Genomic DNA, 57671 nt, shown 5'->3' with positions numbered 1-57671 from the left:
CCCTGTTTCAGCTCGGCCGCCAAGCTGTCATCCCCTTCATATGAGGAGAGCAAGGATGCATGCAGTGATGGACGAGACCCTGTGCGCCCTGACCGAGCAGGTCGAGGCCTTCTGCCAGAAAGTGATCGCGCCGCGCGCCAGCGACATCGATCAGAGCAACGTCTTCCCCCGCGATCTCTGGCCCCGCATGGGTGAGCTGGGTCTGCACGGCATCACGGTGGCAGAGGAGTATGACGGGGTGAACCTCGGCTATCTGGCCCATGTGCTGGTGATGGAGCAGGTGAGCCGCGCCAGCGCCTCGGTCGGCCTCTCCTACGGCGCCCACTCCAACCTCTGCATCAACCAGATCCACCGCCACGGCACGCCGCAGCAGAAAGCGCGCTACCTGCCCCCGCTGGTGAGCGGCGAGCATGTGGGGGCGCTGGCCATGAGCGAGCCGGGCGCTGGCTCCGACGTGGTGAGCATGCGCCTCACCGCAGTGCGCGAGGGGGATCACTTCGTGCTCAATGGCAACAAGATGTGGATCACCAACGGCCCGGATGCCGACACCTTCGTCATCTATGCCAAGACCGATCCCGCCGCCGGTCCCAAAGGGATTTCAGCCTTTATCGTCGAGGCGGGGACTCCCGGTTTTTCCACCGCCCAGAAGCTCGACAAGCTCGGCATGCGCGGTTCCAGCACCTGCGAGCTGGTGTTCGACAACTGCCGGGTGCCGCAAGCGAACCTGCTGGGCCCCTTGCACGGCGGCGTCAAGGTGTTGATGAGCGGGCTGGATTACGAACGGGTGGTGCTGGCGGCCGGCCCCCTTGGCATCATGCAGGCCTGCATGGACGTGGTGCTGCCCTATGCGCGCGAGCGCAAGCAGTTTGGCCAGCCCATCGGTGAGTTCCAGCTGGTGCAGGGCAAGCTCGCCGACATGTATACCCGCCTCGCCAGCAGCCGGGCGCTGGTCTACTCGGTGGCCAGCGCCTGCGATCAGGGCCGCACCAGCCGCAAGGATTGCGCCGCCGCCATCCTGTTTGCCGCCGAAAATGCCACCCAGATGGCGCTCGATGCCATCCAGCTGCTCGGCGGCAACGGCTACATCAACGAATACCCCACCGGCCGCCTGCTGCGGGACGCCAAGCTCTACGAGATCGGCGCCGGCACCTCGGAGATCCGCCGCTGGCTCATCGGCCGCGAGCTGATGGGAGATAACGCATGAGCAGGATCCACTCCCGCCTCGACACCGCCAGTCCCGACTATGAGGCCAATCGGGCCGCCATGCAGTCACTGGTCGACGATCTCAATGCCCGTCTGGAGGAGATAGCCTTGGGCGGGGGCGCTGCCAACAACGCCCGCCATCAGGCCCGTGGCAAGCTGCTGCCCCGCGAGCGCATCAACCAGCTGCTGGACCCGGGCTCCCCCTTTCTCGAACTCTCGGCGCTGGCCGGCTGGCAGGTCTATGACGAGCCGGTGCCCGCCGCCGGCATCATCACCGGCATCGGCCGGGTCTCGGGGCGCCTGTGCATGCTGGTGGTGAACGATGCCACCGTGAAGGGCGGCACCTACTACCCGCTCACGGTGAAAAAGCACCTGCGTGCCCAGGCCATCGCCGAGCGGCTGCGCCTCCCCTGCCTCTATCTGGTGGATTCCGGCGGCGCCTTCCTGCCGATGCAGGACGAGGTGTTCCCCGACCGGGATCATTTTGGCCGCATCTTCTACAACCAGGCCCGCATGTCGGCCCAGAACATCCCCCAGCTGGCGGTGGTGATGGGGCTCTGTACCGCCGGTGGCGCCTACGTGCCCGCCATGGCGGACGAGTCGATCATGGTCAGGGAGCAGGCCACCATCTTTCTGGCGGGCCCGCCGCTGGTCAAGGCCGCCACCGGCGAGGAGATCAGCGCCGAGGCCCTTGGCGGCGCCGAGGTGCACTGCGCCCATTCCGGGGTGGCGGATCACATGGCCCGCGACGATGGCCACGCCCTGACCATCGCCCGCACCCTGGTGACCCACCTGGGCAACGAGCCGGTAGAGACCAGCCCCGGCTATGAGCCCCCCTGCTACCCCATCGAGGATCTCTACGGCCTGGTAGGCACCAGCCTCAAGCGCCCCTATGACGCCCGGGAGCTGATCGCCCGGCTGGTGGATGGCTCGGACTTTGACGAATTCAAGGCGCTGTTCGGCACCACATTGGTGACCGGCTTTGCCCGGATCTGCGGCATGCCGGTGGGGATCCTCGCCAACAATGGCGTACTGCACAGCGACAGCGCCCAGAAGGGGGCCCACTTCATCCAGCTTTGCAACCGGCGCGCCATCCCGCTGATCTTTTTACAGAACATCACCGGCTTTATGGTGGGAAGCCAAGCTGAGCGCGAAGGGATCGCCAAGCACGGCGCCAAACTGGTCACCGCCGTGGCCTGCAGCCGGGTGCCCAAGATCACCCTGATCGTCGGCGGCAGCTTTGGTGCCGGCAACTACGGCATGTGCGGGCGCGCCTACGACCCCGATTTTCTGTTCAGCTGGCCCAACAGCCGCATCTCCGTCATGGGCGGCGAGCAGGCGGCCGGGGTGCTGGTGCAGGTGCGCCGGGACAAGCTGGCGGCTGAGGGCAAGCCATTGAGCGAGCAGGAGGCGGCCGCCATCCGCGCCCCGGTGATCGAGCAGTATGAGCGTCAGGGTCACCCCTACTACGCCAGCGCTCGCCTGTGGGATGACGGCGTCATCGACCCGGCCCAGAGTCGCACCGTGCTGGCGTTGGCGCTGGCGGCCTGTCAGGGGGCCGAGACCGGCCCGGAACAGTACGGCATCTTCCGGATGTAAGGAGTTCACATGTCCGATCCACTCAGTCACGCTCTCCAGCCCGGTTTTCGGCTGGAGCGACATGGCCCGCTGGCCGAGCTGGTGCTCGACCGCCCGGCCCGCCACAACGCCTTCGACGCCGACCTCATGCTGGGGTTGCTCGACTGCCTCGACGAGCTGGCCCACACCCACGGCCAGACCCTCGCCGATCGCCCCCACGCCTTGCTGCTGCGGGCCGAAGGCAAGCATTTTTGTGCCGGCGCCGACCTCAACTGGATGCGCAACCTGGCTCATGCCGATTTCGAGCACAATCGGGAAGACGCCCGGGTGCTGGCCCGGCTGATGCAAACCCTGGACGAGCTCCCCTTCCCCACGGTGGCGCTGGTACAGGGCGCCGCCTACGGCGGAGCGCTGGGCCTCATCTGTGCCTGCGATCTGGTGCTGGCCGCCGATGACGCCCGCTTCTGCCTCTCCGAGGTGAGCCTCGGGCTGGTGCCCGCGGTGATCAGCCCCTACGTGGTGCGCGCCATGGGAATGCGCCAGGCCCGCGCCCTAATGCTCTGCGCCGAACCGTTCGATGCGGTGACCGCCTGCCGCCTCAACGTGGCGCACCGGCGCTGCCCGCCGGATCAGCTGCTGGCCGAAGGGCGCGCGCAGGCCCTGCGCCTGTGCCGCAACGGGCCAGAGGCGATGAAAGAGACCAAGCGGCTGCTGGCCGCCCTCGAGAGCCACGGCGCCAGCCTGCACGAAGAGAAAACCGTCGAGACCATCGCCCGGGTACGGGTCGGTCTTGAAGCCCAAGAGGGGATGCAAGCCTTCTTCGACAAACGCCCCCCCGCCTGGCGCCCCCGTTTCAAGGACGAAGCATGACTCAATACCACCCCATCAAGCGCCTGCTGATCGCCAACTGTGCTCAATATAACTGGCGTGTGGATCAACACGCTTCGCACTTGTGCGCCTTGAACAACAGGGAGTCAGCATGACCCATCACACTCCAATTAAGCGCCTGCTGATCGCCAATCGCGGCGAAATCGCCGTGCGCATCATCAAGACCGCGAGGCGCCTCGGCATTCACACCATCGCCCTCTACTCGGACGCCGATGCCCGCGCCATGCATGTACGGGAAGCCGACGAAGCCTGGCATCTGGGGCCAGCCCCCGCCCGGGAGAGCTACCTCGACACTGGCAAGGTGCTGCGCATCGCCCAGCAGGCCAACGCCGACGCCATCCACCCGGGCTACGGTTTCCTGTCCGAGAACAGCGATTTTGCCACCGCCTGCGAGCAGCGAGGCGTGCGCTTTGTCGGCCCAAGCGGCGCCGCCATCCTCGCCATGGGCGACAAGTCGGGGGCCAAGGCGCTGATGCAGGCAGCCGGCGTGCCGGTGCTGCCCGGTTATCACGGCGCGGATCAGCACCCCGACTTTTTGCGCGAGCAGGCGCGCCAGGTGGGCTTCCCGCTCCTTATCAAGGCGGCCAGTGGCGGCGGTGGCAAGGGGATGCGCCGGGTCGATCAGCTGACCGACTTTGACGACGCCCTGGCGGCGGTCAAGCGGGAGGCCAGCGCCGCCTTCGGTGACGACCACGTGCTGCTGGATCGCTATCTCGCCCGCGCCCGCCACGTGGAGGTGCAGGTGTTTGCCGATACCCTTGGCAACGCCATCTATCTGGGGGACCGGGACTGCTCGTTGCAACGCCGCCACCAGAAGGTGATCGAGGAGGCCCCCGCCCCCGACATCGCACCGGCGCTGCGCCGCGCCATGGGCGAAGCCGCCGTCGCCGCTGCCCGGGCCATCACATATCGGGGAGCCGGCACCATCGAGTTTCTGCTGTGCGGGGAGGAGTTCTTCTTCATGGAGATGAACACCCGGCTGCAGGTGGAGCACCCGGTCACCGAGGCCGTCACCGGCCAAGATCTGGTGGCCTGGCAGCTGGCGGTGGCCGAAGGCAAGCCGCTGCCGCTCACCCAGGAGGAAGTGGTGCTGCGCGGCCACGCGGTGGAGGCGCGCCTCTACGCCGAGGACGTGGCCACCGGTTTTCTGCCCGCCAGCGGTCCCATCAATTGGCTCCACTGGCCAGCTGGCGTGCGCATCGACACCGGCGTCGGCGCTGGCGATGCGGTGAGCCCCTATTACGACCCCATGATCGCCAAGCTGATCGCCCACGCACCGAGCCGCATCGAGGCCTTTGCCAACCTGGCCGACGCGCTGGCGACGCTGGAACTCGGCCCCTTGGTGCACAACGGCCCGCTTTTGCTGCGCCTGTGCGAAGAGCCAGAGGTATTGGCCATGGGCCACCACACCCAGTGGCCCATTCCCACCGACACCCTGCCCGTTCCGGCGCTGGCCTGGCCGCTCGCCGCCCTCTGGATCGCCAGTCGCGAGCACGGCGCCTCCCCCTGGCAGCAGGCCGCAGGCTTTCGGCTGGGCCCCACCCGCAGCTTTAGCGCAGCGGTGCGCATCGGCGAGGAGGCCCGCGTGCTGACCCTCGCCGAGCGGGCCGGCAACCTGTTCTGGCAGGGCGAGCAGATCCCGTTCGAGCTCGGGGCGGATCATATTCGTCTGCAGCAGGCCGGCAGCTGGCAGCGCTACCCGCTGCATACCCTCGGCGCGGGCGACTATCTGCTGCACCTGGCGGGCAGGCGCATCCGCTTCTCGGCCGATGATCAGCATCATCAGCTGCACCATGATCACGAGGCCGGCGACGCCCCCGGCATCCTGGCCCCCATGCACGGCATCGTCGTGGCATTGCAGGTCGAGGCCGGCCAGCCGGTCAGCAAGGGGCAGCCCCTGCTGGTGCTGGAGGCGATGAAGATGGAGCACGTCCTCAAGGCCGATCGGGATGGGGTGATCGAGGCGCTGCAGTGCCGCCAGGGCGAACAGGTGAGTCAGGGCGCCCTGCTGGTGCGCTTTGCCGATGCCGCCCCAAAGGAGAACGCCATCAACCAACAAGCGAGTAGATCATGAACAGAGGAGCAGCCATGCCGGATGACAAGGTCAGTCTGGTGGAGATGGGGCCGCGGGACGGCCTGCAAAATGAAGCTGCGCCCCTCTCCCTGGTACAGCGGCTGGAGCTGATCCAGCGACTGGCCGACAGCGGTCTGCAGCGCATCGAGGTCGGCGCCTTTGTCTCTGCGAAAAAGGTGCCGCAGATGGCGGACTCCGCCGCACTTTTTCAGGCGCTGCCACGCAAGGGGCCGACCCGTTACGGCGCTCTGGTACCCAATCTGCAAGGCTTGCAGGCTGCCATTGCCGCCCACGCCGACGAGATTGGCCTCTTTACCGCCTGCTCCGACGGTTTTACCCGCGCCAATATCGGCATCAGCGTGGAGGAGTCGCTGGTGCGCTTCGCCCCGCTGGTGCAGGAGGCACGCCGCCTCGGCATCAAGGTGCGCGGCTACCTCTCCACCGTCATCGCCTGCCCGTTTGATGGCCCGACCCGCCCGAAACGGGTCGCCGCCATAGCCGAGCAGTTGCTGGATCTCGGTTGCCACGAAATTTCGCTGGGGGACACCATCGGCGTCGGCACTCCGGGCACCGTGGCGCCCATGCTGGATGCTGTGCTGCACGAGATCCCGGCGGGGCGGCTCGCGGTCCACTTTCACGACACCTACGGTCAGGGCTTGGCCAACCTGCTGCCCGCGCTGGAGCGAGGTATTCGCACCATCGACTGCTCGGTGGCAGGCCTTGGCGGCTGCCCCTATGCCCCGGGCGCCTCCGGCAATGTGGCGTCAGAAGAGGTGGTCTACCTGCTGCACGGCCTTGGCATGACGACGGGGGTGGATCTCGACAAACTGGCGGCCACCGGCCAGTGGGTGAGCGAACAGCTCGGCCGCCCCAATGGCTCGCGGGTCGGCCGGGCCCTGCACGCCAATGCCGAGCGGCTGCGCACCCGGCTGTGCCAGCCATCCCCGCAATAAGGAGCCCCACCATGCCCAATACCCTCGCCCACGGGCTCGCCGGCAAGGAGGTGACCTACAGCATCTCCGAACTGGCCCACGAGTTCGATATCACGCCGCGCACCATCCGCTACTACGAGGACGAGGGGCTCATCACCCCGACCCGGGAGGGGCAGACCCGCATCTACAGCCACAAGGACAAGATCAGGCTCAAGCTGACCCTGCGCGGCAAGCGCCTCGGCTTCAGCCTGGCGGAGATCCGCGAGCTGTTCGACATGTATGACACCGACCGCTCCAGCAAGACCCAGCTCAACTCCATGATCCAGCTCATCGAGGCCAAGCGTCACTCCCTGCGCCAGCAGCTGGAGGACATCCAGATGGTGATGGCTGAGCTGGAGGCAGCCGAGCAGCGCTGTGTTAATTCCCTTAACAGCTTGAAAACCAGCGCAGATTAACCGAATCTGGGATCATCTCTGCCTCCTGGGAGACCCCATGAAACGCTGGTGCTGGTTGCTGCTGCTGCTCTGCTGTACGGCATGGGGCCACCCGCTGATCCGGGTCGGTGGCTACCCCTATGCTCCCTTCGTCGTCAAGGACGACAGCGGCCGCTATCGCGGGCTGACTCTGGATCTCATTGCCCTGCTCAACGACATCCAGCAGGATGTGCACTTCGTGTTCGTGCCCACCTCTGCCCCTCACCGCTACAAGGCGCTGGCCCTCGGTCGCTTCTCGCTGATGCTGTTCGAAGATATCCGCTGGGACTGGAATGCCGATCAGGTGCGCATCAGCCGTCCGCTGCTGCTGGGCGGCGAGCGCTACGTCGCCCTCAAGGCACAGGGGCGGGATCAATCCTTCTTTGACAACCTGGCCCAGCGCCAGCTGATCGGGGTCAGTGGCTATCACTACGGCATCGCCGATTTCGACGCCACCGCGAGCACCCTGAAGCAGCGCTTCAATATCACCCTGGTCAAGGACAACATCAGCGCCCTGCAGGGGCTGTTCAAGGGGCGCGGCGAGGTGGCCATCCTCAACCTCTCCTACCTCAACCAGTTCGACAAGGATTACCCAGAACAAGCAAGCCATCTGCTGCGCTCCAACCGGTGGGATCAGCAGTATGAACTGCGCGCCCTGCTCGGCCCGGACGCCGGGATCTCGGTACAGCAGCTGGAGCAATGGCTGGCCCAGTTGAAAGAGAGCGGGAAATTGGCAAGCCTTTGGACAAAGTACGGCGTACAGCATCAAGTGGCACCATGATCATGACCTGAAAGTTTGTTACCCTATGCGCATCAATTGGAGACCCTCATGCCCAAGCCTCTGCGTGCCCGTCTGCTGCGCTACGCCCTCTACCTCTGCGCCGCCCTGCTGCTCTCCCTGCTTATTCTGTTATGGCAAGCCCCCATGCTGACCCAGCGTCACCTGCCAACCTGGCTGGCCAAACACTACGGCCTGCACCTGAGCCTGGGGAAGATCGACGTCGGCCTGCGCCACCCCTCCCTCGCCATCGGCCCCACCACCTTGTTCAATGACCAGCAGCAGCCCCTCGTCGCCTTTGAGCGCCTGCAGCTCACCCCCTTGCTAGGGGAAAGCTGGCGCCAGCGCGCCCTGATCCTCGACGAGGCACGCCTCGTCAAGCCAACCGTCAACCTGGTGCGGCTGGCGGATCAAGGCAAAACCGTTCGCTTCAATCTGACCGAAGCGCTGGCCAGCCTGCTCGTGCAAGATGATGTACCGACCACCAGCAACGAGGCCCCCCTGCTGGTGCAAATCAACCAACTGGCGGCAGAGCAGGGTCACATCTCCTATCAGGACAGCCGCAAGCAGAGCAGCCCCGGCTGGGTGCCCACCCTGACCCTGCGCGGGCTCGACCTGCAACTGCCGACCTTCTCCACCGCCCCTGGCCACGCCAACCCCTTCGTGCTTGCAGCCACCCTCAATCAACAGAGCCCGCTCAAGGCGAGCGGTGAGCTCGACATCATGAGCGGCGCCGGCAAGGGTAAGATCAGCCTCGGCAAGCTGGCGCTCGCCCCCTTCGCCCCGCTCTGGGCGCCTTATCTTGATATCAAGCTGGCCAAGGGCGAGGCCAACGCCGAGCTTGCCTACCAGATAGCCGAGGGGAAGCAGGGGCTGAGCTGGCAACTATCCAAGGGCAAGCTGACCCTCAATGACTGGCAGTTCCAGCGCCGCAAGGGCGGCGAATTTGCCCGCTTCAAGCAGCTGGCGCTGACCGGCATCGCGCTCGACGGCAACAAGCAGGCGCTGCAGATCGACCGGCTGGCGCTCAAGGCCCCGGCCGTCAGCGCGGTGCTCGATGCCAACCAGCAGCTGGATCTGGCGACTCTGCTGCACCCCCAGCCGCCGGTCAACACCAGTAAAGCCGCCAAACCGGCGGCGCCGGGCAAACCCTGGCGCTGGAACCTCAAGCAGACTCGCATCGAACAGGGCCAGCTCAAACTGACCGAATCGAGCAGCGGCAAACCGCTGCTGCGCGAGCTTTCCGCCCTGACGCTGGCGCTGGGTCCGCTGGGCAGCCAGAACGGACAGAGCAGCCCGCTGACCTTGAGCGGGGCGCTCAACAACCAGGCGAAACTGGACTTTGACGGCGACCTCGCCCTCGCCCCCTTCAGCCTCAACGGCGAGATCAGGCAACAGGGCCTGCCGCTCAGCTGGGCCCAGCCCTATCTGCAGGATCTGCTGCGCATCAGCGTGCGCGACGGCCAGCTTGCCAGTCGCACCAAGCTGGCGCTGGCCACCGATGCCAAGGGGGCATTGAGCAAGCTGGAGTTGAGCGGCGGGCTCGATATCGAGCGGCTCAACGTGCTGGATCGGGCCGACAACCAGCGCCTGCTGCAAATTGAGCAGTTGCAGCTGAGCGGCCTGCACTACGACGGCATCAGCCAGCAGGTGAAGATCGACGACATCCTGTTGCGCAAACCCTTCGCCCGCATCGAGATCAACGAAGACAGGGTCACCAACGTGCAGCAACTGCTGCTGCCGCAACCCGCCACGGCCAAGCCCGCCAGCAGCGGCCCGGCTCCCCGCGTCAGCATTGCCCAGGTCCGCACCGAGCAGGGCAACCTGCGCTTTGCCGATCGCAGCCTGAGCCCGGAATTCGTGGTGGACATCGCCGCCCTCAGCGGCCAGAGCCGCCACATCAGCAACATCCCCGGCCAGCGCTCCGAGCTGGCCTTCAACGGCAAGGTGGACCGCTACGCCCCGGTGACCATCCGCGGCGGCACCAACCTACTGATCGAGCAGCCGGTGCTGGACGTGGCCGTCACCTTCAACAATCTGGAGCTCACCACCTTCACCCCCTACTCCAGCACCTACGCCGGCTATGCCATCGACAAGGGCCAGCTCTCCATGAAGCTCAACTACCAGTTGCAGGGCAACCGGCTGGAGGGGGACAACGACATCACCATCAAGAAGCTGCAGCTGGGGGAAAAGGTCAAAAGCGAGCAGGCCAAGGATCTGCCGCTGGGACTGGCGGTCGCCCTGCTGAGCGATGCCAACGGCGTCATCCAGATGAACCTGAAGGTGAAGGGCAACCTGGATCAGCCGGACTTCAGCCTCGGCAACATCTTCTGGGACGTGCTCGGCAACACCCTGCGCAAGGCGGTCACCTCCCCCTTCTCGCTGCTCGCCTCCCTGGCGGGCGGCAGCGAGGATCTCGATGAGCTGCCCTTCCTGCCCGGTGAGCCGGATCTCACCCCCACCCAGCAGGAGAAGCTGGCCAAACTGGCGCAGGCCCTCAAGGACAGGCCCAAGCTCAGCATGAACATTCGCGGCAAGGTCAACTTCAACGAGGAGCGCCCCATCTTGCAGCGCCAGAAGCTCGAGCGAGCGCTTGCCAAGATCACCGGCGGCCCGGTGGACCTCGAGCTGCTGGAGCAGGACCCCGCCATGCAATCGGCCCTTGCGCAAGCTTATGAGGCCCGTTTCAACGAAGATCTCGGGGAGCTAGCCGATCGACTGAAGCTCGATGAAGAGAGCCCGGCCCTGCGCGCCCAGGCGGTTCTCCTGCTGCGGGATCAGCAGCTCATCACCGCCAAGTCCCTGCGCAATCTGGCCATGCGCCGCGCCCAGAACACCAAGGAGTTTCTGGTGGATCGCCAGGGGATCGCACCGGAGCGGCTGTTCGTGCTGGACAGCCAGGTCAAGGAGGCCGACAAGGAGGCCAAGGTGGTACTGACCCTGGACGATTGAGCCGCTGACATCAGCAGGATGAGGGGGACACAACCCTCTTCATCCTGCACGTGGCACGCTCGCCTTCTTCTCGCGCCTGCCGCTACATGCATAGTCTCGCCGCAACCTTGCTTTTCCCCCTTCTTCGACCGGCCACTGACTCTTCGGCTATTCAGCCACCGCACGGACACGCCTGCGCACGATGACAGAGCCACTCATCGGGCCAGAATTTTCTCACCCAGCCCCCTAGCCTTCGGTCGCTTCACACTTCAACTCCCTAAGCGAACCAGTCAGGCGCAACCCCCCCCCCCCCCTGCTCGACCTTGTCGATGCTGCGAGCAGACAGCTTGGCCGTTTGCCTTAATCAAGCAATGAACATCTCTTGTCTGATGGCATATGAGAGTATTTTTTAGCCTCCAATGTACTCGGGCTTGGCAATGGGCATCACGTTGACGGCACTGCTCAGCCCATCGGCCAGATTTGTATGAAACTTTCAGAATCGTGCTACTCAATACAATTTATCAACCTTGTCGGCACCATTCATTCACCTGTCATCTACCTGGATCGCACGAATGGTCAGTCAGGTAAAAAATCCCGTTATTTTTTTACCGTTTCAGCCATTCCCCCCCTTGCCCAGCGCCAAGAGCCTGCCTAAAATCGCGCGTCTTTTATCAACCCCCACCTCTATTTTTGGAGAACGCCACGTGAGCGAAAAATTGGCCAACCCTGCCCCTCTGGGTCTGATGGGTTTCGGTATGACCACCATTCTGCTGAACATCCATAACGCAGGTTTCTTCCCCATCAGCGCCATGATCCTGGCCATGGGCCTGTGCTATGGCGGTCTGGCCCAGATCATCGCCGGTATCATGGAGTACAAGCGCGGCAACACCTTCGGTGTGACTGCCTTCATCTCCTACGGCACCTTCTGGTGGAGCCTGGTGTTCCTGCTGGTGATGCCGACCATGGGCCTGGCCGAAGCCACCCCGCACGCCTACATGGGCTGGTACCTGCTGATGTGGGGCATGTTCACCCTGTTCATGCTGATCGGGACCGTCAACTACCCGCGCGTGAAGCAGTTCGTGTTCGCCTCCCTGACCGTGCTGTTCTTCCTGCTTGCCGCCCGTGACTTCACCGGCAGCACCCTGATCGGCACCATCGCCGGTTTCGAAGGCATCATCTGCGGCGCCAGCGCCATCTACCTGGCCATGGCCACCGTGATCAACGAGCAGTTCGGCCGCACCGTGATGCCGATTGGCGATCACAAGAAAGCCGCCGCCGTTCAGCTCAAAGCCGCTGCCTAAACACCCGGCCGACACAGCTGTCACGAAAAGGCACCCTGCGGGGTGCCTTTTTGTTGGGCGCGATTTGCCTGGTTCACCCGACTAGCCGTGATACTCGGGCTCCCCCGCCAGCAGCCGAGTGGCAGGAAAACGCGCTGCCGGTTGCTGGCCGAAGAAGCGGGTGAACTGCTGGTACACCGCCGGATAGGTGTCGCGCAGGCGCTGCGGATCGGTGAAAAAGCACTCGCTGCACACCGCAAAGAACTCGGCCGGGTGCGAGGCGGCATAAGGATCGATGGCTGTGGGTTCATTACGATCCAGCTGACCCTGCATCGCATCAAATGCCGCCTGTAGCGCATCGGTCCACTGGCGCGGATCCATGCCCGCCGGCAGCGGCGGCGCCCCGTCGGCCTCCCCTCCCAGCATGTCGAGCTTGTGGGTCAGCTCGTGGATCACCAGATTGAAGCCGTCCCAGTCCCCATCCTGCTGCAGCTCGCTCCAGGCCAGCACCAGCGGCCCCTGCGGCCAGGATTCGCCGGCGTTCTCCTCTTCAACTTCACTCACCAGCCCGAACTCGTCCTGCACCTGCTGCCGGCGCACCACCGGCTCAGGGATCAGGATGATCTCGTGAAAACCCCGATACCAGTCGAGCCCCAGATGCAAAATGGGCAGCGCCGCCTGCAACGCCAGCACCGCCTGCTGACGGGGAGTAAGCGACACCCCGAGCTGGGTGAGAGTCTTGCGGGCCAGCAGTTGCTGCGCCAGCCCGATCAGGGTCTGCTCCTCCTCCCGGGAAAAACCCTGCAAAATGGGCACCGCAGCCAGGGCCTGCTGCCACTCCAGCGCGCCAGGCCCATTGTCATCTTGCCGGGACGCACCACCAAACACACTTCGTAAGCGGGACCAGAACACGCAGACTCCTCTTGCTGATCAGACTGTTTTCACAAACCGTTTCGGACGCTCGACATACCCCTGCGCCAGATAGAAGCGATGGGCCCCCTCCCGCTTGAGGCTGCTGGAGAGCTCCAGCTGGCTGCAACCCTGCACTCGCGCCCGCTCCTCTGCCGCCACCAGCAGGGCGGCGCCGACGCCGCGTCCCCTTGCACCCTCATCGACAACCAGCGCCGAGATCAGGCCCCACGCTGGTGCAACGTGCAGCGGGCTCAGCCAGTGCCACACCAGCACGCCCGCTATCGCGTCCCCCAGGCAGGCCACCAGCACCTCGCGGGCCGGATCCGGCGCCAGCCAGCGATCCCTAAGCACATGCGGGCTGACCGGGTAACCCAGCTGGCCGAACAGATCGGCCATGGCGGCCGTATCCTCGGTACACGCCGGGCGGATCATCGCTATTTCTTGCTCCATCTTCATCCTTGGCCTTGATTTTGCTCTCCTTCTCCCACCGCAGAGCGCCGATGAAAGAGGAGATGATACCGGGCCGGCACCGCATTCTGTCCAGTTGCACCGGCCATTTGTTAATGTCAATTCACAAATTAACAAGATAACAACATATTTCACTGGGAAGCCCCAGCACAAATCGATATGTTAAAACCCGCGGACTGGCCAGTGGAAACATCCACCGACCCGTCCCACACCATAACGAGTGACCCCAGGGTCACCACCAATTTGAGGGAGCGGGGCACAGACCCCGCCAACAAGACAGCACAACAAAGGAGTTGTTGTACATGAATGAGATCGTCAATGCCATCAATGGTGTGATTTGGAGCCCGGCGCTCATCTATCTGTGTCTGGGGGTAGGCCTCTACTTCTCCCTGCGCAGCCGCTTCCTGCAACTGCGTCACATCAAGGAGATGATCCGGCTGATGTTTGATGGCAAGAGCACGGATGCGGGGGTCTCCTCCTTCCAGGCGCTGGCCATGACCCTGGCCGGCCGGGTGGGTACCGGCAACATCGCCGGGGTCGCCACCGCCATCACCTTTGGCGGCCCGGGTGCCATGTTCTGGATGTGGATGGTGGCCTTCCTCGGCTCCAGCTCCGCCTTCGTGGAGTCCACTCTGGGTCAGGTCTACAAGGAGAAGATCAACGGCGAATACCGCGGCGGCCCGGCCTTCTACATCGAGAAAGGGCTCGGCATGAAGTGGTACGCCTGGACGTTCGCCATCGCCACCATCTTTGCCTGCGGCGTGCTGCTGCCGGGGGTGCAGGCCAACTCCATCGGTGCCAGCCTGCAAACCGCGTTTGATATCGATCCGAACGTCACCGCCGCCGGTCTGGCGCTGCTGCTCGGCTTCATCATCTTCGGCGGCGTCAAGCGCATCGCCAACTTCGCCAGTACCGTGGTGCCTTTCATGGCGCTCGGTTACATCATCGTCGCCTGCGTCATCATCGCCCTCAACATCCACGCCCTGCCCGGCGTGATCCTGCTGATCTGGAAGAGTGCCTTCGGCTTTGATGCCGGCTTTGGCGCCATTTTGGGTCTGGCCATCATGTGGGGCGTCAAGCGTGGGGTCTACTCCAACGAAGCGGGTCAGGGTACCGGGCCGCACGCCTCCTCTGCCGCCGCAGTAAGCCACCCGGCCAAACAGGGCCTGGTGCAGGCGTTCTCGGTCTATATCGACACCCTGTTCGTCTGCTCCGCCACCGGCTTTATGCTGCTCATCACCGGCCTCTACAACGTGCAGGGACCGGACGGTGCCGCTCTCTACACCGGCATCGCTGGCGTAGCCGCAGGCCCGGGCTACGTGCAGACCGCCATGGAGAGCATGATGCCTGGCTTTGGCAGCATGTTCGTGGCCATCGCGCTGTTCTTCTTCGCGTTCACCACCATCGTCGCCTACTACTACATCGCCGAGACCAACATCGCCTACATCAACCGCAAGGTGAACCGTCCCTGGCTGACCTTCGTGCTGAAATTGACCCTGATGGCCTCCACCGTCTATGGCACCGTCAAGACCGCCGAGCTCGCCTGGGGCATGGGTGACATCGGCGTCGGGCTGATGGCCTGGCTCAACATCATCGCCATCCTGCTGCTGCAAAAGACCGCCTTTGCCTGCCTGCGCGACTATGAAGCGCAGCAAGCCAAGGGGCTGGATCCGGTGTTCCACCCGGAGAAGCTCGGCATCAAGAACGCCGACTACTGGGCCGGTCACCGCTCCGAAGACAACCTGGAGCAGGAGAAATCCGGTCACCCCTTCGAACCGGACCAGGATCGCAAGATCTCCTGATCGCGCACCACTCCCCAACAAAAATGGCAGCCTCGGCTGCCATTTTTATTTCTTCAATCTCAATCAAATTAATTTAAATCAATAAGTTAAGCTCAAATAATGCTGTAATCTGAACCAGTTGGTGGGGTATTCGCACCTTCCAACAGATAGGCGGCGCCCCGGTCCGAGTATGGCGCGAGCTGCGCCGCATCAGCAACGCCAAGAAGCATGCCGAACTGGTTGGCCCGCCCAACCCGTGCTGCAAGACCCGCGCTTTGAGGTTACCCGCTTTGCCGCGGATAGCGGCATCTTTCGCTGCTACCTGAACGCCATGGGCGGTGCACTGGCCACCCGTGCCGAACGCCCCATCAAGCTGGCCCACCTCATCGAGGAGCAGGCCAACAGCCATGGCGAAGACATCAAGCGCCTGATGGGCATCACCTCCGCTCGTCTGGGCATCAAGACCCGCCTGCAAGGGTGGAAAATTGTGCCTGCCGGCACCCATGAAGCCAGGAAAGCCGCCGAGGCTACAGCGAGGGAAGTTGGTGTTAAGACGGGCGACAGCCCGGCACCTTGGGGCTCTGACAATAACCGTACACAGCCAGATCCAGAGGCATTCGCAGATCATGAGGGAACAATGAGGGTTATCGCCCTTCTCCATCGACCGTTTGCGGGCTGGTGCCAGTGTAAGGGTGGAGGGTTTCACCCTCTGGCTGGAGAACGGGCAGGGGCAGTCGAGCCGCTTGACCCCATCAGGCGATGACGACCCCTTTATCGAGCAGGAATGGCTGCGTGCCATGATGGGTATACCAGAGCAAGACGCGCAGCCCGACACCGTTCCCCCCGATGATGAGCATTGGCCGACGCTGGTGATGGATTGCTACGAAACTGTTCAATGCTTGCGGATTTATGGCTTGCCAGCAGTGGATCACAGAGCTGCCCAATCCATATCGGTGTGAGCTCTGGCGCGTGCGGGATAAGTTCGACCGAGCAGAGCGACACGACGCACCAAGCCCATTGTTTGATCACCTGATGAGCGAGGTTGTGTGTGAGTGATCTTTTTCCAAACTGGAAGCCCTGCTGAGCGAACGGCCTGCTGGCATGATTGCATGCGACTCTTTTTCCTCGTGCAGTAGTTATGTGTTATGCAAAATAGAGCGCCGTTCCCCCTCTGAGCTGCGCAAGCAAGGATTAATGTAGCTTTCTCTTAGAGCTCCTTAGATACCTTTCTGTATAATAATGATGCCCTACTCAAGAGCTAACGATATTAAAGTTAACCTAGACACTGGATACTGGCTAGTAATATCATGACTGTCAGTCATGAGCATTGTGTTGAACTTACACTCGGGAATTCTTATTCCTCTTGAACTCAATCTTTGCAAAAATGCCACAAAATATAAATCTCTCAACATTAAAATGGGAAAGCATATGAAACTAAATGAGATAATTAAATTTATTAAGAGTGACCTATATAGATACACAGGAGACATTTCTAAGAAAAATTTCTTAAGGCATTATTTATCAAACAGATCATTTTGTTATTCCTTTTGGTTTAGATTATCTAAACACGACAACATCATAATTAGAAATTTCGCCAAGGTTAAACATTATCGGTTAACTAAAAAATATGGAATTCAAATTCCATTAAGTGTAGACATTGGATATGGTCTATATATCGGACATGGTATGGCACTTGTTCTAAATCCAACAACAAAGATTGGGAATAATTGTAATTTGAGCCAATTCACAACAATTGGCTCAAATCATGGCCAAGCAGCCACCATTGGAGACAATGTATATATAGGTCCAAATGTTTGTATCGTAGAGGATGTAAAAATTGGAAATAATGTTACAATTGGAGCTGGCTCAATTGTAACAAAAGATATTCCAGACAATTCAACAGCAGTTGGTGTGCCCGCAAAGGTGATATCCAACAATAATCCTGGAAGATATGTAAATAGAAGGTGGCTTAAAGTGTCGTCATAAAACAATACTTTTCCTATTATGTTGATGGGGCACTATTGACCCCCAGACCTTTCAGAACCAACTGCTGCCCCTCAGGCGTCAACGATCCAATCAAGCTTAGTACCAGCTGGTTGGTAGTCTTGGCCTAGGGGCTTAGGGTGTGGGCGAATGACAAGGTGGCCACCCAACTGTGGCCACATTTTGCGTCGGTCCACTGACAGTAGAGATCCGAGACATCATCGCTCAGTCGGTTGGTCTTGGTAATGCGGCCCCGCTGGCCACACACTTTGCAATAAATCCACATTGCCCCCTTTCCTATCCAAATCAACAGCCTATCTTGCCACAGCAAACTCTGAGGCCTGCGATACGACCTATTACACCGCCGTCATCTGGCCCAATCACAATCGCTGGTCCTGCGACGGCACCCCGTACAACCGCTCAAAACCGAGGAGGTCGATGACAAGCTCAAGCTGTTCGCCATCCTCAGCCCGAATCGGGATCTCATCTACTACAACCAGAACGGCCAGTATCGGTTCTGTTCCATAGAACCCTTCGAGAACTTCGCCGATACCGGGCGCACCTACCTGCTGGGCCTCGGTGTCACCAATGGGCCCAACCCGCGGATAAGGAAATAAATCAAAACAGTTCGATCAGATGCTGGGGACCCTCAATAGCCTTGGCACCAGATCGATACCATTTCTTGTTTATCCCTGCCTGTCAGAGCGCGTTGCGGCGCGGCCCGAACGGCAGACGCCAGCGGAACAGGCTGTTGAGGGTGGCGCGCCACTGGTTGGGGCGTCCCAGGATCTGCTTTTGCAGCCGGGTCTCTTCCTTCAGCATCACCTCGTCGCTGCGGGCCCAGGCCTGGTTGTAGAGCTGCTTGATCCCCGCCAGCGCGTCCGGCGACTTGGTGATGAGGGTCTTCGCGAACTCCCGCGCCTGGGCCAGCGGATCGTCGCAGACCCGGCTCACCAGCCCGAGAGACTTGGCCTCCGGCGCTGGCAGCTCGCGCCCGCTCATGGCGAGCTCCATGGCGGTATCCACTCCCATCAGGTTGCGCATGGTGACGCTGCCGCTCATGTCGGGGATGATGCCCCACTTGATCTCCATCACCGAGAAGCGGCAATCGGGGGTACTGAAGCGAAAGTCGGCGCCGAGCGCGATCTGCAACCCGCCGCCAAAGCAGACCCCCTGGGTCACGGCGATCACTGGCACCGGCAACTCATGCCAGCCATAGGCCACCCGCTGGGCCAGGTTGGTGGCTTCATCCGCCTCGCGTTTTAAGATCTCGAGCGCCGCCACCGGCTGCTTGAGCATGGATTTCACATCCAGCCCGGCACAAAAGGCCCGCCCCTCCCCGTGCAGGATCACCGCCCGCAGCCCCTTGTGCTGACACAGCTGCTCGAGTACCCCGTCGATGGCGCTGAACATGGCCCTGTCCAGCGCATTGAGCTTGTCGCCCCGCGCCAGCATCACCTCGGCGATGCCGTCCCGGATCTCGCATTTGACCCTTGGTTTTTCCATTTTCCCCTGTCCTCTCCTGAGCTCACACTGGTCATACCACCACGTTATCAGAGTGTTATCGCCAGGTACAGCGAGGAGCCCGGTTTCCCACTGTCACGGCGCGTGCGACTAAAGTCGGCTGGCTGGCCAGGCGCCGCTTTGTCAGACTGGCTTGACGCCACCGGCCAAGGATTGCCATGACCAGCCTGTTCAACTTTGCCCGCCCGCCGTTTGACTGCCTGACCGCAGAGGAGCGTCAACGGCTCGAGCAGCACCTCTCCATCTGCTATTTTCGCGCCGGCCAGCCAGTGCTCAAGGCAGGTGATGCGCCCCCCGGCCTCTATCTTGTCCTCAAGGGGGCGGTGGAGGAGTCGAGCCCCCATCACCAGTTTGGCGACTATGGCGAGGGGGACTTGTTCGACGTGCGCGCCCAGTTCGACGGCCACTGCCGCCACCAGTTCAGTGCGCTGGAAGATCTGCTCTGCCAGCTGCTCCCCAGAGGCACCTTCATCGAGCTGTGCGAGGGCAATCCCGCCTTCGCCCGCTACTTCACCGCCAGCCTGGCACAGCGGCAACAACAGCAGGAGCAGCGCGCCCAGCTGGGACAGAAGAATCTGGCGGAGTTCATCCTGACCCGCATCGAGCCCGGCCATCTGCAGCCGCCGCTCATCGTCGACAGCCGCCTGTCGCTCTTGGCCGCCACCGAGGCCATGGTGGCCAAGGGCACCGACTGCCTGCTCTACCCGGCCACGGATGGCAGCCTGAGTCTGGCGACCCGCAAGACCCTGCTGCACGCCCTGACCCTCAAGGGACTGCCACTGACGACGCCGCTGGCGGTGCTGGATCCGACCCCGCTCATCGGCCTGCCACTGGACAGCTATCTGTTCGACGCCCTGCTGCTGATGACCCGTCATCGCATCAAGCGGCTGGTGGTCTGGCAGGGACAGGAGGTGGCGGGGATCTTGCACCTGACCCAGGTGCTCGGCCTCTTCTCCACCCATTCCCATGTGCTGACCCTGCGCATCGCCCGCGCCGACACCCTGCCGGCGCTGGAAGCGGTGGCCCGCGAGCAGCAACAGCTGACACGTTCCCTGTTCGGCCAGGGGATCCACACCGCCTTTTTGATGAAACTCATCGCCACCATCAACGAGCAGCTGATTGCCAAGGCCTTTGCACTGGTGATCCCGCCCGCGGTGCAGGAGCGGGTCTGCCTGCTGATGCTGGGCTCGGAGGGGCGCGGCGAGCAGATCCTCAAAACCGATCAGGACAATGCCCTGATCCTGCCCGCCGACCTGCACTGGCCGACCCAGCAGGCCGACCTGGCCGCCTTCAGCGAACTGCTGGCCCGGCTCGGTTACCCGCCCTGCCCCGGCCGGGTGATGGTCAACAATCCGGCCTGGGTGAAGCCCCTGGCGCTCTGGCAGCAGGAGATCGAGCGGGCCTGCGTCGAGGCCAGTGAAGCGGATCTGCTCTGGCTCGCCACCCTGGCCGACGCCCACCCCATCGCCGGCGATCGCGCCCTGCTTCCTCCTCTTGCCCGCAAGTTGCGCGAGCAGCTGGCCGAGCGGCGAGATCTACTGGCGGAGATGGTGCGACCGGCGGTGGCGTTTCATGCGCCGCTCACCCTGTTTGGCCGTCTGGAGCGGGCACCGGAGGGGCTGGATCTGAAACGTGGCGGCCTCTTCCCACTGGTACATGGCATTCGCATGCTGGCGCTGGAAGCCGCTATTCTGGAGACCTCTACCCTGGCACGGATCGAAGCGCTGGTGGCGGCTGGGCGGCTCAGTACCGGCTTTGGCGACAATCTGGCGGAGGCGTTCAGGCTGTTCGTCCGCTTGCGGCTGCGCAGCCAGCTCAAGGAGGGGGAGAGCCGGGTACAAGTCAATGACCTCAGCCACGGCGAGCGGGATCTGCTGCGCCAGGCGCTGCATCAGGTGAAGAAGTTCCAGCAGTGGCTCACCTTGCACTTTCGTCTGAGGCAGTAGCCATGTTGAGCCGCCTGCGCCGCCATTGGCATGGTCGCCGCGTTCAAGATCCGGCGTTTACCCCGCTCTATGCCGATCCGCCCGCCGACGAGTGGGTGGCCCTCGACTTCGAGACCACCAGCCTGGACCCGGCCCAAGCCGAAATCGTCGCCATCGGCGCGGTGCGCATCCAGGGCAACCGGGTGCTGACCGGCGAGGCGCTGTCCATCCGGGTGCAAGCGCCAGCCAGCCTGAGCGAACATTCGGTGGTGATCCACGGCCTGCGCCATCAGGATCTGCAACAGGGCATGACGCTGGAGGCCGCGCTGCGCCTGCTTCTGGCCTTTATCGGCCCGCGCGAACTGGTGGGGTACCACATCGCCTACGACCTGCGGATCCTCAATCTTGCCTGCCAGCGATGCTGGGGGCTGACCCTGGCGCAGCGCGGGATAGAGGTGAGCCGGCTCTACCACGATCACCTCTATCGCCGCTATCCCGATGCCGCCATCGATCTGCATCTGGCCGCCATCAGCAGCCACCTGGGCCTGCCGGCCCTGCCCGCCCACGACCCCCTGAGTGACGCCATCACTGCCGCCCTCATCTTCTTGCGCCTCACCCGGGGCGGGTCACTGGCTTATCCCAAAGTCTAATTGTCCACAAATAACATTTGATTCACATTTTGCTTACATGAGCAGCCCTACTGCTCGGTAGGGACCTCCCTTCATTCACCGCCGACACTCAATGTCATGGAGCACTGCAATGGAACAGCAACCGTATCTTCGGATCCAGCAAGATCCCAACTTCCAGGAGTTGGTCGCCAAGCGCCAGCGCTTTGCCTGGTCCCTCTCCATCCTGATGCTGGGGCTCTATCTGGCCTTCATCATGCTCATCGCCTTCGCCCCCGGCTGGCTGGGCACCCCGTTGAGCGAAGGGTCCACCATTACCCGCGGCATTCCGGTCGGCGTCGGCCTCATCGTCTCCTCCTTCGTGTTGACCGGCATCTATGTGTTTCGGGCCAACGGCGAGTTTGACGAACTGAACCAGAAGATCCTCAAGGGAGCCAAATCATGAAAGGCAAGTCTCTGCTGTTGCTGGCCACGCTGGCCTCCTCCCCCCTGCTGGCAGCCGATGCGCTGACCGGCGAGGTCCATCGCCAACCGCTCAATATCTCCGCCATCGTGATGTTCGTGATCTTCGTGGCGGCCACCTTGTTCATCACCTACTGGGCCTCCAAGCGCAACCGCTCGGCCTCCGACTACTACGCCGCCGGCGGGCGCATCACCGGCTTCCAGAATGGCCTGGCCATCGCCGGTGACTACATGTCCGCCGCCTCTTTCCTCGGCATCTCCGCGCTGGTCTACACCTCCGGCTACGATGGCCTGATTTACTCCATCGGCTTTCTGGTGGGCTGGCCCATCATCCTGTTCCTGATCGCGGAGCGGCTGCGCAACCTCGGCAAGTACACCTTTGCCGACGTGGCCTCTTACCGCCTCAAGCAGACCGAGGTGCGCACCCTCTCCGCCAGCGGCTCGCTGGTGGTGGTCGCCCTCTACCTCATCGCCCAGATGGTGGGCGCCGGCAAGCTGATCGAGCTGCTGTTCGGCCTGCAATACCATGTGGCCGTGGTGCTGGTCGGCATTCTGATGGTGCTCTACGTGCTGTTCGGCGGCATGCTGGCCACCACCTGGGTGCAGATCATCAAGGCGGTGATGCTGCTCTCCGGTGCCAGCTTCATGGCCATCATGGTGATGAAGTCGGTCAACTTCGACATCGGCACCCTGTTCAGTGAAGCGGTCAAGGTGCACGAGAAGGGCATCGCCATCATGAGCCCGGGCGGCCTGGTCGCCGATCCCATCTCCGCCATCTCGCTGGGTCTGGCCCTGATGTTCGGTACCGCCGGCCTGCCCCACATCCTGATGCGTTTCTTCACCGTGAGTGACGCCAAGGAAGCGCGCAAGAGCGTGTTCTATGCCACCGGTTTTATCGGCTACTTCTACATCCTGACCTTCATCATCGGCTTTGGCGCCATCCTGCTGGTCAGCACCAATCCGGACTTCAAGGATGCCACCGGCGCCCTGCTGGGCGGCACCAACATGGCCGCCATCCACCTGGCCGATGCGGTGGGTGGCAGTCTGTTCCTCGGCTTTATCTCCGCCGTGGCGTTTGCCACCATCCTGGCGGTGGTAGCCGGGCTGACCCTGGCCGGTGCCTCGGCGGTCTCCCACGATCTCTATGCCAGCGTCATCAAGAAGGGCAAGGCCAACGAAGCCGACGAGCTGCGCGTCTCCAAGTACACCACTGTGGTGCTGGGTGTGGTGGCCATCGGCCTTGGCATCCTGTTCGAGAAGCAGAACATCGCCTTCATGGTGGGGCTCGCCTTCTCCATCGCCGCCAGCTGCAACTTCCCGGTGCTGTTTCTCTCCATGTTCTGGTCTCGCCTGACCACTCGTGGCGCCGTCTACGGCGGCTGGCTGGGGCTGGTGAGCGCGGTCAGCCTGATGATCCTGGGCCCGACCGTGTGGGTGAAGGTGCTGGGCCATGCTCAGGCCATCTTCCCCTACGAGTACCCCGCCCTCTTCTCCATGGCGGTAGCCTTCGTCGGGATCTGGCTGTTCTCGGTCACCGACAAGTCGCAAAATGCGCTCGACGAGCACGCCAAGTTCTTCCCGCAGTTCGTTCGCTCCCAGACCGGACTGGGGGCAGCCAGCGCCAGCTCCCACTGAACCTTCGATTGACGGTTGCAAGCCGGCCTCAGGGCCGGCTTTTTTCATGCAAAGAGGCAGTAGTTAGCGCCCGTTGCAATCGGAACGATGCGGCCATCGCCGCCAGGGTGCGCGAGCGCTCGTCATCATCATCTCTATCCCCCCCTGCAATAGGCCCGGATCACAGTTCTTGCTAAAACTTTCGGGGGATCTGTGCCATAATGCGCGCCATTTGACAGATCAACCGGGACATTCCAGTGCTTTCGAGTAACAACATCACCATGCAGTTCGGCGCCAAGCCGCTGTTTGAGAACATCAGCGTCAAGTTTGGCGGCGGCAACCGCTACGGCCTTATCGGTGCCAACGGCTGTGGCAAGTCCACCTTTATGAAGATCCTCGGCGGCGATCTGGAGCCCACTGGCGGTAATGTGAGCCTGGACGTCAACGAACGTATCGGTAAGCTGCGTCAGGATCAGTTCGCCTACGAAGAGATGCGCGTACTGGACGTGGTCATGATGGGTCACACCGAGCTGTGGGCCGCCATCGCCGAGCGCGATGCCATCTACGCCAACCTGGAAGCGACCGACGACGATTACATGAAGGCCGCCGAGCTGGAAGGCCTGGTCGCCGAGTATGACGGCTATACCGCCGAATCCCGCGCAGGCGAGCTGCTGCTGGGTGCCGGCATCCCCATCGAGCAGCACAACGGGCCGATGAGCGAAGTGGCGCCAGGCTGGAAACTACGGGTGCTGCTGGCACAGGCGCTGTTCTCCAACCCCGATATCCTGCTCTTGGACGAACCGACCAACAACCTGGACATTAACACCATTCGCTGGCTGGAACAGGTGCTCAACGATCGCGAGAGCACCATGATCATCATCTCTCACGACCGTCACTTCCTGAACTCCGTCTGTACCCACATGGCGGATCTGGACTACGGCGAGCTGCGCGTCTACCCGGGCAACTACGACGAGTACATGACGGCCGCCACCCAGGCCCGTGAGCGCCTGCTGGCCGACAACGCCAAGAAGAAGGCCCAGATCGCCGATCTGCAATCCTTCGTGTCGCGTTTCAGCGCCAACGCCTCCAAGTCCAGCCAGGCCACCTCCCGCCTCAAGCAGATCGACAAGATCAAGATTGAGGAAGTGAAGGTCTCCAGCCGGCAGAACCCCTTCATCCGCTTCGAGCAGGAGAAGAAGCTCTACCGCAACATCCTGGAGATCGAAGGCGTCTCCAAAGGCTATGGCGAGGCTCCGCTGTTCAAGGGCCTCAACATGATGCTGGAAGTGGGCGAGAAGGTCGCCATTCTGGGTACCAACGGGATCGGTAAATCCACCCTGATCAAAACCCTGGTGGGCGCGCTGGCACCGGACACCGGCACCATCAAGTGGTCCGAAAACGCCCAGATCGGTTACTACGCCCAGGATCACGCCGAGGACTTCGACACCGATCTCAACGTGTTCGACTGGATGGCCCAGTGGAAACAGGAGAACGAAGACGAGCAGGCGGTACGTTCCGTTCTGGGCCGTCTGCTGTTCTCCCAGGACGACATCAAGAAGCCGGTCAAGGTGCTGTCAGGTGGTGAGCAGGGCCGCATGCTGTTTGGCAAGCTGATGATGCAGCGCCCCAACATCCTGATCATGGATGAGCCGACCAACCACCTGGACATGGAATCCATCGAATCCTTGAACCTGGCGCTGGAGATGTACAAGGGCACCCTGATCTTCGTCTCCCACGACCGTGAGTTCGTCTCCTCCCTGGCGACCCGCATCCTGGAGCTGACTGAAGATGGCATCCGCGACTTCGGTGGCACCTATGAGGATTACCTGCGTACTCAGGGTGTGGTGTAACCCCCCCTGCCCGCACATCCCGTCAATGAAAACCGGCACCTGAGTGCCGGTTTTTTTATGCCTGCGATATCTGCCGGACGATGCGGATCATCCCGAGTGTCATATCCCCTTCCCCCTGCCAGGACCGGATTGTCATCCCGCCAGGAGGGAGACCGAACGGCGCCTTGCAGATAAAGAAACGGCCCCATCAAGGGGCCGTTTTCACATGGATTGGGGTCGGTTCGACTTATTCGACCGTGGCTTCCACATCGGTGAAGTACTCGATCTTGGCAGACTTGCGCAGCTCGTCGATGAGAGACTTGTAGCTCACCTGAGCCTTGCCCTGACCCAGCTGGCCTTGCAGCAGCTTGGCCATGCCGGACGGCTCCTTGGCGACAGTCACCTTGTCCAGGGCCACCACCACGCGGTCGCCGTTGGCTTCGGTCACCAGCTCGACGCTCGGCTTGCCGTCAACCGGATGAGGCATGCGGAAGGCCTGCGCCACCAGGTTCTGATCCAGATCCTGAGCGAAGCGGGCTACCCCGTCATGATTCTCCACCTTCAGCCCCAGCGCGGTCAGCTCGGCCTGGATATTCTCGCCAGCCTTGAGCTTGTCCAGCAGACCCTGCGCCTTGCCACGAGCCACTTCACTGGCCTTGTCGTGTTTGATGGCTGCAATCACCTGGTCTTTCACCTCCGCCAGCGGTTTGGCCGCTTTCGGCTGGTGACCGGTGATGTGCATGACCAGCGCCTTGCCATCCGCCAGTTCGATCACATCGGAGTTGGTGTTGTCATCGCGCAGCTGCTCGGAGAAGGCGGCGGAGAGTACCTTGGGATCGTTCAGCGGTGCCGGTGCATCAGCCTGGCTGAAGTAACCGGTGGACTGCACCTTGAGACCCATGGTGTCGGCGGTCAAGTCCAGCGAATCCGGGTTCTCGAAGCTGCTGTCGGCCATCTTCTGCTGCTCGGCAAAGAACAGCTCCTTGGCCTTGTCCGCCTGCAGACGGCTGATGGTCTCTGCTTTCACATCGGCAAACGGCTTGGTCTGGGCCGGTTCAACCCCCAGCAGCTTGATGACGTGGAAACCGAACGGGCTCTTCACCACGGTGGAGAGATCGCCGGCCTTGGTCAGTGCAAACGCGGCCTTCTCGAACGCCGGATCCATCACCCCTTTCTCGAACCAATCCAGCTCGCCGCCTTTTTTGGCGGAGAAGGTATCGGAGGAGTCAGCCTTGGCCAGCGCGGCGAAATCGTCACCGGTCTTGGCTTTGGCCAGCACGGCCTCGGCCTTCTGCTCGGCGGCTTTCTCATCCTTGCCGAACGGGATCAGGATATGAGCCACATGACGACGTTCGGCACGCTGGAACAGATCCTGGTGCTGATCGTAGTAATCCTGGGCATCCTGCTCGCTCACCTTGACGTCTTTGCCAAGGGTGGCGGCGTCCAGCAGCAGGTAGTCAACCTTGACCTGCTCGTCATTCATGAAGTGGCTGCTGTTGGCCTTGTAGTACTGCTCCACCTCTTCATCGGAGACTTTCACGTCCCCCAGGTAGGCAGATGCGGCCAGGCGCACCAGACGCAGATCGCGAGTCTGGTTGTAGAGCTTGTCCAGTTGCTCGGCTTCACCCTTGAGTGCAAACTCGGTGCCCAGCAGGGCGCCCATCAGTTGCTGGCGAACCATGTCCTGGCGCAGGGAGTCACGGAACATCTCCGGGGTCATGCCGGCACGGCGGATCAGCTGCAGATAGCGATCGTTGTTGAACTTGCCATCTTCGGCAAACTCGGGCATGGCGACGATGGCCTGCTTGATCTGCTCATCGCTGACGCGCAGACCCAGTTCACGGGCCTTGCTGTCGAACAGGGCCTGATCGATCAGACGGTCCAGCACGCCACGGCGGAACTGCTTCATGTAGTCAGGATTGGCGGCCAACTGGCTGAAAGACTCCCCCATTTGGGATTCCATGCGGGCCCGCTCGTTGCGATAGGCATTTTCCAGCGCAGCGGAGCTGATGTCATTGCCGTTGACGGTGGCGGGGGCGGTACGAGCCGGGCCGTTGAGGTAGCTACCTACACCGGCCAAGGCAAAGGAGAGGATGATCAGGCCCAAGATAACCTTGGCTACCTTGCCCTGCGCCCCTTCGCGTAGTTTATCCAACATCATGTTTGTACTTATGCTCCCGAACTCGATGGGCGTAAATAATGAAAAGGCGCACCGATTGCGATGCGCCTTGGTCAATCAGTATGAGGGAGAGCCCTCTCACTTGTCTGGTCTGTGACCAAGGACGGTGGCCGATGTGATATCAGCGCCCGGCTTAGTTGACAGCGTCTTTCAGGGCCTTACCGGCTTTGAAGGCAGGAACTTTACCAGCGGCGATTTCGATGGTCGCGCCAGTTTGCGGGTTACGGCCAGAACGGGCAGCACGCTCGCGCACGGCGAAAGTACCGAAACCTACCAGAGCAACCTGGTCACCCTCTTTCAGGGCTTCACCCACGGCGTCAATGAAAGCATCCAGCGCACGGCCAGCAGCGGCTTTGGAGATATCAGCACCGTCTGCAATCTTGTCAATCAGTTGAGATTTATTCACTCTTATATTCCCCTTTTATCGAACATCGCTGCGGCGCCGATTTCCCTGGCCACAACAAGTGGAGGTTTTATAGCAAGCCTCCTGATCAGTTGCAAGTGACAATCTAGCGCAAACCCGCGCCACATCACGCATTGCGACTCATCATGAGTACCCGATCGGTGGTCAAGGCTACTTCCGTTATCCGGCGCATGCAAGCCTTAACCGCCCCCCGAATGCGCCAAATTTGCGGCGCATCAACATTTACACGACAGAAACGCGCTCAAACCCTTGCGGATTGTCCTGCAACGCCAGTTCCAGCACCTCGTCAATCCAGCGAACCGGATAGATTTCAAGGTCTTGTTTGACGTTGTCCGGGATCTCCTCGAGGTCACGCTCGTTCTCTTTCGGGATCAGTACCCGCTTGATACCACCGCGATGGGCAGCCAGCAGCTTCTCTTTGAGACCGCCAATCGGCAGCACTTCGCCGCGCAGGGTGATCTCCCCCGTCATGGCCACATCAGCACGAACCGGATTACCGGTCAAGCTGGAGACCAGGGCGGTACACATGGCGATACCGGCGCTCGGACCGTCTTTCGGGGTCGCCCCCTCCGGTACGTGCACGTGGATATCGCGCTTCTCGTAGAAGTCGGCATTGATGCGCAGCTTCTCGGCACGGGCCCGAACCACCGTCATGGCGGCCTGGATGGACTCCTGCATCACGTCACCCAGGGAACCTGTGTAGGTGAGCTTGCCCTTGCCCGGCATGTTGGTGGTCTCGATGGTGAGCAGATCGCCCCCCACTTCGGTCCACGCCAGACCACACACCTGACCCACCTGGTTCTGGTCGGTGGCCTTGCCGTAGTCAAAGCGCTGCACCCCGAGGAACTCCTTGAGGTTGGCCTGATTGACTTGAACATGCTTGATGCTCTTGTCCAGCAGGATGCGCTTGACCGCTTTGCGACAAATCTTGGAGATCTCGCGCTCCAGGCTACGCACCCCCGCTTCGCGGGTGTAGTAGCGGATCACCCCGACCAGAGCGGAATCCTCGATGGTGATCTCGGACTCTTTCAGGCCGTTGCGCTGGATCTGCTTGGAGACCAGATGCTGCTTGGCGATGTTGAGCTTCTCATCTTCGGTGTAACCGGAGAGGCGGATCACTTCCATCCGGTCCAGCAGCGGACCCGGGATGTTCATGGAGTTGGAGGTGGCCACGAACATCACGTCCGACAGGTCATAATCCACTTCCAGATAGTGATCGTTGAAGCTGTTGTTCTGCTCGGGATCCAGCACTTCCAGCAGGGCTGAAGCGGGATCGCCACGCATGTCCGAGCTCATCTTGTCGATTTCATCGAGCAGGAACAGCGGGTTCTTCACGCCGACTTTCGCCATCTTCTGGATGAGCTTGCCAGGCATGGAACCGATGTAGGTACGGCGGTGACCGCGGATCTCCGCCTCGTCACGCACCCCGCCCAGCGCCATGCGCACGTATTTGCGACCGGTGGCCTTGGCGATGGACTGACCGAGCGAGGTCTTGCCCACGCCGGGAGGCCCTACCAGACAGAGGATCGGTCCCTTGAGCTTGTTGACGCGCGCCTGCACCGCCAGATACTCGAGAATGCGATCCTTGACCTTCTCCAGGCCATAGTGATCGGCATCCAGCACCTCTTGCGCCTTGCCCAGGTCTTTCTTGACCTTGGAGCGCGCCTTCCACGGCACCTGTACCATCCAGTCGACGTAGCTGCGCACCACGGTGGCCTCGGCCGACATGGGCGACATCATCTTCAGCTTGGCAAGCTCGGCCTGCGCCTTCTCACGGGCATCTTCCGGCATGCCGGCCTCTTCAATCTTGCGATTGAGGGCTTCGAACTCATCCGGACTGTCTTCCAGCTCACCCAGCTCTTTCTGGATGGCCTTCATCTGCTCGTTGAGATAGTACTCGCGTTGGCTCTTCTCCATCTGCTTCTTGACCCGGGAGCGGATGCGTTTCTCGACCTGCAGCAGGTCAATCTCCGACTCCATCATGGCCATCAGAAACTCGATGCGCTCGGACACGGAGGCGATTTCCAGCACCTTCTGCTTGTCTTCGAGCTTGAGCGGCATGTGGGCGGCCATGGTATCGGCCAGGCGCGCCGCATCGTCGATCGCCGAAATCGAGGTGAGCACCTCGGGCGGGATCTTCTTGTTGAGCTTGATATAGCCTTCGAACTGACCGATGGCGGAGCGCACCAGCACATCCTGGTCCTTCTCCTCAATCGCCTTGGAGGCGATGTACTGCGCCTCGCCAACGAAGAAGTCCCGGTCGTCGATCATCCGCTCAAGACGGGCACGCTGGCCCCCTTCCACCAGCACCTTGACGGTGCCATCGGGCAGCTTGAGCATCTGTAGAATATTGGCCACTGTCCCGACGGAGAAGATCTCCTCCACCGTCGGCTCATCGGTTGACGCATCCTTCTGGGCCACCAGCAGAACTTTCTTGTCCTGCTCCATGGCCGCTTCCAGACAGCGAATGGATTTTTCCCGCCCCACAAAGAGTGGAATGACCATGTGGGGGTAAACCACCACGTCACGAAGAGGCAGGACGGGAATCTCGATGCGTTCTGAACGCTCTAGGTTCATATATGTCCTCTCGGCTTGTTATACCGTTGGCAAAGCGCTTGGCTGAGTATATGGGGGCGCTTAGATGAGATTCAATCGCCGAAACCGCAAAAAGCATGAAAGGGGCAAAAAGCCCCTTTCATTTGATTAAAAATCAGACATTTACTCTGATGCAGCGGCCTGGGTCTCGGGATTTTCGTAGATCATCAAGGGCGCGGAGTCCCCCTTGATCACGGTTTCGTCGATCACCACCTTGCTGACACCGTCCAGCGACGGCAGGTCATACATGGTATCGAGCAGCACGGCTTCCACGATGGAACGCAGACCGCGGGCGCCGGTTTTACGCTCCATCGCCTTGCGGGCAATGGCGTTCAACGCGTCGTCACGGAACTCCAGCTCCACCCCTTCCAGATCGAACAGCGCGGCATATTGCTTGGTCAGCGCGTTCTTCGGCTCTTTCAGGATCTGGATGAGGGCAGCCTCGTCCAGCTCGGTCAGGGTCGCTACCACCGGCAGACGGCCGATGAACTCGGGGATCAGACCGTACTTGATCAGATCTTCCGGCTCCACCTTGGCAAAGCTCTCGCTCAAGGTCGCCTTGGCGCTCTTGGACTTGACCTCGGCACCAAAGCCGATGCCGGTGCCCTTGACGGAGCGTTGCTCGATCACCTTGTCCAGACCGGCAAAGGCGCCACCGCAGATGAACAGGATCTTGGAGGTATCAACCTGCAAGAACTCCTGCTGCGGGTGCTTGCGACCACCTTGCGGCGGCACGGAAGCGATGGTCCCTTCGATCAGCTTGAGCAGGGCCTGCTGCACCCCTTCCCCGGACACGTCGCGGGTGATGGAGGGGTTGTCCGACTTGCGGGAGATCTTGTCGATCTCGTCGATGTAGACGATGCCACGCTGGGCCTTCTCTACGTCGTAGTCGCACTTCTGCAGCAGCTTCTGGATGATGTTCTCCACGTCCTCGCCCACATAACCGGCTTCGGTCAGGGTGGTGGCATCGGCCATGGTGAAGGGAACGTCCAGCAGACGGGCCAGGGTTTCAGCCAGCAGAGTCTTGCCGCTGCCGGTCGGACCGATCAGCAGGATGTTGGATTTGCCCAGCTCTACACCACCAGACTCGCTACCGCTGCGCAGCCGCTTGTAGTGGTTGTAGACGGCTACCGCCAGCACCTTCTTGGCGTACTCCTGCCCGATCACATAGTCATCCAGATGAGCGCGGATTTCATGAGGGGTCGGCAGCTCGCTACCATCGCGCTTGGGCGAGATCTCGCGGATCTCTTCGCGGATGATGTCGTTGCACAGCTCGACACACTCATCACATATGTAGACGGAAGGGCCAGCGATCAGCTTGCGCACTTCATGCTGGCTTTTGCCGCAAAAAGAGCAGTAGAGCAGCTTATCACCCTCACCCTTGCGTTTTTCTGTCATTCAGCAACCTCGTTTTATCAATAGAGGATGGATTGTCCTGTTGAGTTTACAACAGTCCGGAACACCCTGCCCATGCCTGATCTGCCGATTGAGGGCATCATCAAACCAGATGATGTCCTCGACGATGGTACGGGCTAGCTCGTGGCTCAGCCGCGGCGGCTCAGGACACCGTCAACCAGACCATAGGCCACAGCCTGCTCGGCCGACATGAAGTTGTCACGGTCGGTGTCACGCTCGATGGTGGCCATGTCCTGACCGGTATGGAAGGCCAGACGCTCGTTCAGGGTATTCTTGATCTTCAGGATCTCCTGGGCATGGATCTGGATATCAGATGCCTGGCCCTGGAAACCGCCCAGCGGCTGGTGGATCATCACGCGGGCATTGGGCAGGCAGAAACGCTTGCCCTTGGCACCACCGGCCAGCAGGAAGGCACCCATGGAGCAGGCCTGCCCCATGCACACCGTGCTGACGTCCGGCTTGATGAACTGCATGGTGTCATAAATGGACATACCGGCCGTGACGGCCCCACCCGGAGAGTTGATGTAGATGCTGATGTCCTGATCCGGATTTTCAGACTCCAGGAACAGCAGCTGAGCCACCACCAGATTCGCCATGTGATCTTCAACCTGACCGGTCAGGAAGATCACCCGCTCCTTCAGCAGACGAGAATAGATGTCGTAGGAACGCTCCCCTTTCGCGGTTTGCTCTACCACCATCGGGATGAGCGCATTGCGTGGGGATTCAGTCACATCGTTATAGTTCTTGTACATAAGGCATTGTCCCTAAAATAAAATGGCCCGAGTGGAGATCACACGAGCCATTATACTTAACAGTCTTGACCTTAAGTCAAATGTTCTTAGGCAGCGGCACCGGACTTGTTGATCACTTCGTCAAATGCAACTTCCTTCTCGGTCACCTGGGCCTTGGACAGGATCAGGTCGATGGCTTGATCTTCAACTGCCAGGTTGCGAACGCCGTTCAGCATCTGTTCGTTCTTCTGGTAGTACTCGATCACTTCCTTCGGATCTTCGTAGGCAGTGGCCATGGATTCGATGATGCTGTTGACGCGCGCTTCATCAGCCTTGATCTCGTTGGTACGGATCACGTCGCCCAGCAGCAGACCTACGCGTACACGACGCTCGGCCTGGCCCTGGAACAGCTCGGCCGGCAGTTCAGGAGCGTTGCCGCCCTGGAAGCCGCCGAAACGCTGCAGCGCCTGCTGACGCAGGGCATCGATTTCCTGAGCAACGGCAGCCTTCGGCAGATCGATCTGGTTGGCTTCAACCAGACCGTTCAGAACCTGCTCTTTCACGCTGTTTTTCAGGGCTTGAGCCAGTTCGCGCTCCATGTTCTTGCGCACTTCTGCTTTCAGCTCTTCAACGTTGCCGCTCTCGATACCAAAACGCTTGACGAACTCTTCGGTCAGCTCAGGCAGGATCTGCTCTTCAACCTTGTTCAGCTTGGAAGCGAACTTGGCGGCTTTGCCTTTCAGGTTCTCAGCGTGGTAGTCAGCCGGGAAGGTCACGTCGATGGTGAACTCGTCGCCTGCTTTCTTGCCCATGATGGCGTCTTCGAAGCCCGGGATCATGCGACCGGCACCCAGAACCAGGTTGAAGCCTTCGGCCTTGCCGCCGTCGAACTCTTCACCGTCGATGGAACCGACGAAGTCCATGGTCACACGCATGCCATCGGCAGCGGCGGCATCCACTTCACTCCAGGTAGCGTGCTGCTTGCGCAGGGTGTCGATCATGTTGGCCAGATCTTCATCCTTCACGGTAGCAACCGGCTTCTCGACCTTGATGGTCTCAAGGCCAGCCACTTCAAACTCGGGGTACACTTCGAAGGTCGCGGTGAATTCGAAGTCCTGACCTTCCTGGATCTCTTTCGGATCCATGGTCGGGGCACCGGCCGGGCTCAGTTTGTTTTCGATGATGGCCTTGATGAAGTTGCTCTGCATCATTTCGTCAGCAACGCGAGCATGAGCCATGGCGCCGAACATCTTCTTGATGATGGCAACCGGAGCCTTGCCAGGACGGAAACCGTCGATGCGACGGGTTTTGGCCAGGCCGTTCAATTCTTTGCGCACGGCGGCGTCAACGGTAGCGGCCGGTACGGTGATGGTAAGACGGCGTTCCAGACCCTGGGTTGTCTCTACAGAAACTTGCATTCTTCTACCTCGTTCAACTCAGCACTGCGTGCTGACCCTTTATTGCCCCTGGGCAAAGCCCGGAGTCTTCCTGTTTATAAAGACAACGACTGTCTTTGTGATGAGAAAATATGACGCGACATTATAGCGGCGCACTTTGATCGAGTCGAGCCACACGTCCCCCAACCGGGCAGGGGATGGCACAATTCCCGCCAAACTGCCCCTTATATGGGGAATAGCGGGGCCGACTTCAAGCACACAAGCCGCAAGAATTTGCACTTGCTCACCTTTTTTCGTGCAAGAGCCTACTTTTTCACCTCACATCCCTCCATAACGGTCTCTTTTCACCCCCTGCGACCCAAATTGTCCACCCCGCCCCTTCAACCATTGCGTCCATGACCATCGCTCGTTATGGTTGCAGCCATCTTGATAAGTCTGGAGTTACCGACATGGCCTTTTTCCGCTTCTTGTTCAATCTGCTCTGGTTCGTACTGGGAGGCGTCTTCATGGGGCTGGCCTGGTGGCTGGCCGGGCTGATCTGTTTTATCTCCCTCATCGGGATCCCCTGGGGACGTGCCTGCTTCGTCATCGGCACCTTCACCTTCTTCCCGTTCGGCAAGCAGGCGGTCAACCGCAAGACCATGACCGGTCTGAGCGACATGGGCACCGGCACTATGGGGCTGATTGGCAACATCATCTGGTTCGTGCTGATCGGGATCTGGCTGGCCATCGGCCACATCGCCTCGGCGCTGGCCTGCTTCGTCACCATCGTCGGCATCCCGTTCGGCATCCAGCACCTCAAGCTGGCGCTCATCAGCCTGGCCCCCATCGGCCAGATGATCGTCACCAATCAGGAGGCCGAATCCGGTCGTTATATTCGCTGAAGGCGATGCCGCCAGTCGTAAAAAAGGGCAGACTAGGGTCTGCCCTTTTTCATTGCCATCTTCGAGGTCATCCATGCTGCCCAGCCACTTCTTCGCCAATCTCGCCCGCATGAAGCTCATCTATCGCTGGCCGCTGATGCGCAACATCCAGCCCGAAAACATCGCCGAGCACAGTCTGCAGGTGGCCATGGTGGCCCACGCCCTCGGCCTCATCAAAAACCGGCTCTTTGGTGGCAGCGTGGATGCCGATCGCGCCGCCGTCATGGCGCTCTATCACGACAGCAGCGAAGTGCTGACCGGCGATCTGCCCACGCCGGTCAAGTACTTCAATCCCGAGATTGCCCGCGAATACAAGAAGATTGAGCTGGCCGCCGAGCAGCGCCTGCTCGGCATGTTGCCGCCGGAGCTGGTCGAGGATTTTCGCCCGCTGCTCGATTCGGCAGCCCAGGATGGCGAGCTGGCCAAACTGGTGAAGGATGCCGACACCCTCTGTGCCTATACCAAGTGTCTCGAAGAGATCAATGCCGGCAACCGGGAGTTCGAGCCGGCGCGCAAGCGCCTCGAGCAGATGCTGGCGGCCCGGATGAGCGACGAGATGCGCTACTTCATCGACATCTTCGTGGCGAGCTTCTCGCTGCCGCTGGATGAACTCAACGCCCACTGAACCAGCCAGATACCCCAAACGGAAGGGCCCGCCGGTTTGCACCGGCGGGCCCTTCATTTTTATCAGCAGACAAGATGCTGCTTATCAGTGCCCCAACTCGCGGGACGGCACCAGCCCGCTCGCCCGCCAGGCGGGGTAGAGGGTGGCCAGCAGGCTCATCAGGATGGCGGCGCCAGTCACGATGAGCAAGTCCTGCATGTGCAGCTCGGTCGGCAGGAAGTCGATGAAGTAGATGTCCGGGTTGAGGAAACGGTGGCCAATGAGCTTCTCGATGCCTCCCAGGATCTGGGTCAGTTTGCTGGAGAGCAGGCCGCCCAGCAGGGCGCCGAGCAAGGCACCCGCCACCCCGTTCACCATCCCCTGAATGACGAAGGTGAGCCGGATCTGTCCCGGGCTCGCCCCCATGGTCTTCAAGATGGCGATCTCGCTGCGCTTCTCGTTCACCGCCATCACCAGGGTGGAGACGATGTTGAAACAGGCCACCGCCACCACCATCAGCATCACCACGTACATCACGGTGCGCACCATCTGGATGTCCTGATAGAGATAGCCCTGGCGGCTCATCCAGCTGCTGATATAGACGTAGTGCGGGAACTTCTGGGCAGCCGCCACCGTGATGGACTGCGCCTTGAGCACGTCGTTCACCTTGAGGCTGAAACCCTCCACCGCACTGCCCATGCCGGTGATGGCCTGGGCATCCGCCAGATGCATGAAGCCGAGCACACCATCGAGCTGGCCACCGATCTCGAGCAGCCCCACCACGGTGAGAGACTCGCGCTTCGGATTCTTGATGCCGGCGGCATCGCCGCCCTGGGGCAGCAGCAGGGTGACCGTGTCCCCTATCTTGACCCCCAGCTTGTCGGCGATGGTCTTGCCGAGGATGAGGCCGTGCTCGCCGGCTTCCAGCTCGCGCAGACCGCGGCCCGTCATGTAGTTGCCCGCATCGGACAGATTGGCTTCAAGCTCCGGCAGCACGGCGCGCACTTGCAGCCCCTTGAGAGCACTGCCGTGCTCCAGCAGGCCGTCGAGCCGGATCACCGGGGCGGCAGCCTCCACTCCGGGCTGGGCCAGCAGGTAATCCCGCAGCTTGGGCCAGTTGGGGAGCGGTGCCTCCATCCCCATCAGCTCGCCGTGGGGCACCACGGAGAGCACCCGGTTTTTGAGTTCCCGCTCAAAGCCGTTCATGGCGGAGAGCCCCAGGATCAGCGCCATCACACCGAGGGCGATGCCGATGAGGGAAGAGGCGGAGATAAAGGCGATGAAGCCGTTGCGACGGCGAGAGCGGCTGTAACGCAGGCCCAGAAACAGGGGCAGCGGTTTGAACATCAGGCGACCTCCGCCATCACGCCGCTCACCAGGGTCACCCGGCGATGGAGCTTGGCTGCCAGGCTGAGATCGTGGGTCACTACCACGAACGCGGTGCCGAGCTCGCGGTTGAGCTCGCAAAGCAGCTCATAGACGGCGGTGGCGCTGGCGTGATCCAGGTTGCCGGTGGGCTCGTCCGCCAGCACCAGACTGGGTTCGTTGACCAGGGCACGGGCGATGGCCACCCGCTGGCGCTCGCCACCGGAGAGCTCGGACGGTCTGTGGTTGAGACGGTGGGAGAGCCCTACCCGCCCCAGCATCCGGCTCGCCTTGTCGGTCGCGCTGGCTACCGATTCACCGGCGATCAGCAGCGGCATGGCGGCATTTTCCAGCGCGGTGAACTCGGAGAGCAGGTGGTGGAACTGGTAAACGAAACCCAGTTCCTGGTTGCGAAACTTCGCCTGGGTACGGCTGTCCCAGCGATGGATGTCCTGCCCCTTGAACAGCACGGCGCCGCTGGAGGGGTTGTCGAGCGCCCCCATCAGGTGCAGCAGGGTAGTCTTGCCGGAGCCCGAGCTGCCCACCACCGCCAGCATCTCGCCGGGCGCCACGCTAAGATCGATGCCCTTGAGTACCTGGGTCTCCAGATCGCCCTCTTTGTAGACATGGTTGAGGGCCTGACAGCGCAGCAGCGGCTCGCAGGAGACGGATTGATTCATAAAGGAGGCTCCACTTGCACCTGTAACAACGCTGGCGCCGGCAGCAACACCGGCACCAGTAACAACAGAAGATGAATTATTCATAACGCAGCGCCTCGGCCGGTTTGACCCGGGCCGCACGGGCCGCCGGGTAGAGGGTGGCGCTGAAGCTGAGCAGCACGGCGCCCAGCAAAATGGTCACGACCTGGGCGGATTCGACGATGACCGGCAGGCCCGAGCCGCCGGCCGTCATGTAGAGGTTGAGCCCCACCGCATCGAGCAAGGGGTTGAGCCCCATGGAGAGCGCCAGTCCCGCCAGACCGCCGAACAGGGCGCCGATGACCCCGCTGGAGGCCCCCAGCACCATGAAGATCTTGACGATGCCCGCCTCGCTCATGCCCATGGTACGCAGGATGGCCACCTCTCCTTCCTTGTCGGTCACCACCATCACCAGGGCGGAGAGGATGTTGAAGGTGGCGACTGCGATGATCAGCACCAGCATCAGCCCCATCATCCGTTTTTCCATGGCCACCGCCTGGAACAGCTCGCCGCGCTCGCGGCGCCAGTCCTGCCACTCCAGCCCGTCCGGCAGCGCCGTCTTCACCACCTCGTCGGCGGCGAAGGGGTCATCCAGCCAGAGGCGGATGCCGCCCACCTGATCCGCAGGCAACCGCAGCATGCGCTGGGCATCCCCCAGCGCAATCAGGGCGACCTGGCTGTCCACGTCGGCACCGACCCCGAAGATGCCGGAGACGGTAAAGAGACGCTGGGCCGGCACCCGACCAAACGGGGTGAAGCGGGTGCCTTCCGTCAGGATCAGACGGACCTGGTCGCCCATGGAGACCTTGAGGCGATTGGCCACCCCCTGCCCCAGCACTATGTGGTATTCGCCGGCCTGCAGGCTGTCCAGACGCCCCATCTGCATCTGGGCGTGCAGGATGTCGTCCTTGGGCCACTGGGCGGGATCGATGCCCTGCACGCTGACGCCGGTCAGCTGACCGGGGCTTTGCAACATGCCTTCGCTGTCGAGCATGGGGGCATGGGCAATCACGTGCGGCAGCCTGGCCAGGTCCGGCAGGCCCTGCGGCGCAGCATCGATGCGCCCCGCCGGGCTGGTCACCACCACATGGGGGATCACCCCCAGGATGCGGCCCTTGAGCTGCCCTTCAAAACCGTTCATCACCGAGATGACCACCATCAGGGCGGCGACCCCGATGGCGATGCCGAAAGTGGAAAACAGGGAGATAAATGAAACGAAGCGATTGCTGCGTCGCGAGCCTGCATAACGCAGGCCGATGGCCAGCGACAGTGGCTGAAAAAGTCCAGTCTTCAAGGATATCTACATTGCCAACAAAATAAGATACCGGATAATAAAGGGAAACCGTCTATGACAACAAGGGATAGCCTCCATGCAGGAACAGTTCTTCAGTGTCACCCATGCCACACCGGTCAATGTGATCCCCATGCCCGGTGACTTTCATCTGCCCTCGCTGGAGGCACTGGAGGCCGAGCTGCCCGAACCGTTTCGCATCGCCTCCGCCATTACCTCCATCGACATGGTGACCAGCCGCCTGATCCGCAATCAGAACGATTCGATGCACGATCTGGTGGAGATCATCAACCAGCAGTCGCGCAAGATCGACATGATCATGGGCTATGTGCTGTCGGTGCAGGATCATCCGGAACATCGCTTTCACACCCTGCGCTTTGGTGCCGGCCAGCTGACCTATCTGCATCCGCGCCAGGGCCACGGCGAGGTGCCGCACCTGCACCAGATAGTGCGACTCAAGATCTTCCTGCGCGAAGAGGCCTCCGCCATCTACTGCTACGGCCAGGTCAAGCAGCTGGAACCGAGCGAGCACGGCACCCACGTGATGCTCGACTATGTGCGGATCCGCGAGGATGACCGTGAACTGCTGGTACGTGCCAGCCTGCATATCCAGTCCAAACAACTCAAACTTCGTGCGCAAGACCGTCAACGTTAAAAGAATCGAATGATGCCAATGAAGCTTCCCGCCTTGCCCGCCAAGGCGGGCCAAAAGTTAACGCTCGGCCAGCTGACAGGCAGCAGCCTCTCGCTGATGGCCGCCCGCCTCACCCAGGAGGCAGATCGCCCCGTCCTGCTGGTGACCGCCGATACCCCGAGCGCCCTGCGCCTCGAACAGGAACTGCAATACCTGCTGGCCGACACGGGCTGTCCGGTGCTGCTGTTCCCGGATTGGGAGACCCTGCCCTACGACACCTTCTCCCCCCATCAGGACATCATCTCCCAGCGGCTCGAGACCCTCTACAAGCTGCCGCAGATGAGCAGCGGCGTGCTGATCGTGCCCATCTCCACCCTGATGCTGCGCACGGCGCCCCGGGTCTATCTCGACAAATACAGCCTGATGGTGAAAAGCGGCCAGCGCCTCAATCTGCAGCAGCTGCGCGCGCGCCTCGCCGAGGCGGGCTATGTGGCGGTGGAGCAGGTGCTGGAGCACGGCGAATTTGCCGCCCGCGGCTCCCTGCTCGATCTCTTCCCCATGGGCAGCAGCAGCCCCTATCGCATCGACTTCTTTGACGACGAGGTGGACTCCATCCGCCCGTTCGACCCCGAGACCCAGCGCTCCAGCGAGCCGGTCAAGAGCGTCAGCCTGTTGCCAGCCCGGGAGTTTCCCACCGACGAGGGGGCCATCGAGCTGTTTCGTGGCCAGTATCGCGAGCAGTTCGAGATCTCCCGCGCCGAGGGCTCCGTCTATCAGGAGGTGAGCAAGGGGCGCTGGCCCGCCGGCATCGAATACTATCTGCCGCTCTTCTTCCAGCAGACCGCCAGCCTGTTTGACCACCTGCCGGACAACACCCTGCTGCTGACCGTGGGGGAGATCTACCCCGCCGCCCAACGCTTCTGGAACGACATCGCTCAACGCTACGAGGACAGGCGCTGGGACAATACCCGTCCCCTGCTGCCACCCCAGCAGATCTATCTGCCGGTGGAGCAGCTGTTTGCGGCGCTCGGCCAGTACGCGGCCGTGCGGCTGCAGGAGGCCCCCACCGCCGGTGATGCGGGCCAGCACGACCTGCCCATCTCGGCGCTGCCCGAGCTGCAGCTCGATCACAGCAAGGAGCAACCGCTGCTGGCCCTCAACCAGTTCCTGCAAGGTTTTGCCGGTCGCACCCTGTTTGCGGTGGAGTCCGAGGGGCGGCGCGAGGTACTGGGCGATCTGCTGGCCCGCATCGCGCTGCAGCCCAAGGAGTTCGCGTCACTGGACGCCTTCATCACCAGCAAGGCCCGTCACGGCCTGCTGGTGGCACCGCTCGAGCGCGGCTTCTTGCTGCGAGAGCCGGGGCAAGAGGAGCTCGCGCTCATCACCGAGACCGAACTGCTGGGCGGCAAGATCCGCAGCAAGCGGCAACGGGAGAAGAGCAAGAACCTGAGTTCGGATGCGGTGATCCGCAACCTCGGCGAGCTGACCCAGGGTCAGCCGGTGGTGCACCTGGATCACGGGGTCGGCCGCTATCTGGGGCTGGAAACCATCGATGCTGGCGGCCTGCCCACCGAGTTTCTGACCCTGGAATATGCCGGTGGCGACAAGCTGTTCGTGCCGGTCACCAGTTTGCACCTGATCAGCCGTTATACCGGCTCGGACAACCCGCCCAGCCACAAGCTTGGCGGCGAGGCCTGGGTCAAGGCCCGGCGCAAGGCGGCAGAAAAGGTGCGCGACGTGGCGGCCGAGCTGCTGGATGTCTATGCCATGCGGGCGGCCCGTCACGGCTTTGCCTTCAAACACGACCGCGAGGCCTATCGCCAGTTTGCCGCCGGCTTCCCGTTCGAGGAGACCGATGACCAGCTCAACGCCATCAATGCGGTGCTCGGCGACATGTGCCAAGCCAAGAGCATGGATCGGCTGGTGTGTGGCGACGTGGGCTTCGGCAAGACCGAGGTGGCGATGCGGGCGGCGTTTGTGGCAGTACATGGCGGCAAGCAGGTGGCCGTGCTGGTGCCCACCACCCTGCTCGCCCAGCAGCACTACGACAACTTCCGCGACCGCTTCGCCAACTGGCCGGTGCGGGTCGAGGTGCTGAGCCGCTTCCGCTCCGCCAAGGAGCAGACCGCGGTGATGAAAGAGCTCGCCGAAGGCAAGGTCGACATCATCATCGGCACCCACAAGCTGCTGGGAGCCGAGCTCACCTTCAAGGATCTGGGGCTGCTCATCGTCGACGAGGAGCATCGCTTCGGGGTGCGCCAGAAGGAGAAGATCAAGGCGCTGCGGGCCGACGTGGACATCCTCACCCTCACCGCCACCCCCATTCCGCGCACCCTCAACATGGCGATGTCGGGCATGCGGGATCTCTCCATCATCGCCACCCCGCCCGCCAAGCGGCTGGCCATCAAGACCTTCGTGCGCCAGCAGGAGCCGGCGGTCACCCGCGAGGCAGTGCTGCGGGAATTGAAGCGCGGCGGCCAAGTCTACTACCTGCACAACGACGTGGAGAGCATCGAGAAGTGCGCGGCGGATCTTGCCGAGCTGGTGCCGGAGGCGCGCATCGGCATCGCCCACGGCCAGATGCGCGAGCGTGAGCTCGAGCGGGTGATGTCGGACTTCTACCACCAGCGCTTCAACCTGCTGGTCTGCACCACCATCATCGAGACCGGCATCGACGTGCCGAGCGCCAACACCATCATCATGGATCGGGCAGATCACCTCGGTCTGGCCCAGTTGCACCAGCTGCGGGGCAGGGTTGGCCGCTCCCACCACCAGGCCTATGCCTACCTGCTCACCCCCCATCCCAAGCTGATGACCAAGGATGCGGCCAAGCGGCTGGAGGCCATTGCGTCCCTTGAAGATCTCGGCGCCGGCTTTGCGCTGGCCACCCACGATCTGGAGATCCGCGGCGCCGGCGAACTGCTCGGTGACGATCAGAGCGGCCAGATTGAATCGGTCGGCTTTACCCTCTACATGGAGATGCTGGAGCAGGCGGTCGAGGCGCTGAAATCGGGCAAGGAGCCGTCGCTCGAACAGCTCATGAGCCAGCACACCGAAGTGGAGCTGCGCCTGCCGGCGCTGTTGCCGGACGACTACATCCCGGACGTCAACATGCGGCTCTCCATGTACAAACGGATCGCCAGTGCGGCGGACGAGCAGGAGCTGCGCGAACTGAAAGTGGAGCTGATCGACCGCTTCGGCCTGTTGCCGGAGCCGACCAAAACCCTGCTGGAGCTGGCGGCCTTCCGCCAGCGCGCTACGGCGCTGGGCATTCGCCGGGTGGAGATGAGCGAGCGCGGCGGCTATCTGGACTTTACCCAGGAGACCAGGGTCAACCCTGCCTATCTGGTCAAGCTGCTCTCCGAGCAGCCGCGCATCTACAAGATGGACGGGCCGACCCGGCTGCGCTTCCAGGTACCGACCCAGGACAGGGCCATGCGCCTCAAGCTGGTGGACGGCCTGCTGGCGGATCTCGCCAGTCACGCCAGCCCCTGAGGGGAATGATGGGACGACGAGCCGCTCGCCCAAATAAAACGGGAGCCTTGATGGCTCCCGTTTTTTATCCCGTGACGCTGGCCGTCACGCCTGATTAGCCGGATCCTCATGGGAAGAGAACTCGCGCATAAAGGCCTCGGCCCGATCCACCATCTTGGTGGAACCCACGAAATAGGGGGTACGCTGGTGCAACGCGGTGGGCTGGATGTCCATGATGCGGCCAAAGCCGTCTGATGCCTTGCCACCGGCCTGCTCCACCAGGAACGCCATGGGGTTGCACTCATAGAGCAGACGCAGTTTGCCGTTCGGCGAGTTGGTGCCGGACGGATAGATGTAGATGCCGCCCTTGAGCAGGTTGCGGTGAAAATCGGAGACCAAGGAGCCGATGTAACGGGAGGTGTAAGGACGGTGGGTCGCCTCGTCCCGCTCCTGACAATATTTGAGGTACTTTTTCACCCCGTCCGGGAACTTGATGTAGTTGCCCTCGTTGATGGAGTAGATCTTGCCCTCCTCCGGAATGCGGATGTTCTCGTGGGAGAGGCAGAAGCAGCCGATGGAGGGGTCGTAGGTAAAGCCGTTGACGCCAAAGCCGGTGGTGTAGACCAGCATGGTCGAGGAGCCGTAGACCACGTAACCGGCGGCGACCTGGCGGTTGCCCGGCTGCAGGAAGTCTTCCAGAGTGACGCCAGCGCCCGGCTTACTGACCCGGCGGTAGATGGAGAAGATGGTGCCGACGGAGACGTTGACGTCGATGTTGGAGGAGCCATCGAGGGGGTCGATCAATACCACGTACTTGGAGTGACGGGAGAGCTCGGAATCGAAGGAGACGAAATCCTCCTCCTCTTCGGAGGCCATACCGCACACTTCGCCACGGGCTTCCAGCGCCGCCTTGAAGCGCTCATTGGCGTAGACGTCCAGCTTCTGCTGCACCTCGCCCTGCACGTTTTCAGCGCCCATGGAGCCGATGATGTCCGCCAGCCCCGCCTTGTTGATCTCCCGGTTCACCACCTTGGCGGCCAGGCGGATGGAGCTGAGCAGCGAGGTCAGCTCGCCGGTCGCGGTGGGATAATCCGCCTGCTTTTTGACGATGAACTCGCCCATGGTGATCATGTTTCGCATTATTGTTCCTTTAAGATCGTTTCCGTTGGCTTTGAAAACGTTTGCACGCATAGACAAAAAAAGTGCCGATCCTCGGCAGCCTTGTTTTGTAACCTAATGTAACGCCTGTTTTTTGTTTTTGCAGCGAATTAAGCCGCTGAATAAACGCACATCTCCCCCACCTTTTTCGCCCGAAACCGCCCTAAAACTGGTTTCAATCGGTAACTTTTTAGATGTTAATTCGTGGCAAAAACTCACGAAGATGTCGCCATGAGGATGGCAAGATCCCCGCCATGCCCCCTATCTGGGACGCATGCCATGGGGGACCTGTCTGCCTCTTGAGATCTCGCCATCAATCCCGCACACTGGCCCGGCTTTGGAAGCAAAAAAACATAAGGATATTCAATGAAAAGGACACTCATTGCCGGCACGGTTGCCGCCCTGTTCGCACTCCCCGCCCTGGCAGCCCAGGTACCGGCCGGTACCAAGTTGCTGCCGGCAGAACAGCAAACCTTCATCCGCAACATAGGTACCGAACCCGCCTCCATCGATCCCCAGATGGTGGAAGAGACAGCGGGCAGCGAAATCGTCAACGACCTGTTCGAGGGACTCTACACCCTGGACGGGGACGGCAAACTGCAGCTTGCCGGCGCCCTTGGCTACGAGCTCGATCCCACGGGCACCGTCTACACCTTCAAGCTCAGACCCGATGCCAAATGGTCCAACGGCGAGCCGGTGACGGCGGCCGATTATGTCTATGGCTGGCAGCGGGCGGCGGATCCCAAGAATGCCTCCAACTACGCCTGGTTCATCGAGCTGACCGGCGTCACCAATGCCGCCGAGGTCATTCAGGGCAAGCAGAGCCCGGATACGCTGGGCATCAAGGCGCTCGATGCCCATACCCTGCAGATCACCTTGAAAAACCCGGTGCCCTTCTTCCTGAAGACCCTCTCCCACTACACCACCTTCCCGGCACCGAGGGCGACCATCGAGAAGTTCGGTCATGAGTGGGTCAAGCCGGGCAACATCGTCTCCAACGGGGCCTTCGTGCTCAAGGAGTGGACCCCCAACGAGCGTCTCATCTCCGAGCGCAACCCCCATTACTGGGACAACCAGCATACGGTGCTGAACAAGGTGTTCTATCTGGAGATCGTCTCCGACACCGCCGCCTACAACCGCTATCGCGCCGGCGAGCTGCACTACACCAGCTATCCGCTCGAGCAGTACAAGCAGCTCAAGCAGCAGAGCCCGCAGGAGCTGGTGAGCGTGCCGACCCTGGCCACCTACTACTACGTGTTCAACACCCAGCGCAAACCGTTCGACAACCCCAAGGTGCGCAAGGCGCTCTCCCTGGCCATCGACCGGGACACCATCACCGAGAAAATCCTGGGGCAGGGCCAGATCTCTGCCTTCAGCCTGACGCCGCCCATAGTGGACGGCTTCGAGCTCAAGCGACCGGCCAGCGAGCAGATGAGCAAGGAGGAGCGGATCAAGCAGGCCAAGGCGCTGCTCGCCGAAGCGGGTTATGGCCCTGGCAAGCCGCTGGCTGTGGACATCCTCTACAACACCAATGAGGGGCACAAGAAGATAGCCTTGGCCATCTCCTCCATGTGGAAGCACAACCTGGGGGTGCAGGCCAAGCTCAACAACATGGAGTGGAAGACCATGGTGTCGGCCCTCAACGAAGGGGACTTCGGGGTCAGCCGCTACGCCTGGAACGGGGATTACAACGATGCCTCCACCTTCCTCGACATCATGACCTCCAGCAGCAGCGCCAACAGCGGCAAGTGGTTCAACAAGCAGTATGACGCCCTGCTGGCCAAGGCCCATGACGCCAGGGATCCGGCCGAACGCAACCAGCTCTATCAGCAGGCCGAGGCCCTGATCGATGCAGAAGCGCCCATCGCCCCGGTCTATTTCTACGTCAAATCACGCCTGCTCAAACCCAACATCAAGGGCTACCCCTATCAGAACCCGCAGGATCTGGTCTACTCGAAAGACCTCTATCTGACCGCGCAATAAGGTTCGCTACCCTGCAGACAAAAAGACCGCCTTTCGGCGGTCTTTTTTCTCACTCGTCCCGGCAGGCGGCCAGTGCCACCCTGCGCCGGCGCAGCACCACAGGCTGCACCAGCAACTGGGCCAGCAGCACCCCAAACAGGGTCATGCCGCCGCCGATCAGATGATAACTGGTCAATCTCTCGCCGAGCCAGCTGATGGCCAGACCGGCAGTCATCACCGGCAGCAGGTTCATGAAGATGGCAGTGCGGCTTGCCCCGAGCAGGGCGATGCCCTGCATCCACAGCCAGGGCGACAGGGCCGAGGTCGGGATCCCCGCATAGAGGATCAACCAGAGCGCCCGGCCGTCCGGCCATTGCCCATCCACCAGCAGATAGAACGGAGTGAGAAACAGCAGGCTGCAGAGCACCTGGCCGTAGAGCATGGACCAGTTGTCGAGCCCCAGATCCCACTTCTTGAGCAACACGCTGTAGAGCGCATAGGTGCCCGCCGACAGCAGCATGTAGACGGAGCCGATGTGGATGCCCTGGGTAAAGAGGCGGGCGGGATCCCCCTGCCCCAACAAAATCGCCAGCCCCAGAATGGAGATGACGCCGCCAAGCAGTGCCCCCCAAGTGGGACGCTCGCGCAGCAACCAGATGCTGAGCAACACCGTCATCAAGGGGGTAAGCCCCATCATCAGGCCAATCTCGGTGGCCCCCAGGGTCTGCGCAGCGTAATAGCCGAAGGTCTGGTTGAGCACCATGCCGAGCAGGGCCAGCGCCGCCAGCTGATAGAAGCCGGCGCGCAGCTTGGCGCGATCCCGCCAGGCCCGGTGCGCAAGGAACGGCGTCAAGATGATGGCAGCCACCATCCAGCGCGACCAGGCCAGCGCCGCCGGCGAGAGCACGCCCACCGCCAGTTTGCTGACGATGGCATTGCCGGCCCAGATGGCCATGCAGGAGAAGGGAAACAAGAAGGCAAGTGGCATCGCTATATCCAGAAAAAAGCAGCGGGTATTTCTGGCGGCAGTATAGGGGGGTCAACAGGATTAGCAAGCGCCGCGCCGCCAGGGCAGAATTGGCTGACATAAAGGGGGTTCGAACAGCGCTGAAGAGGCCGGAGGGAGCCCAAAAACAGTCATGCCCGCACGGTGGCGGGCATGACGCGGATCAGCGAGGTGACGAAGCAATCACGCCGCATCCATGTGCAGTCTCGAGATCAACTCGTTGACCTCGACCACGGTCTGGCGGTGGGGAATGTCCGCCGACGTGGGCATCATCAGCAGGCCGGACTGGAAGTCAAAGCGTCCTCTGCCGTGGATGTAAATCCGCCCCTTGAAGAAGGTTTTGACATGTTTTGCCACCATCAGCGGCAGGTACTTCTTGAACACTCTCATCGTTTGCAACCTCTTGCAGTTGTATCCGTATGACAGCAGCTTCTGCGAAATAATTCCGTAAATTCTGTATAAAAATCCGGAAAAATCGCGACTCTCTTCCCCAAAAAACCAAACTATAACTTTTTATTAACTTTTAGCGTATTGTATGTGGTCCTTCCAACCAGAGCAAGACCCCCTTGCCATCTTGCCACTCGATACAGGCCAGACCTGAGGTGGCAAACATGGGGGCACCGGCCGCCGGACAGAGGCTCTGCACCAGATAGCCCACCAGCGGCAGGTGGCTCACCATCAGAATGCTGTCGTGCTTGGCCGCAAGCGAAGTGAGGTAGCTCGCCACGAAGGCCGGATCGCCATAGGGGGTGATGTCACCACTCTCTTCGACGGCCCCTGCCTTGGGTAATTCACTGCATATGCTCTGCCAGGTTTGTTTGGCGCGCAGATAGTTGCTGTGGATCACCCGATCCAGCTTGTCGCCAAGCAGGGGGGCCAGCCAGCGGGCCATGTGGATGGACTCTTCGATTCCCTGCTCGGTCAGTGGACGCTGTTCATCTGTTTTCGCATTCATGCCAGCCTGGCCATGACGCATGATGTAGATTTTCATTACAACCTCGCCCAACGGGCCTGTTTTGATAGCGGGGGGATCTTACCCCGCCATGCCGGGGGAAACAATTGCGCTACCTCTCAGAAAAGGGTTTGCCTCACCGGGTAGCGGGGTCGATAATCATGTTTAAATTCAAATAAATCCAACAAGAGTCACGCGCCAATGAGCCCATATGCCAGTCCCAACGACCATCGGCAGTACCACTATCTGGAGCTGGCAAACCGGCTCAGGGTCTTGTTGATCTGCGATCCCGACACCGACAAGTCTGCCGCCTCCCTGGCCGTCAACACCGGCCACTTCGACGATCCGGCGGACCGGCAGGGGATGGCTCATTTCCTTGAGCATATGCTGTTCCTTGGCACCTGCACCTATCCCAAACCTGGTGAATACCAGCAATTTATGAGCCGTCATGGCGGCAGCAACAACGCCTGGACCGGCACCGAGTTCACCAACTTCTTCTTCGAGATCGACAACGGCTTCTTCGAGGCCGGGCTGGATCGCTTCTCCCAGTTCTTCATCTGCCCCACCTTCGATCCCGAGTGGGTGGACAAGGAGCGCAACGCGGTCGACTCCGAATACCGCCTCAAGCTGCAGGACGACGTGCGCCGCAGCTACCAGGTGCATAAGGAGACGGTCAATCCCGCTCACCCCTTCGCCAAATTCTCGGTGGGCAACCTGGATACCCTGGCCGATCTGCCCGGCCGGGATCTCCGCTCCGACCTCATCCGGTTTTACGAAACCCACTACAGCGCGGATCGCATGGCGCTGGTGATGATCTCGCCAGCCACCATCGAGACCCAGCTCGGCTGGTGCGATCGCTTTTTCGCTCCCATTTTGAATCGCAATTTGGGAACGCCGACCCTCGAGATGCCCCTCTACCGGCTCGATGACCTGGGCATTCGCATCCAGATCAACCCGGTCAAGGAGACCCGCAAACTCGCACTCACCTTCCCGTTGCCCAACGTGGATGAGTATTACGACAAGAAACCCCTCACCTTCCTGAGCCACCTCATCGGCTACGAAGGGGACGGCAGCCTGCTCTCTCTGCTGAAAGCGAAGGGCTGGGTCAACCAGCTCTCCGCCGGCGGCGGTATCAGCGGCGCCAACTTCAAGGATTTTGGCGTCAACTTCGGGCTGACCCCGCTTGGGCTTGAACACGTTAACGAGATAGTGGCGGCCCTGTTCGGTTACTTGAAGCTCATCGAGCGCGGCGGGGTGGAAGCCTGGCGCTATGACGAGAAGCGCACCGTGCTTGAATCCGCCTTCCGCTTTCAGGAGCGGGGCCGAGCGCTCGACACCGTCTCCGGGCTGGTGTTGAACCTGTTCAGCTACGCCCCCGATGACCTGCTCTACGGCGACTACATGATGCGCGCATACGATGAGCCGCTCATTCGCCGCCTGCTCGCCAAGCTCACCCCCCACAACCTGCGCCTGACCATCACGGCGCCGGAGCTCAGCACGGACCGGCTGGCCCGCTGGTATCAGACCCCCTACAGCGTGACCACCATCACCGAGGCGGAGAAGATCCGCTGGCAGCAGAGCGAACCGGATCCGGCGCTGGCCCTGCCGCTGCCCAACCCCTTCATCAGCAACCGGCTCGACGTGCGCACGCCCGAGCTCACCGCCGACATGCCCGCCTGCCTGATTGATCGGCCCGGCTTTCGGCTCTGGCACCTGCACGAGCATCAGTTCAGCGTGCCCAAGGGCAACCTCTACATCTCCATCGACAGCGAGCATGCGGTCAAGAGCCCGCGCCACATCGCCATGGCACGCCTCGCGGTAGAGCTGCTCACCGACCACCTCAACGCCCTCACCTACCCGGCGGAGCTGGCGGGGCTCGGTTATCAGATCTATGCCCACCAGGGCGGCTTTACCATCAACCTGAGCGGCTTTGCCGACAAGCAGCCGCTGTTGCTCGACATGATCCTCGGCAACCGCACCCTGGGTTACCCGGATCCGGCCCGCTTTGCCGAAATCAAAGAGCAGCTCATTCGCAACTGGGACAATCAGTCCAAGGCGCGCCCCATCTCCCAGCTGTTCAACCAGCTCACCAGCCTGCTGCAGCCCAACAACCCGCCGTTCGAGCAGTTGCTGCGCCACCTGCGCAGCGTCGAGCTGAGCGAGATGCCTGCCTTCGTGGCAAGCCTCTTTGCCGAGGTGCACGTAGAGACCCTGGTGCACGGCGACTGGACCGCCGCCGAGGCCCTCGAGCTCGCCGCCTTGCTGGAGCGCCACCTTGGCGTCAACAGCCAGCCCAGTGCCGAGACCCGCCGCCCGCTCATCTCCATTCAGGACAGGGGCACCCTCATTCGCGAACAGGGCTGCGAGCATGAAGACTCGGCCCTGCTGGTCTACTACCAGTCGCGCACCACCCGGGCGCGGGATCTGGCCTGCTTCACCCTGGCCAACCACATCATGTCCTCCACCTTCTTTCACGAACTGCGCACCCGTCAGCAGCTCGGCTACGTGGTGGGGGCCGGCAACCTGCCCCTCAACCGCCATCCTGGCCTCATCTTCTATATCCAGTCGCCGGTGGCCGGGCCGCAGATCCTGCTGGATGCGGTGGAGGAGTTCATCGACCTGTTTCCGCTGGCCATGCTCGAGCTCACCGCCCGGCAGTGGCAGGACAGCAAGGCGGGCCTGCAGGCCCAGCTGAGCGAGCGGGATGCCAACCTGCGCAGCCGCGGCCAGCGGCTGTGGGTCAGCATCGGCAACAAGGATCTGGGCTTTGATCAGCGCGAAAGGGTGTGCGAGGAGGTGGGCAACCTGAGCCGCGCCGATCTGGTGCGCTTTATCACCCAGCTGAGATCGAGAACATCGGATCGACTGATCCTCTGCAGCTATGGCCAGGGCCACGAGCACGACGAGCGCATCACCGGCCAGTTCATCGACGACCCGCGTGCGTTCCGGCTCAATGCCGCCACCTTCGAGGCCTGATCAAACCGCCTGTTTTCCTTCTTGCAGCCAATAAAAAGCCGACCCCGTGGGGTCGGCTGGAAAAACCATAATCAATTGCGACCAGAGCCGCCAAAAGTGAACATGAGCGTGAAAATCAGACACTGAGTTGATGGTCGGCGGGCAGTCCCAAACCAGAGCGCGCCTGCCGATGACAACAGTGATTGAGAAACAGGCTCATCTTAGGCACTCCCCTCCCTTGTCACGTTGATCTATGTCAAAGGAGGTAATAAAGAGTCAACCAGCTGCAGCTTTATGGCCAGTTTTATCGCCTCAGCTCACGCTTTTGGTCAAGCCTCTGGACGGCGCACCAGCCGGTAGGCCACCTCGTCGAAGTAGGAGAGCTGGCCCGACAGCACCCTGGGGTGATCGAGCTCGGCCGCTCGCCCCAGCACCTCGACCTGGAAGTGGCGCTCGAACAGGGTGCGCACTTCCATCTCCCCCACCGAGAACGGCGGCTGGCGCTGCTGCTCCGGCTGATATTCCAGAGTCACCAGCAGGATCTGACCACCCGCCTCGATAAGCCGGCTCATCAGCTCGGCATATTGACGGCGCATGGCGGTCGGCAACGCGATGAGGGCTGCCCTGTCGTAGGCCAGCCGATAGCGGCGGCCAAGTTCGGGGGCGGCGAAAAAATCCCCTTCATAGATGCGCAGGCTGTCGTGCTGATGGCACTGATAGGGCCCCTCGGCACTCACAGTGTCGCTCAGCGTGTTCTCGCTGAAAAAGCTGTTGATGGCGACGGACGAGAGCTCGAACCCGTCGACCGGATGGCCCTGCCCGCTCAGCCAGAGCATGTCGCGGGACTTGCCGCACAGGGGCACCAGCACGGGCTCGCCCTGCTGCTGGGCCGACCACCAGGATTGCAGCCAGCGATTGAAATCCGCCTGATGAAAGCCGATCCGGTTCTCTTCCCAACGCTGATGCCAAAAAGCCGCTTCCATCCAGTCACCCCTGTCATGTAAAGATGCCTCAATATCACAACTTAGCCCGCTGCACGCAAGCACCAACAAGGCGGCAGCCGCAACTTTTGCCCAAAAAAGCGGAACAAAACAAAAAAGGGCCCGAAGGCCCCCTTTTGACATCTTTTTGTCATCCACTCCTGCTCTTTTTCGCCTGCTTTGCGCCTGCTACTACAGCAACGGCAGGGCGAGCCGGATCAGAGCAAAACTGGCTCGGCGCAGATGACCGCCGCCACCGCAGCAAGCCTTGCGGCGATCTCGGCAAAGTCGGGACGCACCGCCACCACCTCGGCAAGACAGTCATCCACTAGCGCATGCAGGGCATCCAGCCTGTCATCACAGGGGGCACAGCGGGCCAGCAGCTCTTCCAGCAGACAGCCGAAGGCTCTCACTTCCAGTCGCTCCAGCAAGCCGGCCAGCTCACCGTCGGTTCGCTCATAACAGGAGGCGGCGCCGAAATCCCCGAGCAGCAGCCGCCCCTCCCCTTGTGAGGCGTGCAGCATGTTGTGGGCGTAGAGATCGCCGTGCAGGATGCCGCGCCCATGCAGATGCAGCGCGGCGCTCGCCACCCCCTGCGCCATGGCCAGCAGTGCGGCCGGAGTAAAGCGGGCATCGGCTTGATAGATATCGCGAGTGCAGGAGTCCAGGCTCGGCGGTCCCGCCAGGTTGATAAAATCAGGATCTATCAGCGCCATCACCAGCGCCGGAATGCCGGAGGGATGATCGCCCACCCTCCCCTCGACCCCGACCAGATGGGGATGACGGCCAGCCGCCAGCGACACCGCCAGCTCGCAGCGGGGCAGCCCATCGCTGGTCACGGCCCCCTTGAAGCACTTGACCGCCACCGCCCGCGGTCCCGTCGGTGTTGCCAGCTCGGCGCGATGGATGACACCGGATGCCCCCTGCCCCAGCAGCTCGCCCACCTTAAGTGAAGCCCACGGAATGTAGGCCACCGAGGCGCACTGGCCCAGCCGCTGCTCCTGCTTGTCGCTGAAGGGGTTGCCTGCATACGCCAGCCAGGCGAGGCGTGGCAGCCTCGCCAGCCAATCCGGGAGCGCGTCGAGCCGGTTGGCGGCGATGCGCACCAGCTCCAGACGCTGGCAGTTGGCAAGGCTTGCCGGCAGCTCGCACAGGCGATTGCCCGAGAGCATCAGCTTTTGCAGGGCCTCGCACTGACCCATCTCATCGGGCAACTGCTCGATAGCGTTGTCGGTCAGGATCAACCAGCGCAGCCCCGCCGGCAGCGACGCAGCGGGCACAGTGGCGATCTGGTTGGCCTTGAAGCCCACCATGGTGAGCGCCGGGCAGCGCCCCAGCACCTCGGGCAGCTCGGTAAAGCGGTTCTCGGAGCAGAAAATGATGCGCAGCTTGCTGAACTCGGCCAGCTCATCAGGCAGCCGACTCAGCTGGTTGCCGGTGAGATCCAGCACCTCCAGCGTCTCTTTGAGACTCAAGATTTCGGGCGGGAACTCCGTCAGGTTTTCGGCGAGCTTGAGGTGGCGGGCGCCGCAGAGTTCACCTGCGCGCAGCTGTTCCAGGGTATGCATGACATCGTCTCTATCGGGGTGGCCGGCTCGCGGCCCACGGTGCTGCCGGTGGTTGGCCCGGCAGTCAAAAAAGAGGGGGCATTATAGAGAATGACGGCCGAAGATCCCCTGTTTTGTTGCCGCAAGAGCCGGTATCAACGCGCAGCAAAGCGGCATGGGGGCAAAGAGAGCAAGATCCGGGTCGTGTCTGCGAGGGCTGGTTGCCATAGTGGAGCCGAACCAGAGTGGGTCGAACCCATTGAGGTTCCAATCTACTGCCAACCCTGTGCGCCACTTAGCTGGCGCACAACACACCTGCGAGGGAACTGCCATGTCATTACTGTCCAACAAGGTCGCCATCATCACCGGCGCCAGCTCCGGCATCGGCCGCGCCAGCGCCATCCTGTTTGCCCGGGAAGGGGCCAGCGTCGTCGTCGGCGCCCGCCGCCAGCCCGAGCTGGATCTGCTGGTGGAGGAGATCCGCCATGAAGGGGGCCAGGCGGTGAGCCTGGCGGGAGACGTGAAAAGCGAAACCTATGCCCGCGCCCTGGTGGATCTTGCGCTGACCCGTTTCGGCGGGCTCGATATCGCCTTCAACAACGCCGGCATCACGGGGACACCGGGCAGCGTGCCGGCGCTTGAACTGGCACAGTGGCAGGAGACCCTGGATACCAACCTCACCAGCGCCTTTGTGGGGGCCAAGTACCAGATCCCCGCCATGCAGGCACGCGGGGGCGGCTCGCTGATCTTTACCTCCACCTTCGTCGGCCATACCCTGGGGCTGCCCGGCATGGCGGCCTATGCCGCAAGCAAGGCGGGCCTCATCGGCCTGACCCAGGTGCTGGCCGCCGAATATGGGGCACAAGGGGTGCGGATCAACGCCCTGCTGCCGGGGGGCACCGACACCCCCATGGGGCAGGCCTTCACCGATACCCCGGAGAGCCTCGCCTTTGTGCAGAATATGCATGCCCTCAAACGGCTGGCCCAACCGGAGGAGATCGCCCGCTCGGCCCTCTATCTCGCGTCCGATGCATCCAGCTTTACCACCGGCATTGCTCTGCTGGCCGATGGTGGGGTATCTATTTGTCGCACATGACCTTGTCGCACCCAAGATACTGCGGCTGCAAACCTATCGTGAGAGCGCCTTATGTCTGATTACGCCCGCATCGCCGATGCCATCCGTTTTATCGCAAGCCAGGTGGCGCGCCAGCCCACCCTGGACGAGATAGCGGCGCACGTTCACTTAAGCCCCTTTCACTTCCAGCGACTGTTCAGCCGCTGGGCCGGGGTGACGCCCAAACGCTATCTGCAGGTGCTGACTCTGGAGCGGGCCAAGGCACTGCTGCAGGAGTCGCGCCCGCTACTGGAGGTGGCCGATACCCTGGGCCTGAGCAGCGGCTCGCGGCTCTACGATCACTTCGTGCAGCTAGAAGCGGTGACACCGGGCGAGTACAAACAGCGCGGGGCCGGGCTGGTTATCGATCACGGGGTGCACGACACCCCCTTCGGCCAGGCGTTCGTCGCCCTCACCCCGCGGGGGATATGCAACTTCTCGTTTCTCGATGACCAGGCCCCACAGACACCGCTGACCGCCCTCGCCCAGAGCTGGCCAGAGGCAGAACTTAGGGAGGAGCCGTCACGCACCATGGGGGTCATCCACACCATGTTCGATGGCAGCAAGGCGCCGGATCGCCCCATCTCCTTACACGTAAGCGGCACCAACTTTCAGATCAGCGTCTGGCGGGCGCTGCTGCAGATCCCGCCAGCCAAGGTGGTGAGCTACGCCCAGGTGGCGAGCGCCGTCGGCAACCCCAAGGCCGCCCGCGCCGTGGGGCTGGCGGTGGGCGCCAACCCCGTCGCCTTGATGATCCCCTGCCACCGGGTCATCCAGCAAAACGGCAAGCTTGGCGGCTATCACTGGGGCGAAACCCGCAAACAGGCGATACACGCCTGGGAAGCGGCGAGGTATGAGTGAACGTGGCTTTTTTCTGTCCGGCCTGATGAGGAAAACAGGAATCTTGGTAGTGAGTCAGCAGACCATCAGGCAGCGCCCGACAGCGTGCGGCGATATAAAGCGGGGAGACCTGAAGAATCGGGGCGCAGATCGCCCCTTTTTATTGCTTTGGCAAGACATGGTGCCTAGCCACACCACCCCAGCGGATTGACGAAGCAAGTAGGGTACAATAAGCGCAGCGCATTGCACCGCTTGCAACGGGGCTTTTGTGCAAAAAAAGTAGAGGTGCAATTTCATTGCACCCTACGGCACTTCCAAAATATAGTTCTAGTCAGAATTCGAGGTCTATCACGAATTATCCCAATTAATCTATTTTTTAAACTTTGTCATGACACCTCTCAATTAACTCATAGCGGCTAACACCTCAATAACCGGCGCAGTTTTGCTGCGTCCGGCGCCGTAGGCGCGAAGTTGATTTATTTGTTAGTGCTCCTCATTGCCACTCTTTCCACTCAGACCATGTCCCTTCTACAGTGCCAGTTTTCCGAAGCTCTTGTAAGACACCTTCAGACAAGTATTCTGAATCACATAGGTAGGGCATGGATATTCCCCCAGTGTCTAAACTACCGAGAGTATAGTATTCAGCCATAGGGCGTATAGAAGGGTCTTGGTAAGCTAAGCGAGTAAATAAATCACCAATTAGCGTACCCAGCATGGTATCAAAAGGATCTTCTTTCTCTTGGTGCCAAGTGCAGTTAAATCCCACGGAGATACCTTCTTTTGTTTCTCCAGACAATGAACCCTCTGTAAACTCCTCCTTGGAAACATTCGGCCCAATGAGAATTGATTTAAATATCCGGAAAATTGCTGCGTCAGCAATACACACAACATCTAGCATTTCCCGTGGATGGTCAACCCCCTTAAACTGAAGATTTTGGAAACACTCCATAATATCGAATGCGTAATGCTCATTTTCCTTATTCCACTCATGAGAATGAGCCAATACTCCAGTGACAATTGGCTGATTCAATTCTTTATATGGTGACCCCGTACGTTCTGGAACTAATTTTTTATGGTGGATGCTGTACTTATTATTTTCTTTAAGTGTCGTTTTCTCAATGTCAGTTTGCACTCAAACACCGCTAATACAGCGCCTGCTAAATAGTACTTTTTATTAATAAGATGTTTAGGGTAGGCAGGGTGAAGAACCAGTATGTCAACCTGAGGACTTGCTTCTCCATCATGGCTTAAAATTCTACCTTTCGTTACGATATGGTAGTTAGACGGGAGCCAATTTCTTAGTAGTGCAGCCCAATTTTCTTCACCTTCATCACCTGCAGTGCCAGGGTCTTCTTTGCTTCGTGCTGAGATTCTTTTGTATTCAGAAGATAGCTCATGCTGCAATTGCTGCATAAATTTATTCAATTCTGATCGCATATGTACGACATCTCTGGTGAATACTAGCAGTGATTAGAAATAGAAGGTGGTACTAATCCAACAGCAGGCCGTATAACTCTGCGGTATCCTCATAACTACCTAAAAATAATTTTAAATCATTAAATTTCACATCATCACTAATATCTGAACGTATTCGCTTGACTTCTTATTTTTCCTACCAATACCACTATATAAAAAACAGTTGAGGAGTCAGCTATGGAAAACGCAACAAAACTACGCTTCCATTCACAGTGACGCCCACTGATGCGGCTTGCTCACACGGTTCCAGAATAACAGCCAAGCTACCACCAGACAGCCTCCAGTTTGCATCTTTTGATCCACAAAATATCTCTGATCTGATTCATTGGTGACTACAAAGAGGCCATATCCAGACGGATATACTAACGAGCAAGGCAGAGAAGAAAAAGAGTGAGACGGCAGTTTCCTGAGCAAGATCAACAAATTAAATAAGAGTACCAATGCTGGCCACATATCAACGGTGCCGGATCCTAGGGAAGGTGCGAATAAGCGGGGAAATTCTTCTCGGCTGACTCAGTCATTTCATTTCTTCATGTTTGAGCCGATTTTTTCTCCCGTAAATGCCTTGAATCAGCCTATTTAGACCGTTTCTTCGCCATTTAAGGCGTTATCCCCAGTTTTTAGTGAGATCTCTCCCACTGACGTATCATTTGGTCCGCCCGAAACAGGTTGGCCAGCGTGAATAACAT

Annotated in this window: 45 protein-coding genes and 2 pseudogenes; 26 read left to right on the top strand and 21 right to left on the bottom strand. The window is 61.1% G+C overall.

The genetic code is table 11. The features are described from left to right. Positions 1 to 55: 55 nt before the first annotated feature. The 9 genes from OKB87_RS00240 to OKB87_RS00200 all read left to right on the top strand — a co-directional run bounded on the left by OKB87_RS00240 (position 56) and on the right by OKB87_RS00200 (position 12158). Complete coding sequence (locus tag OKB87_RS00240) at positions 56 to 1204, top strand: isovaleryl-CoA dehydrogenase (protein WP_270826089.1); 1149 nt, start codon at positions 56 to 58, stop codon at positions 1202 to 1204. Then, the gene (locus OKB87_RS00235; protein ID WP_270826088.1) at positions 1201 to 2802 is read left to right on the top strand and encodes a carboxyl transferase domain-containing protein; all 1602 of its coding nucleotides are present in this window, start codon (positions 1201 to 1203) and stop codon (positions 2800 to 2802) included. The genes OKB87_RS00240 and OKB87_RS00235 overlap by 4 nt, the downstream gene beginning before the upstream one ends. A 9-nt stretch (positions 2803 to 2811) precedes the next feature. Next, positions 2812 to 3651, top strand: a complete 840-nt coding sequence (locus tag OKB87_RS00230; RefSeq protein ID WP_118881133.1) for an enoyl-CoA hydratase-related protein — start codon at positions 2812 to 2814, stop codon at positions 3649 to 3651. Positions 3652 to 3760: 109 nt separating this feature from the next. Beyond that, a complete protein-coding gene (locus tag OKB87_RS00225) occupies positions 3761 to 5743 on the top strand; it encodes an acetyl/propionyl/methylcrotonyl-CoA carboxylase subunit alpha (RefSeq protein WP_270826087.1) in 1983 nt (660 codons plus the stop codon). A gap of 14 nt (positions 5744 to 5757) precedes the next feature. Beyond that, positions 5758 to 6696, top strand: coding sequence for a hydroxymethylglutaryl-CoA lyase (locus tag OKB87_RS00220; RefSeq protein ID WP_429076307.1), 939 nt, complete (start codon positions 5758 to 5760; stop codon positions 6694 to 6696). Between the two features lie 11 nt (positions 6697 to 6707). Beyond that, positions 6708 to 7130, top strand: coding sequence for a MerR family transcriptional regulator (locus tag OKB87_RS00215; RefSeq protein WP_017408247.1), 423 nt, complete (start codon positions 6708 to 6710; stop codon positions 7128 to 7130). A gap of 37 nt (positions 7131 to 7167) precedes the next feature. Next, complete coding sequence (locus OKB87_RS00210) at positions 7168 to 7929, top strand: substrate-binding periplasmic protein (protein WP_270826085.1); 762 nt, start codon at positions 7168 to 7170, stop codon at positions 7927 to 7929. A gap of 48 nt (positions 7930 to 7977) precedes the next feature. Beyond that, positions 7978 to 10878 (top strand): DUF748 domain-containing protein, encoded by a 2901-nt coding sequence (locus OKB87_RS00205; protein ID WP_270826084.1) that lies wholly within the window; start codon positions 7978 to 7980, stop codon positions 10876 to 10878. Positions 10879 to 11561: 683 nt separating this feature from the next. Continuing rightward, the gene (locus tag OKB87_RS00200) at positions 11562 to 12158 is read left to right on the top strand and encodes an acetate uptake transporter (RefSeq protein ID WP_011705937.1); all 597 of its coding nucleotides are present in this window, start codon (positions 11562 to 11564) and stop codon (positions 12156 to 12158) included. Between the two features lie 81 nt (positions 12159 to 12239). Here OKB87_RS00200 and OKB87_RS00195 read toward each other — a convergent pair whose 3' ends face one another. Together OKB87_RS00195 and OKB87_RS00190 are read right to left on the bottom strand one after the other, a co-directional pair. After that, positions 12240 to 13049, bottom strand: coding sequence for a zinc-dependent peptidase (locus OKB87_RS00195; protein ID WP_270826083.1), 810 nt, complete (start codon positions 13047 to 13049; stop codon positions 12240 to 12242). 18 nt (positions 13050 to 13067) lie between these two features. Continuing rightward, positions 13068 to 13505, bottom strand: a complete 438-nt coding sequence (locus tag OKB87_RS00190) for a GNAT family N-acetyltransferase (RefSeq protein ID WP_270826082.1) — start codon at positions 13503 to 13505, stop codon at positions 13068 to 13070. Positions 13506 to 13819: 314 nt separating this feature from the next. Between OKB87_RS00190 and OKB87_RS00185 the strand changes: the two genes are divergently transcribed. The 3 genes and pseudogenes from OKB87_RS00185 to OKB87_RS00175 all read left to right on the top strand — a co-directional run bounded on the left by OKB87_RS00185 (position 13820) and on the right by OKB87_RS00175 (position 17284). Next, positions 13820 to 15319, top strand: coding sequence for an alanine/glycine:cation symporter family protein (locus tag OKB87_RS00185; protein ID WP_011705934.1), 1500 nt, complete (start codon positions 13820 to 13822; stop codon positions 15317 to 15319). A gap of 116 nt (positions 15320 to 15435) precedes the next feature. Next, positions 15436 to 16354: pseudogene (locus OKB87_RS00180) on the top strand (replication endonuclease); the annotation flags it as partial. A 264-nt stretch (positions 16355 to 16618) separates the two neighbouring features. Continuing rightward, positions 16619 to 17284, top strand: a complete 666-nt coding sequence (locus tag OKB87_RS00175) for a serine acetyltransferase (protein WP_270826081.1) — start codon at positions 16619 to 16621, stop codon at positions 17282 to 17284. 16 nt (positions 17285 to 17300) lie between these two features. On the opposite strand, the pseudogene OKB87_RS00170 reads toward OKB87_RS00175, so the two are convergent. After that, a pseudogene (locus tag OKB87_RS00170) lies at positions 17301 to 17567 on the bottom strand (ogr/Delta-like zinc finger family protein). Positions 17568 to 17622: 55 nt separating this feature from the next. On the opposite strand from OKB87_RS00170, the gene OKB87_RS00165 reads away from it, so the two are divergent. Further along, on the top strand, positions 17623 to 17898 hold the full coding sequence (locus OKB87_RS00165; RefSeq protein WP_333563314.1) for a GPO family capsid scaffolding protein: 276 nt from the start codon (positions 17623 to 17625) through the stop codon (positions 17896 to 17898). An 82-nt stretch (positions 17899 to 17980) separates the two neighbouring features. On the opposite strand, the gene OKB87_RS00160 is transcribed toward OKB87_RS00165, so the two are convergent. Further along, a complete protein-coding gene (locus tag OKB87_RS00160) occupies positions 17981 to 18787 on the bottom strand; it encodes a crotonase/enoyl-CoA hydratase family protein (protein ID WP_270826080.1) in 807 nt (268 codons plus the stop codon). Positions 18788 to 18963: 176 nt separating this feature from the next. On the opposite strand from OKB87_RS00160, the gene OKB87_RS00155 reads away from it, so the two are divergent. The 5 genes from OKB87_RS00155 to OKB87_RS00135 all read left to right on the top strand — a co-directional run bounded on the left by OKB87_RS00155 (position 18964) and on the right by OKB87_RS00135 (position 25282). Next, the gene (locus OKB87_RS00155; protein ID WP_270826079.1) at positions 18964 to 20751 is read left to right on the top strand and encodes a putative nucleotidyltransferase substrate binding domain-containing protein; all 1788 of its coding nucleotides are present in this window, start codon (positions 18964 to 18966) and stop codon (positions 20749 to 20751) included. Positions 20752 to 20753: 2 nt separating this feature from the next. Continuing rightward, entirely contained in the window at positions 20754 to 21380 is a 627-nt protein-coding gene (locus OKB87_RS00150; protein WP_270826078.1) for a 3'-5' exonuclease, read from the top strand. Between the two features lie 109 nt (positions 21381 to 21489). Further along, positions 21490 to 21801 carry a DUF485 domain-containing protein gene (locus tag OKB87_RS00145; protein WP_017408235.1) on the top strand — a complete coding sequence of 104 codons (312 nt, stop codon included), beginning with the start codon at positions 21490 to 21492 and terminating at the stop codon, positions 21799 to 21801. Beyond that, entirely contained in the window at positions 21798 to 23453 is a 1656-nt protein-coding gene (locus tag OKB87_RS00140; RefSeq protein ID WP_017408234.1) for a cation acetate symporter, read from the top strand. The genes OKB87_RS00145 and OKB87_RS00140 overlap by 4 nt, the downstream gene beginning before the upstream one ends. A gap of 236 nt (positions 23454 to 23689) precedes the next feature. Further along, the gene (locus OKB87_RS00135) at positions 23690 to 25282 is read left to right on the top strand and encodes an ABC-F family ATPase (protein ID WP_011705884.1); all 1593 of its coding nucleotides are present in this window, start codon (positions 23690 to 23692) and stop codon (positions 25280 to 25282) included. A 226-nt stretch (positions 25283 to 25508) separates the two neighbouring features. Here the strand turns inward: OKB87_RS00135 and ppiD are convergent, their stop codons facing one another. From ppiD to tig, 6 genes are all read right to left on the bottom strand, one after another. Then, on the bottom strand, positions 25509 to 27422 hold the full coding sequence (gene ppiD / locus OKB87_RS00130) for a peptidylprolyl isomerase (protein WP_270826077.1): 1914 nt from the start codon (positions 27420 to 27422) through the stop codon (positions 25509 to 25511). A gap of 151 nt (positions 27423 to 27573) precedes the next feature. Beyond that, positions 27574 to 27846 carry a nucleoid-associated protein HU-beta gene (gene hupB / locus OKB87_RS00125; protein WP_005315375.1) on the bottom strand — a complete coding sequence of 91 codons (273 nt, stop codon included), beginning with the start codon at positions 27844 to 27846 and terminating at the stop codon, positions 27574 to 27576. A 240-nt stretch (positions 27847 to 28086) separates the two neighbouring features. Beyond that, positions 28087 to 30441, bottom strand: a complete 2355-nt coding sequence (gene lon / locus OKB87_RS00120; protein ID WP_011705882.1) for an endopeptidase La — start codon at positions 30439 to 30441, stop codon at positions 28087 to 28089. Between the two features lie 141 nt (positions 30442 to 30582). Beyond that, the gene (clpX, locus tag OKB87_RS00115) at positions 30583 to 31857 is read right to left on the bottom strand and encodes an ATP-dependent protease ATP-binding subunit ClpX (RefSeq protein ID WP_005301524.1); all 1275 of its coding nucleotides are present in this window, start codon (positions 31855 to 31857) and stop codon (positions 30583 to 30585) included. Between the two features lie 146 nt (positions 31858 to 32003). Next, positions 32004 to 32627, bottom strand: coding sequence for an ATP-dependent Clp endopeptidase proteolytic subunit ClpP (clpP, locus tag OKB87_RS00110; protein ID WP_005301526.1), 624 nt, complete (start codon positions 32625 to 32627; stop codon positions 32004 to 32006). Positions 32628 to 32713: 86 nt separating this feature from the next. Continuing rightward, positions 32714 to 34024, bottom strand: coding sequence for a trigger factor (tig, locus tag OKB87_RS00105; protein WP_016350912.1), 1311 nt, complete (start codon positions 34022 to 34024; stop codon positions 32714 to 32716). A 428-nt stretch (positions 34025 to 34452) separates the two neighbouring features. Between tig and OKB87_RS00100 the strand changes: the two genes are divergently transcribed. Together OKB87_RS00100 and yfbR are read left to right on the top strand one after the other, a co-directional pair. After that, a complete protein-coding gene (locus OKB87_RS00100) occupies positions 34453 to 34887 on the top strand; it encodes a YccF domain-containing protein (RefSeq protein WP_011705879.1) in 435 nt (144 codons plus the stop codon). Between the two features lie 73 nt (positions 34888 to 34960). Next, entirely contained in the window at positions 34961 to 35551 is a 591-nt protein-coding gene (yfbR, locus tag OKB87_RS00095; RefSeq protein ID WP_029302888.1) for a 5'-deoxynucleotidase, read from the top strand. Between the two features lie 84 nt (positions 35552 to 35635). On the opposite strand, the gene lolE is transcribed toward yfbR, so the two are convergent. The 3 genes from lolE to OKB87_RS00080 all read right to left on the bottom strand — a co-directional run bounded on the left by lolE (position 35636) and on the right by OKB87_RS00080 (position 38887). After that, the gene (gene lolE / locus OKB87_RS00090; RefSeq protein WP_041217146.1) at positions 35636 to 36877 is read right to left on the bottom strand and encodes a lipoprotein-releasing ABC transporter permease subunit LolE; all 1242 of its coding nucleotides are present in this window, start codon (positions 36875 to 36877) and stop codon (positions 35636 to 35638) included. Next, positions 36877 to 37575, bottom strand: a complete 699-nt coding sequence (lolD, locus tag OKB87_RS00085; protein WP_016350915.1) for a lipoprotein-releasing ABC transporter ATP-binding protein LolD — start codon at positions 37573 to 37575, stop codon at positions 36877 to 36879. The genes lolE and lolD overlap by 1 nt, the downstream gene beginning before the upstream one ends. 76 nt (positions 37576 to 37651) lie before the next feature. Beyond that, positions 37652 to 38887 carry a lipoprotein-releasing ABC transporter permease subunit gene (locus tag OKB87_RS00080; RefSeq protein WP_270826076.1) on the bottom strand — a complete coding sequence of 412 codons (1236 nt, stop codon included), beginning with the start codon at positions 38885 to 38887 and terminating at the stop codon, positions 37652 to 37654. Positions 38888 to 38963: 76 nt separating this feature from the next. Here OKB87_RS00080 and OKB87_RS00075 point away from each other — a divergent pair, with 76 nt between their 5' ends. Continuing rightward, positions 38964 to 39539, top strand: a complete 576-nt coding sequence (locus tag OKB87_RS00075) for a hypothetical protein (protein WP_011705874.1) — start codon at positions 38964 to 38966, stop codon at positions 39537 to 39539. A 9-nt stretch (positions 39540 to 39548) separates the two neighbouring features. Then, positions 39549 to 43013 (top strand): transcription-repair coupling factor, encoded by a 3465-nt coding sequence (mfd, locus tag OKB87_RS00070; RefSeq protein WP_270826075.1) that lies wholly within the window; start codon positions 39549 to 39551, stop codon positions 43011 to 43013. Positions 43014 to 43097: 84 nt separating this feature from the next. On the opposite strand, the gene fbp is transcribed toward mfd, so the two are convergent. After that, the gene (fbp, locus tag OKB87_RS00065) at positions 43098 to 44132 is read right to left on the bottom strand and encodes a class 1 fructose-bisphosphatase (protein ID WP_073350530.1); all 1035 of its coding nucleotides are present in this window, start codon (positions 44130 to 44132) and stop codon (positions 43098 to 43100) included. Positions 44133 to 44516: 384 nt separating this feature from the next. On the opposite strand from fbp, the gene OKB87_RS00060 reads away from it, so the two are divergent. Further along, positions 44517 to 46133, top strand: a complete 1617-nt coding sequence (locus OKB87_RS00060; protein WP_270826074.1) for a peptide ABC transporter substrate-binding protein — start codon at positions 44517 to 44519, stop codon at positions 46131 to 46133. A gap of 49 nt (positions 46134 to 46182) precedes the next feature. On the opposite strand, the gene OKB87_RS00055 is transcribed toward OKB87_RS00060, so the two are convergent. From OKB87_RS00055 to sixA, 3 genes are all read right to left on the bottom strand, one after another. After that, complete coding sequence (locus OKB87_RS00055) at positions 46183 to 47100, bottom strand: DMT family transporter (RefSeq protein ID WP_011705870.1); 918 nt, start codon at positions 47098 to 47100, stop codon at positions 46183 to 46185. Positions 47101 to 47301: 201 nt separating this feature from the next. Then, complete coding sequence (locus OKB87_RS00050; RefSeq protein WP_016350921.1) at positions 47302 to 47508, bottom strand: DUF1107 domain-containing protein; 207 nt, start codon at positions 47506 to 47508, stop codon at positions 47302 to 47304. A 133-nt stretch (positions 47509 to 47641) separates the two neighbouring features. Then, the gene (gene sixA / locus OKB87_RS00045) at positions 47642 to 48109 is read right to left on the bottom strand and encodes a phosphohistidine phosphatase SixA (RefSeq protein WP_270826073.1); all 468 of its coding nucleotides are present in this window, start codon (positions 48107 to 48109) and stop codon (positions 47642 to 47644) included. Between the two features lie 162 nt (positions 48110 to 48271). On the opposite strand from sixA, the gene OKB87_RS00040 reads away from it, so the two are divergent. Further along, entirely contained in the window at positions 48272 to 51046 is a 2775-nt protein-coding gene (locus tag OKB87_RS00040; RefSeq protein WP_270826072.1) for an insulinase family protein, read from the top strand. 308 nt (positions 51047 to 51354) lie between these two features. Here OKB87_RS00040 and OKB87_RS00035 read toward each other — a convergent pair whose 3' ends face one another. Together OKB87_RS00035 and OKB87_RS00030 are read right to left on the bottom strand one after the other, a co-directional pair. After that, a complete protein-coding gene (locus OKB87_RS00035) occupies positions 51355 to 52008 on the bottom strand; it encodes a thiopurine S-methyltransferase (RefSeq protein ID WP_171280627.1) in 654 nt (217 codons plus the stop codon). Between the two features lie 215 nt (positions 52009 to 52223). After that, positions 52224 to 53573 (bottom strand): leucine-rich repeat-containing protein kinase family protein, encoded by a 1350-nt coding sequence (locus tag OKB87_RS00030; protein WP_270826071.1) that lies wholly within the window; start codon positions 53571 to 53573, stop codon positions 52224 to 52226. Between the two features lie 310 nt (positions 53574 to 53883). Here OKB87_RS00030 and OKB87_RS00025 point away from each other — a divergent pair, with 310 nt between their 5' ends. After that, the gene (locus tag OKB87_RS00025) at positions 53884 to 54648 is read left to right on the top strand and encodes an SDR family oxidoreductase (RefSeq protein WP_270826070.1); all 765 of its coding nucleotides are present in this window, start codon (positions 53884 to 53886) and stop codon (positions 54646 to 54648) included. A 51-nt stretch (positions 54649 to 54699) separates the two neighbouring features. Then, complete coding sequence (locus tag OKB87_RS00020) at positions 54700 to 55527, top strand: bifunctional transcriptional activator/DNA repair enzyme AdaA (RefSeq protein ID WP_270826069.1); 828 nt, start codon at positions 54700 to 54702, stop codon at positions 55525 to 55527. A gap of 472 nt (positions 55528 to 55999) precedes the next feature. Here the strand turns inward: OKB87_RS00020 and OKB87_RS00015 are convergent, their stop codons facing one another. Both OKB87_RS00015 and OKB87_RS00010 read right to left on the bottom strand, forming a co-directional pair. Continuing rightward, on the bottom strand, positions 56000 to 56638 hold the full coding sequence (locus OKB87_RS00015; RefSeq protein WP_270826068.1) for a hypothetical protein: 639 nt from the start codon (positions 56636 to 56638) through the stop codon (positions 56000 to 56002). After that, positions 56569 to 56919: a DUF6602 domain-containing protein gene (locus OKB87_RS00010; RefSeq protein ID WP_270826067.1), complete on the bottom strand. Its 351-nt coding sequence runs from the start codon at positions 56917 to 56919 to the stop codon at positions 56569 to 56571. The genes OKB87_RS00015 and OKB87_RS00010 overlap by 70 nt, the downstream gene beginning before the upstream one ends. Between the last annotated feature and the right edge of the window lie 752 nt (positions 56920 to 57671).

The organism is Aeromonas sp. Y318-1 (assembly GCF_027706125.1).
GTDB classification, from domain to species: Bacteria; Pseudomonadota; Gammaproteobacteria; order Enterobacterales; family Aeromonadaceae; genus Aeromonas; species Aeromonas hydrophila.
This window is presented reverse-complemented; position numbering and strand designations above follow the sequence as displayed.

Coding starts and splice junctions, on each gene's coding strand:
- OKB87_RS00160 (WP_270826080.1), bottom strand. CDS start 18,787: ATGGAAAAACCAAGGGTCAAATGCGAGATCCGGGACGGCATCGCCGAG.
- sixA (WP_270826073.1), bottom strand. CDS start 48,109: ATGAAAATCTACATCATGCGTCATGGCCAGGCTGGCATGAATGCGAAA.
- fbp (WP_073350530.1), bottom strand. CDS start 44,132: ATGCGAAACATGATCACCATGGGCGAGTTCATCGTCAAAAAGCAGGCG.
- mfd (WP_270826075.1), top strand. CDS start 39,549: ATGATGCCAATGAAGCTTCCCGCCTTGCCCGCCAAGGCGGGCCAAAAG.
- OKB87_RS00215 (WP_017408247.1), top strand. CDS start 6,708: ATGCCCAATACCCTCGCCCACGGGCTCGCCGGCAAGGAGGTGACCTAC.
- clpX (WP_005301524.1), bottom strand. CDS start 31,857: ATGACAGAAAAACGCAAGGGTGAGGGTGATAAGCTGCTCTACTGCTCT.
- OKB87_RS00040 (WP_270826072.1), top strand. CDS start 48,272: ATGAGCCCATATGCCAGTCCCAACGACCATCGGCAGTACCACTATCTG.
- yfbR (WP_029302888.1), top strand. CDS start 34,961: ATGCTGCCCAGCCACTTCTTCGCCAATCTCGCCCGCATGAAGCTCATC.
- lon (WP_011705882.1), bottom strand. CDS start 30,441: ATGAACCTAGAGCGTTCAGAACGCATCGAGATTCCCGTCCTGCCTCTT.
- OKB87_RS00030 (WP_270826071.1), bottom strand. CDS start 53,573: ATGCATACCCTGGAACAGCTGCGCGCAGGTGAACTCTGCGGCGCCCGC.
- OKB87_RS00225 (WP_270826087.1), top strand. CDS start 3,761: ATGACCCATCACACTCCAATTAAGCGCCTGCTGATCGCCAATCGCGGC.
- OKB87_RS00050 (WP_016350921.1), bottom strand. CDS start 47,508: ATGAGAGTGTTCAAGAAGTACCTGCCGCTGATGGTGGCAAAACATGTC.
- OKB87_RS00185 (WP_011705934.1), top strand. CDS start 13,820: ATGAATGAGATCGTCAATGCCATCAATGGTGTGATTTGGAGCCCGGCG.
- OKB87_RS00155 (WP_270826079.1), top strand. CDS start 18,964: ATGACCAGCCTGTTCAACTTTGCCCGCCCGCCGTTTGACTGCCTGACC.
- OKB87_RS00150 (WP_270826078.1), top strand. CDS start 20,754: ATGTTGAGCCGCCTGCGCCGCCATTGGCATGGTCGCCGCGTTCAAGAT.
- OKB87_RS00220 (WP_429076307.1), top strand. CDS start 5,758: ATGCCGGATGACAAGGTCAGTCTGGTGGAGATGGGGCCGCGGGACGGC.
- OKB87_RS00235 (WP_270826088.1), top strand. CDS start 1,201: ATGAGCAGGATCCACTCCCGCCTCGACACCGCCAGTCCCGACTATGAG.
- OKB87_RS00190 (WP_270826082.1), bottom strand. CDS start 13,505: ATGAAGATGGAGCAAGAAATAGCGATGATCCGCCCGGCGTGTACCGAG.
- OKB87_RS00100 (WP_011705879.1), top strand. CDS start 34,453: ATGGCCTTTTTCCGCTTCTTGTTCAATCTGCTCTGGTTCGTACTGGGA.
- OKB87_RS00140 (WP_017408234.1), top strand. CDS start 21,798: ATGAAAGGCAAGTCTCTGCTGTTGCTGGCCACGCTGGCCTCCTCCCCC.
- clpP (WP_005301526.1), bottom strand. CDS start 32,627: ATGTACAAGAACTATAACGATGTGACTGAATCCCCACGCAATGCGCTC.
- ppiD (WP_270826077.1), bottom strand. CDS start 27,422: ATGATGTTGGATAAACTACGCGAAGGGGCGCAGGGCAAGGTAGCCAAG.
- lolD (WP_016350915.1), bottom strand. CDS start 37,575: ATGAATCAATCCGTCTCCTGCGAGCCGCTGCTGCGCTGTCAGGCCCTC.
- OKB87_RS00010 (WP_270826067.1), bottom strand. CDS start 56,919: ATGCAGCAATTGCAGCATGAGCTATCTTCTGAATACAAAAGAATCTCA.
- OKB87_RS00035 (WP_171280627.1), bottom strand. CDS start 52,008: ATGGAAGCGGCTTTTTGGCATCAGCGTTGGGAAGAGAACCGGATCGGC.
- OKB87_RS00145 (WP_017408235.1), top strand. CDS start 21,490: ATGGAACAGCAACCGTATCTTCGGATCCAGCAAGATCCCAACTTCCAG.
- OKB87_RS00240 (WP_270826089.1), top strand. CDS start 56: ATGCATGCAGTGATGGACGAGACCCTGTGCGCCCTGACCGAGCAGGTC.
- lolE (WP_041217146.1), bottom strand. CDS start 36,877: ATGTTCAAACCGCTGCCCCTGTTTCTGGGCCTGCGTTACAGCCGCTCT.
- OKB87_RS00230 (WP_118881133.1), top strand. CDS start 2,812: ATGTCCGATCCACTCAGTCACGCTCTCCAGCCCGGTTTTCGGCTGGAG.
- OKB87_RS00175 (WP_270826081.1), top strand. CDS start 16,619: ATGAGCATTGTGTTGAACTTACACTCGGGAATTCTTATTCCTCTTGAA.
- OKB87_RS00025 (WP_270826070.1), top strand. CDS start 53,884: ATGTCATTACTGTCCAACAAGGTCGCCATCATCACCGGCGCCAGCTCC.
- OKB87_RS00205 (WP_270826084.1), top strand. CDS start 7,978: ATGCCCAAGCCTCTGCGTGCCCGTCTGCTGCGCTACGCCCTCTACCTC.
- OKB87_RS00210 (WP_270826085.1), top strand. CDS start 7,168: ATGAAACGCTGGTGCTGGTTGCTGCTGCTGCTCTGCTGTACGGCATGG.
- OKB87_RS00060 (WP_270826074.1), top strand. CDS start 44,517: ATGAAAAGGACACTCATTGCCGGCACGGTTGCCGCCCTGTTCGCACTC.
- tig (WP_016350912.1), bottom strand. CDS start 34,024: ATGCAAGTTTCTGTAGAGACAACCCAGGGTCTGGAACGCCGTCTTACC.
- OKB87_RS00020 (WP_270826069.1), top strand. CDS start 54,700: ATGTCTGATTACGCCCGCATCGCCGATGCCATCCGTTTTATCGCAAGC.
- OKB87_RS00075 (WP_011705874.1), top strand. CDS start 38,964: ATGCAGGAACAGTTCTTCAGTGTCACCCATGCCACACCGGTCAATGTG.
- OKB87_RS00055 (WP_011705870.1), bottom strand. CDS start 47,100: ATGCCACTTGCCTTCTTGTTTCCCTTCTCCTGCATGGCCATCTGGGCC.